Genomic DNA, 57,671 nt, shown 5'->3' on the forward strand with positions numbered 1-57,671 from the left:
CCACTCTTTTTAAGAGTGGTTTTTTATTATACTTGCTATTATATCATCAGAAATCATTCTTGACATTCAAAAATAAAAAGTATGACTGGTAAACCAGCCATACCTATATTAAAAACGGTACGTTTTTCACTCGATCACTTTACTATCTTATGAAAGAGCAATTATAGTAAAAACACGAAAATTACAATCTTGAATTAAATTTGATTTGTCCACTTATATCTCTTGAAAAATGATTCATATCACCAGGTCCATTAAGATAATTATAGATAATTCCTTTATCATAATAATTATCTGCAGAACGATACTGATAATTTCCATTAAACCCATTATTGTTAATAGTCGTTGATTTCACTCCTGTTGGCCATGTATCTTTTTCATAAATAACATAATTCAGTGCATCTCCTTGCCACCCGCCAACATTTCCTGGTCCTGGATCCCAAGATCCTGCATATCCACAAACAACATATAATGCTATATTAGGAATCATATATCTTGTGAACTTCTTTACAAACACCTCACCATTCGGATTATTGGTCCACATAATACGAGATAAAGAAGAGTTACAAGGATTTACACTATTGGGTGTATTCCATCCGGTATAGGTTTTAGTCCAGATATCACTTTTCCCGGCCAGGAATGATTCATTATGTTTTCTTATGGTCATATATTCAAAATAAGGCCAATAATGAATTCCGTTCTGGCAACGATCGTCCGGAGGAGGGGGAGGACCTGCAGGACCGGGTTGCTGAGTACGTTGAACATTTTCCTTAGGCAATATTGATAAATCTATCGTATCAACAAAAGTTTCATTTAAAGAGAAAATCCATACTTCTTCATTATTAACAGTGTCTTCATCAATCATTTTTACAAACTCCCAATCTCCAGCAGCATTTAGCTTATACGCTCTTACCGATGTCTGTGTTTCATCACCTGTGTGAAAAGCTACTAAAATTGGATTTGTTGTTCCTATATTACCCGCAGATTTTAGGCCACTATAGTTATAAATAAAGATTTGCGGAAAATATTTATTTCCTTCCAAATCATTGAAAGCCATAAGACTGTTTTTAAATTCATCACTATTATTTAAAGCTGGAATATTTTTGTAAAAAACATCAACTAATGCATTATCATCACCATCAATGTTTTTCTCTAATTCAGTGTATATGACGTGCCTTGATTCATCATTGTTCTGAGCTTCCAAAACGATGGCTTTAGCTGAATTCATTAAGATAGATTCCAAAAAACTCCTTTTGTCATCTAGAGACATGTTTGGTAAATCAGCTTTCATAGCTGTTGGATTTGCTTTTAGATTTGCTGCGGGAGGATCTGGGTCATTATTACAGGATGAAATAATAAGCCCCACCAATACTAAGGATAAAGTAATTTTTTTCATGGCTTTTGAATTTGGTTTAAAGATTCCTTACTTCTTTTTAAGGTTGTTTTTCAGAATTAGTTCCAACCATTAGAGCTATACAAACACTGCTTTTGTTCTATAAAGCAGATATATTCAGCACTTAATTCAACAAATTTTGAATTAATAAATCATATAACAAACCTGGATTTAGCAAGTGTAGAAGATTATCAATTAAGTGTAGCACTTTAGATTGTTTCTGTAATCTGCCTGATTAAAAACAATAAAAAACCTTGACCAAATTCTGATCAAGGTTATTACTTTTATTTTTGTATTATTATTTGAGAAGACTTCCAGCTGGCTGCTGTTGAGTAACACAATGTACCATTCCTCCATTTTCATATAGATTTCTTACATCAATCCCTATTACTTTTCTACCCGGATATTGCTCCTGAATAATTTTATTAGCAACTGCATCATTCGGATCTCCATAGTTAGGAACAAGAACGACATTATTTGCCACATAATAATTTACATACGAACCTTTCTCTTCCAACTGTTTTCCATAAGCCGTTTTTACTTTATTTTTTGTAGCAGGCACATAGATTTTTTTATATTCTTTTCCATTAATGTTTGCCGCAGTATAAAGTGTATTGATATCTTTATCAGAAAGTCCCATATCTGATAAATCTTCTTCATCCATGGTAATCATGGTATTATGATTGATGAATTTCATAAATCCATCAATATGCATATCAGTAACATCCAAACCTGTAACACCATCCAACCAGATCACTTTTGACACTCCATAATAGGTTTCAAACATCTCCTCAGCTTCTTGCTGGGTGATTCCTTTTGTTCTTGTAGCTCCACTTTTCTGACTGATCACTGAACTTTTACACGCCATCAAAACTCCATTTCCATCAGTTTCTACAGCACCACCTTCATTAACCATTTCTTCATTTAAATCAATAACCTTGATACCAAGATCTTTTCCAATACGCTGTGGAATTTGATCACAGTTTTCGGAGTCAAATTTATCCCCCCAACCGTTAAACCCCCAATCTTCAATCAAAAGACGGCCTTGATCATCTTTTACGAAAATAGGTCCGTTATCTCTTATCCATACATCATCAGTAGGATAAATTTTAAAATCAATATTCTTTAACGAAACCTTATTTTGTTCCAATAGGCTAATGATCCTTTTTTTCTCTTTTTCATCATAAGCAATAATGTGCACTTTCTCATTATTCTGTAGCGCTTTGGTCATATCGATCCAGGTCTGTTCTACTCTTTCCCTGTATGTTTTTCCATGTTGATAATGATGTGGCCACTGAAGCCAGGTTCCTTCGTGAGGTGATGATTCTTCAGGGAAATGATAATTCTGTGACATACAAAATATTGAACCTAATGTTAAAAAAAACGTGAAAAATTTATTATTCATAATATTAAAATTTCTTTCCTATAAAAATTCCAAAATCAGCCTCCGTTTCAAAATTATTCCCAGTCTGAGAAATAGTACTACCTAAACCAAATTGCAGCTTTTTTCTGGTCTCTAGTCCCAGTCTGATTATCTGGCCACTACCCTGATGTTGTTTAAAACTAAAATCAGATTCCATAATCAGCATACTGTACAAATTAAAGTGTTCATTAATTTTAGGAGTGTATTCCATTAATGTGTAAAGTCCAAATCCCATTTCTTCACTATCAAAAGAATAAGTTAAGGCTGGAAATAAATTAATTCCAAAATCACCTTTTTCTTTGATAAATGCAAAGCCTGCAGATGGCATAATATCTTCATTAGAAATATAACCCCCCGCAGAAATTCCCCAGTTTTGACTTATATAATAATTGAGGTTTTGATATACTTCCGCATTCAGTTTTTTAGATTCATATCTATAAGAAATCGTTCCTGAAGCAAAGTAGTTCCACTTTGATTTAAAATCTTTATCATAGATTCCTAAAACTTCCGATTCTTTAGTTCCTGCATATCCCTGTATAGAAATTTGAGCAGTCACTTTATATGAAAATAGCAGTAAAAGAGGAAATAATATTCTTTTCATTAATCTTGTCTTCTAAATTTTTAAAATAAATTTCTGTTGTTATAGATATTTACTTTTGCAAAATTAGATCATCAGAAAAACAAAAATTGTCCTAAAAGGACAATCTTATGAGTATACAGGAAAATAAACGTGAGTAATATTCTCTCCATTTTGAGAATGCATATATTCTTCAATTACCTCCGAATGATCAAGCATTAAAGAAGATTCGCCCAACCAAAATCGATAAAAAAGACGATAGGTTTCCAGGATATTTTCAAAATCTCCGTAATGGGTAAATTTTATATATTTTCCACCAAAAATTTCCTTTTTTTGAAACCCTGAAATACTCGAAGAGATTTCACTTATTGCGACTCCATATCTGCAGTGTGACCCACTTGTGATAAGTGGCTGATCACTAATAATCCCATAGGAAGAAATGGAAATACCATTTTCATTTTCAATTGTTTCCCATAGATCATTAATCTCCCGATTATTATAATCTTTGGCTTTAATAAATTTACAATAAACTAAAATTGAATCTTTGTATTTTATTTCATACTGAAAATCAGCTTTGTCATTCTCTATAAATTTATTAAACATATCCTGTTTATTTTTTCTCGCCAATGCCGGTGAAATATGATACTGTTGTTTAAATGCTTTTGAAAAAGACTGAATGTTAAAATAACCAACCTGCCATGAAATATCAGAGACCTTATCTGTTGTATAGATTAGTTTTTTATAGGCATTCTCCAGACGTAGTCGTTTTTGGAATCCGGAAATAGTTTCATTAAAAATTTTAAAAAATATCCGTTGAAAATTTCGATAAGAATAATGGGACATATTCTCAATTTCATAAGCCGTAATTTCTCTGTCAAAATTTTCTTCGATATGATCAACAATCTTCTGGATTTCACTAAAACTTATAAGCATGATCCTACATTTTACAAATTACCATGACTATACAATTTATTCATAAGTATATTAGACTATTAAAGATACAGCATTTTAGGTTATTTTTACTGAGCACAAAAAAAAGGATAAATCAACATCTATCCTTTGTATTGTTTTCATTAAGCCTATCTCTGCATTTTATAAATTTTCGTTCTTTATAAAACGTTCGGCAATTGTATCATAATTGACAAGATCATTCTTCACTGGAAGCATTTTAGAAAAAGAGTCATCATTGATTCTCCATTTATTCTTTATTCCCAAATAATAGATTGCTCCAGGGTTCTTCTGATCTGCCCAATGTTCTATTTGAGTGAGCTTGGTGTACCCTTTTTTCTTAACCGTAAATCTAAAATCAATCTCGCCTTTTTCAGATTTATTCAGTTTTGAAAAAAAATATCCTTTATCGTCTGTAGAAGCAATAACATTATTATTTTCATCTACAATTGTAGCTCCCATTACCGGTTGCTTTGTTTTAGAATCAATAATAATTCCTGCAATATGAATTTCTCTTGAATTTTCTTGAATTTGGGCATACATAGTAGAAAAAAATGCAGCTACGAAGATCATTAAAAAACCTAGAATTCCTGTCCGTTTTTTCATTTATTAATTATTTAGTTTTAGGTTTATACAATTTATACATTACAAATAAGAAGGCTAACCAAATCGGAATTAAAATTACCTGTATCTCCATTCCTGTGATACACATAAGTACTAAAATTATCAATAAAAAAACAATACAGATATAATTAGAGACAGGATAAAATATAGATGGAAATAGTGTTTTAACTCCATCTTTTATTTTGCTTTTTCTGAATTTTAAATGGGTATAGCATATCATCAACCAGTTGATAATAAGTGTAGATACCACCAAGGCCATTAAATACTCAAAAGCCTTTTCAGGAACTAATTTATTAATGATGATACAGATACCCGCAAAACAAGAGGACACGATAATCGCATTGGTAGGTACGTGATTTTTATTAAGTTTCATTAAGCCTTTGGGAGCGTTTCCTTGCTGAGCCAATCCAAAAAGCATTCGACTATTGCTGTAAACACTACTGTTATAAACTGACAGAGCTGCTGTTAGAACAATTAAATTAAGAATATTTGCAATCAATGAATTGAATTGAATCACTTTCCCAAAAATGGTAAATTCAAGTCCGTTTAGATTTTGAAAAACCATCACGAAAGGGCTTGATCCCTCTGTAATATCTCTCCATGGGCTTAATGCAAATAAAATAACCAAAGCCCCAACATAGAAAATTAAAATCCTATAAATTACCTGATTGGTCGCTTTTGGTATTGTTTTTTCGGGGTTTTTAGCTTCAGCAGCGGTAATCCCAATTAATTCTAATCCGCCAAAAGAAAACATAATCATAGCCATTGCTGCGAAAAGACCTGTATATCCGTTTTCATTTTTATTAAATAATCCTTTTGGGAAAAATCCGCCATCATTCCATAAATTCTGGATGCTCGCTTTCTCACCTCCGCTTCCACTTACCAATAAGTAAATACCAAAAACGATCATAGCAACGATAGCTACTACTTTGATAATTGAAAACCAAAATTCGGTTTCTCCATATACTTTTACAGAAGCGAGATTAAGCGCATTAATCAGCACAAAGAAAACCAAGCTTGAAACCCAGAGTGGAATTTCCGGCCACCAGAAATGAATATAGTGACCAATCGCTGTAAGCTCGGCCATACTCACCAAAATATAAAGAATCCAATAATTCCATCCTGAGGCAAAACCAGGGAAATTCCCCCAATATTTATAGGCAAAATAACTAAAGCTTCCTGATACAGGTTCCTGAACGACCATTTCACCAAGCTGACGCATAATAAAGAAGGCAATAATCCCAGCTAAAGCATATCCTAAAATAACAGATGGACCTGCTAAAACGGCAGCGGGACCGATTCCAAGAAACAGTCCTGTTCCAATAGCGCCACCTAAGGCGATTAATTGAATATGTCGGTTGGTTAGTCCTCTAACCAAAGAGGTATTTTGTTGTGGATTTTGTTCAGTTTTCTCTTCGTGGTTCATAGAATGAATTATTCGCTAAATATATAAAAACTTCACAGAAATTCCCTTCTATAAACAAAGTTCAACGTTCAATTTATTAAACACTCAAGAATTTAGCTAAAATTAGAAAAGTAGAATAATTATAGAAAATTAAATATATTCTTCAGGAATCGGAATATTATTTTGTTTCATATAGTGAATAAGATCATGGTATTTATCTTCATAATCTGTTATTCCACATCGATGAGAAATGCTGCAAATATCTGAGGGCTTAATTTCCAGGATATTTGAAATTTTACTTAAAATATCGAGATTGATCTTTACTTTAGAATTCTCAATATCAGAATAGGCTTTTTGTGAAATCCCCATTTCAAAAGCCATATATTCCTGTGTAAAATCTTTACTTCGTCGAACTTTTCTTATATTTTGACCACATATTTTCATCGTATTTGTTTTAGTAGTTTTTGGTATGGTTTAGAAGGATATCTACTAGCCTCTAACAAAGTTAATAAATACCTTTGGCAAAACATTATACACGTTACATGATATTTATTTCCTAATCAGATTTAGCCTTAAAAACATCAGTATAAAGCTAAATGGTAATAAATATTAATTCTGTACAACAACTATTGGAATTATGGAGACGCAAAAATTTAATTATGACAATAATATTGTCAGAGCATTTCTCTATGCTACTATTGTATTTGGCCTGGTTGGTTTTTTACTTGGTCTTACTGCAGCATTAATGCTCTTCTACCCGGAGTTACCCGAATTTTTATTCGGAACTGATGATACAACGATCCAAAGTTTAAGAAGTGGAAATATCCAGGGATTAATAAACACACAGGGAGCAATGGGATTCGGAAGAATCCGAATGCTTCATACAAGTGCTGTTATTTTTGCTTTTGTCTGTAATTCATTTTTCTGTGGTGCCTATTATAGCATGCAGCGATTATTAAAAACAAGAATGTATAGTGATACCTTGTCATGGATCCACTTCTGGTCATGGCAGATCATGATTATCAGCGTTGTTATAACTTTCTTAATGGGAATTAATACTTCAAAAGAATATGCTGAACACGAATGGCCAATTGATATTTTAATTGCTTTCTCGTGGATCATCTTTGGTATTAATATGTTTGGAACGATTGCCAGAAGAAGGGTCAGACATCTGTATGTTGCCATCTGGTTTTATATTGCAACCTGGATTGCTGTAGCCATGCTTCATATTTTTAATAATCTTGAAGTTCCATTATCATTTACGAGCTGGAAATCCTATTCTGTATATGCGGGAGTAAAAGATGCTCTTGTGCAATGGTGGTATGGTCATAATGCAGTTGCATTTGTACTGACAACTCCGGTATTGGGTTTGATGTATTACTTTATGCCAAAAGCGGCACAGCGTCCTGTATTTTCTTACAAATTATCTATTATCCATTTTTGGTCGCTGATATTCGTATACCTTTGGGCAGGTCCGCATCACCTTCAGTATACAGCGCTTCCGGCATGGGCTCAGGCGGTAGGTACAGGTTTTTCTATTATGCTTATTGCTCCATCTTGGGGAGGCATGCTCAATGGTCTTCTTACTTTAAGAGGAGCTTGGGATAAAGTAAGAGAAAATCCTATCCTTAAATTCTTCGTTGTAGCAGTAACCTGTTATGGAATGGCCACTTTTGAAGGACCACTTTTAGCGACTAAATCTTTAAATAAAATCGGACATTACACCGACTGGGTAATTGGCCACGTTCACCTGGGAGCTCTTGGATGGAATGGTTTTATGGCCTTTGGAGTAATTTATTACCTGATCCCGATCATGTGGAGAACAGAGCTTTGGTCTAAAAAACTGGCCAACTGGCACTTCTGGCTGGGAACTTTAGGAATCATTTTCTACGCTGTTCCGATGTATATTTCAGGATTTACTCAGGGATTGATGTGGAAGCAATTTAACCCGGATGGAACACTATTGTGGAAAAACTGGTTAGATACGGTAACTGCTATTATACCTTACTTCAAAATGAGATTTTTGGGTGGTATCCTTTATCTGTCAGGAGCGATCTTAATGGTTATCAATGTTATTAAAACCATCAAAGCAGGCTCATTCCAGAAAGAAGTTCCGGCAGAAGCACCTGCTTTAGCTAATATTGGAAGCCAAAGAAAAGAGGGTGAAGGTGCTCACCTTTGGCTTGAAAGAACACCAAAACTACTTTCTATATTAGCTTTTATTGTAATCTCAGTTGGTGGATTGGTGGAAATTGTCCCTACCCTGACCATAAAAAGTAATCTCCCTCAAATTACTGCTGTAAAACCATATTCACCACTGGAACTTGAAGGCAGGGATCTGTATATCCGTGAGGGTTGTAATTCCTGTCACTCCCAAATGGTCAGACCATTCAGAGATGAAGTGATGAGATTTGATGGTAAAAATGGACAATACTCTAAAGCGGGAGAGTTCGTATATGATCGTCCATTCCTATGGGGATCTAAAAGAACAGGACCCGACTTACATAGGGAAGGAAGTAGAAATCCAGATTCATGGCATTTTAAACATATGTACAATCCAAGAATTACTTCAGCAGGATCTATCATGCCTCGTTTCCCGTGGTTAATTACCAATAAACTTGACCGTTCTGAAATGGTTAGCAAAATGGAATTAATGAAAAACACTTTTGACATTCCTTACACAAAAGCTCAGATAGACTCGGCCAATCAATGGGCAGACAATCAATCTAAAGCTATTGTAAAAAGAATCTATTCTGAAGCAACTGACGTAAAAGATCAGGTGCAGAAAGACAAGATAACAAAAGGTCCGGCATTCGTTCCTCTTGAACAAAGAGAAATTATTGCCATGATCGCCTATTTGCAAAGATTGGGTACAGATATCAAAACCACCGATATTAAAACTGCAAGTGTTGACTAACTATTAAAATCAATGTAAAATGAAAACGAGAACACCCATTTCAATATATATCATTGTAACCATCGGGCTAACCATTATGGCATTTGAGATGTTCGCACAGGATTCGGGTTATTTCACATCTCCTTTCTTCTGGGCATTATTACTCATTGCAATCATCCTGCTTTTGATTATGAATTCTATAGGAGATCTGGTGGAAAATGAACAGTTCAGCAGATTAACAGAAAATGAAAAGAAAGAATATCTGACAGAAAAGAATATTTCCTATTTTCAAAAGCTTTGGAATTCTGCGTTTAAGAAACAGTCGCAGACTGAAGAAAAAGACATTCTCATCGATCATGGTTTTGATGGAATTACTGAACTTGATAATTCTTTACCAAAATGGTGGATTGGATTATTCTATTTTGGAATTGTCTTCTGCGCCATCTATATGATTGCTTTTGCATTTACAGATTACGCGCATCCTGATGTGGAATATGACAAGGAAACAAAAACGATGCTTGCATCGATTGTAGAATATGAAAAAAATGCACCTACTATTGATTTAGAAACAGCAAAATACAGTGCTGACAATATCGCAGAAGGTGAACAGCTTTTCAAAACCAACTGTGTAACCTGCCATGGAGATGGTGCAAAAGGAGGAATCGGACCAAATCTTACTGATAAGCACTGGATTAATATCAAAGAAAAAAGCCTTTTTAAGAATGTTTTCTGGATGCTTGAAAACGGTTCTCCAAATAATCCTACCATGAGACCTTTCATTAAGGAAGGAACGATCACAGGAAGGGATGCCGAAAAAATTGCAGCTTACATATACCATATCAATCAGGAAACAAGTCCGATTACCCAAGCTCTGGGCGGGGCGGCTCCACAAGGAGAAGAAGTAAAATGGGAAAACAATAATGAATAAATATTTAACTAAAACTATCACTATATCATGCCCCCTTTTATCACTAACTAACATTAAATTTCATTTTTCTAAACCTTTTCATACTTTGAAAAATGTATAAAAAGGGGGCTTTTTAAACTAAAAAATAAATCCAAGCCTTGACTGTTGTCTCAACTAATTCACTTCACTTCGATTCAACTAAAATTCCATAAAAGGCAGTCAAGGCAGGATTTTTGCATTCGCAAAGGGGTACCACATCGGGTAATTTTTTAAATAGTATTATTATCTTTGTTATAAACCCTATCACATTTGAAACTAAAAATTAATAAAAGAAAACTCCTGAGGCGCTTTGCCATTACCATTATATCAATATTGGTACTTCTTGCCCTACTTATACTAAGTTTGCGTCTTCCGGCGGTTCAAAACTTTATTAAAGACAAACTTATTGTCTACCTCGAGAAAAAAATCAAAACAAAAGTCAGCCTTGAAAAGGTTTATATAGGATTCCCTAACAGTCTTGTTATGGAAAATCTTTATTTAAAAGGTCAGGATATTGATACCCTTCTAGCTGTTAAAAAACTGGATGTTGGATTAAATATGCTTAAACTCATCAATTCTACTGCGGATATTACTTCTGTCGATCTTGAAGGTGTGAAGGCTAATGTGGTCAGAAAAAAACATGGGAAATTTAATTTCGATTATATTATTGATGCTTTTGCCACTTCAGATAAGGAAGAAAGCCCTTCAAAACCATTTATTATTTCACTTGATAAAATCAACTTAAAAGATATTGGGGTTACTTTTAATGATCAGCAATCAGGAAATGACATAAAATTATACTTCAAATCTTTCGATACAAGAGTAAAAACTTTTGATTTAAATAAAAATAATTACGCAGTCAATGACATTAATCTGGATGGATTAAAACTAAAATTAAAACAAGATCTTGTAGAAGAGGTTTCGAAGAAAGTTGAGAAAAAAGTTGATTCTTTAAATCAGAAAAAATCAATGAATATTGGTTTGAGAGGAATCAAACTAACCAATTTTGATATTGATTACGGTGATGACAATACAAAAACTTTTGCAAAGGTTTTATTTAAAGAACTAAGTACAAAGGTCAATAAACTGGATCTGGATAATAATTCCTATAATGTGTCAAATATTATTCTTTCCGGAGCAGATATCAATGCCAATCTTTATTTACCTGCCCAAAATGCTAATCCAAAAAAAGAAGAAGCCACCTCACCAGGAAGCTCAGAAAAGGAAAAAGCAATGAAAGTACTTTTGGGTAAACTGGTTCTTAATGATGTAAAAGTAGCTTACCATAATACTGCAATCGCTCCTACCAAACAGGGGATGGACTTCAACCACCTTAATTTTTCAAAAATGAATGTTGAGGTCCGAAGTTTCAAAATGGAAAACAACACCTTTGCAGGAACGGTAAATTCAGCAGAAATCCAGGAAGGACGTGGTCTGGATATTCAAAAATTTAACACAGATTTTGTTTACGGAGAAAAAGAAGCCTATCTTAAAGATCTATACTTACAGACTCCAAAAACAATATTAAGAGATGAGGTTATTTTACAATATAATTCTATTGAACAGCTGACTTCTAATCTTGGGGCCGTAAAAATATCTGCTAATATCCATGATTCTAAAATAGGTTTTTCTGACATTCTAAATTTAGTTCCGACCTTAGGAAACACTGTTCCATTCAATAAATATCCCAATACCATACTTGCTGTAAATGCAAATGTAAAAGGAAGTGTGAATGATTTATTGATTCAGGATTTAAAAGTTGCAGGATTGGATCAGTTAAGGGTTGCAGCATCAGGAAGAATCAGAAATGCCATGAACCCTGATCAATTGTATTATGATTTAAAAATTGAAGAATTTTCTTCATCAGCAAAAACGATCTATAATCTGGTTCCTAAAAATACTATACCATCCAATATTTCATTACCTTCTAATTTCAGTATAAAAGGAACTGCAAAAGGAACTACCAAACTGGTCAATACCAATCTTAATCTTTATTCTACTCTAGGGAATGCAGCTATCATTGCCAATGTAGATATGCGTAGAAAAAATTACGAATTATATGATATAAAAGCCAATCTTCAAGGAATACAGATTGGAAAGATCATTCAGAATAAAGATATTGGATCAGTTACTGCACAGATTTCCGCAAAGGGAGAAAGTTTTGATTTCAAAAAAGCAAAAGCGGATCTTAAGGGTCATGTTGCTTCCGCCACATATAAAGGTTATCAGTACCGCGACATGAATTTGACCGGAAAAATAAATAATGGTGCTTATCATATTCTTTTAGATTCTAATGATCCGAATGCCAATCTGAAATTGACCGCTTCCGGAGTTTATAATGAGAAGAATCCTACAGTAAAGGTTAATGGAGATATTATCAAACTAGATCTTAATAAACTTGGGTTCTATGAAAAACAAATGATCATTGGAGGGAAAATTGATGGTGACTTCACCAATCTGGACCCTGATCATTTGAATGGATATTTAAATCTTCAGAACTTCGCATTTTCAGATACCAAAGAGGTTTATCCTATTCAGGAAGTACATTTGAAAGCAAGTTCAGCAAATGATTCAACGAATATTGTTTTCAATTCTCAAATCGCAGATGTAGAACTGAAAGGAAAATATAAATTGACTCAGATATTTGGATCATTAACCCAAACTATTAATCAATATTATCAATTTCAGAAACCCGATAAAACTCAAAAGATTGATGCTGGTCAGTATTTTACATTTAATGCGAAAGTTAAAAATGACGATCTGATCAGAAAATTTGTTCCTGATCTGAAAAGTTTTGAAACCATCAATTTAGTTGGAAATTACAATGCCGATTCTCAAAAGATTGAAATTGATGGACAGATCCCACAGTTATTATACGGAGAGAATTCAATTGAAAATGCAACTTTAAAAGTAACCAACGAGAATCAGGCATTACAATACAACCTGAATGTTGCTGCCCTAAAAAGTTCGAGTCTTGCTTTAAATAAAATTAATATCGGAGGTGATGTTTCGAACAATATCATTAATTACAATATCACAACCAAAGATCAAAAAGATGTTACTCAATTTCTGATTGCCGGAAATGCAAAATCATTAAATGACATTACAGAAGTTTCTCTGAATCCGGATGGTTTAAAATTAAATTATAATGACTGGACAGTTGCTGAAGGAAATAAAATCCAAATTGGCAGTAAGGGGATTGTAGCTGATAATTTTAAACTTTCAAATACCGGAAGTGAGATTTCTCTGCAGTCAGAAAGTGAATCTGCCAACAGTCCTTTAAATATCTCATTGAAAGATTTCAAAATCGAAACCATCACCGAGATCATTAAGAAAGACTCTCTTTTAGCTAAAGGAACCATTAACGGGACTGCTCAGCTTCGGGATTTAACAAAAGATATGACATTCACTTCTGATCTCAATATTTCAGATTTGTTCGTGTATGGAAATCCAATTGGAAATCTAGCTGTAAAGGTAAACAGCACATCATCTAAACTTTTAAATGCTGATATTGCGCTTTCCGGAAATGACAATGATGTGAAAATTGCTGGAAATTACAACACTTCTTCCAGCACATTTGATCTGAATATGGCCATCAATAAGCTTCAGATGAAAAGTGTTCAAGGATTCTCCATGAATGCCATTACCAATACAGAGGGTTATCTTTCCGGAAATCTGAATATAACCGGGAGTACAGATAAACCTAATATCTTGGGTAAAGTGAAATTTAATAATGTAGGTCTTGAAATCGCTAAAACGGGAAGTGATTTCAGAAAGCTGAATGATGAAATTGATTTTACAAACAGAGGCATTGAGTTTAATAAATTTAAAATCAATGATAAAGATGGAAATGCACTTGTTGTAAACGGTCAGGTGCTTACACAAACATATCGGGATTTCGCATTCAACCTTGATGTTAATGCTAAAGGTTTCAAGGTAGTCAATTCTGAAAAATCTAATGACGCCATGATGTATGGAACACTTGCGATTGATGCGGGGTTACATATTCGAGGAAACTTAGACTTACCAAAAGTGGATGGAAGATTGGCTGTGACTGACAATACAGATTTCACTTTTGTACTCCCTCAATCCAGTCCTTCATTACAGGAAAGAGATGGAATTGTAGAATTTGTAGATCAGGATCAGGTTGTTCTCAATAAGACCATTAAAGCCGATTCCTTAAAAGCGCAAAGCCGTATTAAAGGAATGGATGTAAGTGTAAATATCGAAGTAAGCAAAGAAGCTAAAATGTCGATCATCATCGATAAAGCCAACGGTGATTTTGTACAACTTCAGGGAGAAGCACAACTAACTGGTGGGGTTGATCCATCAGGAAAAACGACTTTGGTTGGAGTATATCAGGTAGAAAAAGGATCTTATGACCTTTCCGTAAGTTTACTTAAAAGAAAATTTGACATTCAGAAAGGAAGCACCATTACCTGGACAGGAGAACCTACTGCAGCGATTATGGATATTACTGCCGTCTATAAAGCTGACGTAGCACCTATCGATCTTGTAGAACAACAGATAAGTGGTGAAAGTTCTTCGACTATCAATCAATTTAAACAAAGAATCCCTTTCAATACTTTATTAAAAATGAGTGGTGAATTGCTGAAACCGCAGATTACATTTGATATTACCACTGATAAAAAAAATAGTTCTGTTTCATCAACAGTAACAGATCTTGTTGATCAAAAACTTACCCAGCTCAGAACTCAGGAATCTGAAATGAATAAACAGGTTTTTGCTCTATTATTATTGAATCGTTTTATAGGTGAAAACCCCTTCCAAAGCGGCGCAGGAATGTCTGCTGAGGCAATGGCAAGACAGAGTGTAAGTAAAATTCTTTCCCAACAGCTAAATAACCTTGCTTCAGGCTTGATTAAAGGGGTAGACTTAAATTTTGGACTGGACTCTTCTGAAGATTATTCTACCGGGCAAAAAAATACGAGAACTGATCTTAATGTAGATATCAGCAAAAAACTATTGAATGATCGTCTTAAAGTGACGGTAGGAAGTAATTTCGGTTTGGAAGGTGATGCCAGACAAAATGAGACTACGAACAATATCGCAGGAAATGTAACGGTAGATTACAGCCTCTCCAAAGACGGCAGGTATATGTTGAGAGCTTATCGTAAAGATGAATATCAGGTGGCTCTGCAAGGACAAATTATTGAAACCGGAGTTGGATTTATCATCACATTGGATTATGATCAATTCCGTGATATTTTCAAAAAATCAAAAAAAGACAGGCCGAAAAAAGAAAATAAGAATAACCAAGTGGTAGAATTTAAATAAATGGGAAATAAACTCAAAAAATACTTTACATATTTTTTCGCTTCAGGACTTACTGCAGTTAGTCTTTCGTGTAGCAATACCAGATTTCTTAAGGAAGGGCAGATGCTTTATACCGGCGCAGAAGTAAAGATTGACAATGATACCATCCCTAAAAAAGATAAAAAAGAACTTCAGGCTGCTCTGGAGGAAAATCTAATTCCTAAACCGAACTCAACCCTACTTGGGCTACGTCCCAGGTTATACTTTTACAATATTGCCAAAGAACCTAAAAAAGATAAGGGTTTCAACTACTGGCTAAAATACAAGATCGGTGAAAAACCGGTTCTATTAGGTGATGTTGATCGTGAATTCAATAAAGATATCATTGTCAACTATTCTGAAAATAAGGGATATTTTAACGCTAAAGCAACGTATGATACAATTTCAAAAAACAAGAAGGCAAGAGTTATTTATACTCTAAAACCTGGTGCTCAGTATTTAATCAGTAGTGTGAAATTTCAGCAGGATTCTTCTGTGGTCAACCATGAGATTCAAAATTTAAAAGAAAAAACCCTGCTTAAAAATGGAAATCCGTTTGATCTGGGCGTTATCAAAACTGAGCGGGATCGAATTGATAATGGTTTGAAGGAAAAGGGTTTTTATTATTTCCATCCCGATAATATTATTGTTCAGGCAGACAGTACAGTGACCAAGAATCATAAAGTAGAGCTTAATGTAAAATTAAAAGAGGACACTCCTGATCTGGCTACCCAACAATTCAGTATCGACAAAGTGATTGTTTTCCCTACTTATAATCTTCAGGATGTAAAAAAGGGTAAATACAGTGTTCCAATGAACAAGGATTCTCTTTCAAAGTATGCTTATAATGACATATATGTGATTGACCCACAACATAAATTTAAACCTAAAATTTTCGATAGGGCATTATACTTTGAGAAAGGAGATTTGTACAACCGTACCGATCACAATCTTTCATTAAACCGTTTAATCAGCTTAGGCGTTTTTAAATTTGTAAAAAATGAATTCATTGTTTCAGATTCTCTACAGCATAAATTTGATGCTTACTATTTATTGACGCCAAGAGAAGTACAATCTCTTCGTCTGGAAGCTTTAGGAAGAACCAATTCTGCCAGCTATGCAGGTAGTGAGTTGAATCTAAACTGGACGCATCGAAATTTTTTCAAAGGTGCTGAACAATTTAAAGCAGCTATTTATGGAGCTTTTGATGTACAGATGGGTGGCCAGTCACAGGCTAAAAACATGTATCGTGCCGGAGCAAATGTACAGTTGTCTATTCCTAGAATAGTTGCCCCATTCAGATTCCACTCTTCCAGCGCTTTTGTCCCAAGGACCAATATAACTCTTGGGTATGAATTCCAAAACCGTACTGAATATTACACACTTAATAATTTTACAGCTTCATTCGGATATGTATGGAAGGAAAATGCAAGAAAAGAACATGACTTAAAAGTTCTAGATATAACTTTAGTTTCACCAGCTAATGTCACTCCATTATATCAATCAATAGCGACTACTCCTGCTATGCAAAGAGTAGTTGAAGAGCAACTTATTTTTGGTCCTACTTATTCATATACCTATACGAATACTATGTTGCCAAAAACAAATACCTTCTATTACAAGGGCACACTTGATTTGGCGGGAAATATTACAGGCTTAGTAACAGGAGCCAGCGCAAAAAAAGGGAAACAAAAAGAAATCTTTGGAGTTCCGTTCAGTCAGTATGCAAAAATGGAAAACGATTTCAGATTCTATCACAAGTTTTCAGAAAAAACTAACTTCGCTTCACGAATTATAGCCGGTATTGCTTACCCTTATGGGAATTCAGAATACATCCCTTTTTCCAAACAATTTTTTGTAGGCGGAAGTAACAGTATTCGAGCGTTTCGAGCAAGAACCTTAGGACCTGGAAGCTATGATCCAAGAGGCTTAAATGAGAAGCTTTCGTTTGATCAATCGGGGGATATCAAATTAGAGATGAATGCAGAATATCGTGCTAATCTTTATAAATTTTTAAATGTAGCCGCGTTTATAGACGCTGGAAATGTTTGGTTAATTAAGGATAAGAACAATGACCGCCCAGGTGGAACATTTTCAAAAGATTTTTTGAGTGAAATTGCTGTAGGTGCCGGAGTTGGTCTAAGACTTGATTTCTCAATATTAATTTTAAGATTAGACTTAGCAATGCCCCTTCGTGTTCCTTACTATGAAAAAGGAGACAGATGGACTTTTAACAGGATCAATTTTGGAGATGGCAGCTGGAGAAAAGATAATCTTGTTTTAAATATAGCAATCGGATATCCATTTTAATATGATCAACAATATAAAATTTTTCTGGGAGGTTTTAAAAGACACATTTGCAGAATGGAACAGTTCTACCGCATCAAGAGATTCGGCGAGTTTAGCATATTATGCGATCTTTTCTATTCCGGGATTATTAATTATTATCATATGGATTGCCGGAAACTTTTTCGGGGAAGAAGCCATCCGTGGGCAGATCAGTACTCAGATCAGTGGATTGATGGGAAATGATGTTGCCAAAAGTGTAGAAAATATGATTGCCGGCGCATTGATCGACAAACAGAACATTTTCATGAAGGCAGTAGGAATAGGCTCTTTGGTCTTTGGTTCCACCACATTATTTTTTCAATTGCAACATTCTTTAAATACCCTTTGGGATGTACAATCAGCACCAAAAAAAGCATTAATTAAATTTCTTCTTGACAGAGCCAATTCCTTGGGAATGATCCTCATCCTTGGATTTTTATTAATGATCACCATGATCCTTTCTTCAGCAATAAGCCTTTTTAATACCTGGATCACAAATTATTTTGGTTTTGAAACTTATATGTTGGTGGAATTGGTGAATTTTGCTGTTGGCTTTGCTCTTGTGATGCTGTTATTCGCCCTAATGTTTAAATTTCTACCTGATGTACAAATCAACTGGAGACCGGTCTGGAAAGGTGCTATATTGACGACCCTTTTGTTTACATTAGGTAAGTTTTTATTGAGTCTTTACTTTAGTAATTTCAAACCAACCTCAACTTTTGGAACCGCAGGAACTGTTATTCTTATTATGATGTGGATCAATTATTCCTGTATGCTGATATTTTTCGGAGCAGAATTTACAAAAGTATACTCTTACAAAAGAGGATATAAAATTGTTCCTTCCAAACATGCCAAGTGGAGTGACGCCAAATTATATGAAGACAGTCACAAAAATCAACCTAAACAAAACGAATCTGCTTCATAAAAAAGCCTCTTGAATTCAAGAGGCTGATATTTTACATTCTGTTTACGGTTCCTATTCCCAGTAATCCTAAAGATTTCTTTATTGTCTGAGCCGTTAGATCTGATAGATTTAATCGGGTCTGCTTTACATTCTCATCTTCCTGAATCATAATAGGATTATTCTGATAGAAAGAATTGTAAGATTTTACAAGATCGTAAAGGTAATTAGCAACTAAGGCTGGGCTTAATGTTTCTGCTGCTCTAGCAACTACTGTTTTATAATTGGCTAATTGCATGATCAGTTCCTTTTCAGATTGATTTAATTCAACATTAGCTACTTCTTTTTGAGCGTACATTGCTTTTGTTAATAAAGATTGAATACGAGCATAGGTATATTGAATAAAAGGACCTGTATTTCCGTTAAAATCAATACTGTCTGCCGGGTTAAACAGCATTTTTTTCTTAGGATCTACTTTTAGCATAAAATACTTTAATGCTCCCAATCCAACAGTCTCGTAGGATGTTTCTTTATCTTCATCATACAGGTGTTCAAGTTTTCCTAATTCCTGCGCCTTAGATTTCGCTGTTGCATACATTTCCTGCATCAAATCATCAGCATCTACAACAGTTCCTTCACGGGATTTCATTTTTCCTTCAGGAAGTTCTACCATTCCATAAGATAAGTGGAATAATTGATCAGCCCAGGCATAGCCTAATTTTTTCAGGATTTTAAATAAAACCTGGAAATGATAATCCTGTTCATTCCCTACCGTATAAATTAGCTTTTGAATATCATTTTGCTTAAATCTTTCAACTGCAGTTCCCAAGTCCTGAGTCATATAAACAGAAGTCCCATCAGAGCGTAATAAAAGCTTTTGATCCAATCCTTCATCTGTAAGATCACACCAAACCGATCCGTCTTCTTTTTGATATAGAATCCCTTTCTCCAAGCCTTCCTGGATAAGATCCTTTCCTAAAATATAGGTATTGCTTTCGTATTGAACCTGGTCAAAATCAACGCCTAGTCTCTTATAAGTTTCATTAAACCCTTTATAGACCCAAGAGTTCATTTCATTCCACAGGCTTCTTACTTTTTCATCACCATTTTCCCAGTCCAGCAACATCTTTTGAGCTTCCTTCATTAAAGGAGCCTCTTTCTTCGCCTCATCCTCTCCTATTCCCTTCTCAACAAGCTCGGCTATTTCTTTTTTGTAATTTTTATCAAATTCTACATAATAATTTCCAACAAACTTATCTCCTTTGGTATGGGTTGTCTCAGGTGTTTCCCCATTTCCAAACTTTTCCCAAGCCAACATCGATTTACAAATATGAATCCCTCTATCATTAATGATCTGTGACTTGATCACATCATATCCTGCCTCTTTTAGAATTTGAGCAACAGAGAAACCTAATAAATTATTTCTAATATGTCCTAAATGCAGTGGTTTATTAGTATTTGGAGAAGAATATTCTACCATCACTGTTGCATCTTTCTTTTCAATTTTTGAGAAACCATCAGTTACAGATCTCAATTGATCTACAAAGAATTGGTTTTTAACTTTAACATTCAGAAATCCTTTAACCACATTAAAGCTTTCAAACACATCTGTTTGTGCTGTTAAAGATTCTCCTAATTCTATTCCTATACTTTCGGGATTTTTCTTTAATTGTTTAACTAGTGGAAAGGTAACAATCGTAAAATCTCCTTCATACTCAGTTTTATTTTCCTGAACCTCCAGATTAATTTCTTTTAACTGATATACATTTAAAATGACTTCCGAAAGTTTTTCCTCTATTATATCTTTAATATTCATGTTCTAATTTTGAAATACAAATATACGGAAATAAAAAAACCGCCCGAAGGCGGTTTATTATAGAAATACTATTGTTTTATAAAAATTAAAACGGCTTCATCATTTCCAGGCACATTATCTAAATTTTTAGAATTATCATATACCCTAAGCTCAGTAGTGGAAAATGACTCTACCTCCTTTTTAAGAGTTTTAACTGCTCCACCTTCATTATATGTAAGTGTAAGAGTACTATATAGATTGTCATAGCCCCATTTACCAGCAAAGGAATCAAATTTAGTACAGTTACCTGAAGTAGAAAGATCATATCTTTCATAAACTCCAGTAAAATCTGCATTGATCAATAGCTGACCTTTGAGACCACAATCATTTACCATATAAGTTTTACCCCTGAATTCATATTTATAGGGTTTCCAATTTCCATTGATGCTTACATTGTCTACAATATTGTTATTATCGTCATCATTGGAGCATGAAATAATGCACATTAAAAAAAAGAATCCTATTAAAAATTTCATATAAAAACATTTACTTTATCTAAACAGAAATACTTGTTTAGATTATTAATTAATTTAAAATTTGTCCCAAAAGATTTTTGTTGACACTTTATCGCCTCCAATTTTTGCAGCTGCAGCTTTTACATTAGTAGCATTTAAAAGATATTCCTGGTCAGAATAAGGCATTCTTACTGGCACTGCTTCTACTAATGATCCTGATGGATTTGCAAATACAGGAAAATCCAGTCTTCTTGTAAAATTCCATGCTTGGAAGCCCTTATTAAACATCGCTATCCACGCCTGCTCACCAATTGACTTTTTCCAATTAATTGGATCAAATGGATGTGCAGCTATAAATGCACTAGCCTGAGTTGGGTCAACATTATATTCCGTCATGGAAGCTTGAATTGCCTGCGAATATAAGGTAGTAGCAGTTCCACCCACAGCAAAACCTCGAGCAGCAGCCTCAGTTCTCAAAAACATAATTTCAGCATAATCTAATAAAAATCCTTGTGCATTCTCTCCTGAAATAACATTTGTAAAGTGAGAATATTGGTTAAATACATTTTGGCTACCGTACACTCCACCAATATAAGCATTAGCAACAGTAGTAAACCAAACCGCTCTTCTTGGATCATTATTAGTATTCATGAAATTTACCAGAATATTTGAAGGTAAGAAATCATTTCTACCAGATTGTATTACGTCTTGATAAACCGGATTGGATAATAATCCTGAAGGAAATGTCTGTAGTCCAAAATTATCAGCCTTCTCTGTAAATAACCCTCCTGTATATGCCGCTTCAGCATAGGTTTTGGCAAGTACGGGTTCTACATCTGCTAAAGCAATAGCGAGTCTAAACTTCAAAGAATTTCCCATCTTTTTCCATTTAAACATATCTCCTTTGTAAATTAAATCTTTATCATATCCTATTTCAGAAGTATTAATCAATGCCAAAGCAGCATCAATCCTTTTAACAAGATCAAGGTAAATGACCTTTGCATCATCATAAGGAATTTCAGCATTTCCAGGATTTTCCGCTGTAGCTTTCAATGCTCCAAAATATGGTATATCTCCATAAGTATCTACTAAATTAGCCCATGCGTAAGCATTCACTAATTCTATCATAGCGATGCTATTATTTCTTTGAACCGGAGTTACACTTTCTCCATCAAGAAACCTTCTTGCATCTCTTAATGCTGACAGAACCCCCGGAGAGTTTATTGTAGCAGAAGCAGACGACATCATACGGTTGTAATGATTTCTAGGTATCGGACGAGCAGTCATATTATAATTTGTCTCATCCGGATATGTTGTTTCCGACCATTGCTGGGTGAAAAATCGACTTATGTTTCTGTTAACATTAACGTTCAATACCTGATCAAGCAATGCGTGTTCCGCACTTGCAAAAAGTACTCCTGATGGAACTTCTGTTGGATGTTTTGGATCTTCGTTCAATGAAGTAATATCCCTCTCACATGAATTCAAAGTTAATGCGAGTGAAGCAACACCTATAATTAAAAATATTTTTTTCATTTTTTAGAATTTTAAAGTTATGTCTATCCCAATGTCACGAGTTGTAGGCAACGATCCTATGGATTGTCCTTTAGCAGCTAGCCCATTCCCTGTTCCTGTTTCAGGATCGGCATAAGGTAAATTTTTATGGATGATCCAAAGGTTTCTTCCAACAATTGAAATTTTTGCATCCTGGATACCTGTATTCGCTAAGTATGATTTTGGTAAATTATACCCTATACTGGCTTCTCTTAATTTTACATAAGATGCGTCATAAACAAATCGTTTGTTTGGCATAGCATTATATCCATCTACACGACCACTAATTCCAGGAGTACTTGTAGGTGTTGTATTGACTTGTCCATTTGGATTCACTCCTGGATAGACTACCCCACTTTCTCTATAATACGCTGTTTCTTCATATAACCCGGTAGAGATACCATATCCCATATCTGGAGAAAATACATCCCCTCCTTGTTTCACATCAATCAGGAAGCTGAATGAAAAATCTTTGTAGCGAAGACTATTTCTTACACCACCTACCCAATCAGGTGTAACATTTCCTATAATCTGATTATTGTTTCTTAAATACCTTCCTGTAGTCGCATTAACTACTTTTTGTCCATTAGCATCATATACATAATCCGATCCCACCAAAGCTCCAAATGCTTCGCCAACACGAGCATTAAGAGATACATTGTTCTGATAACTTGCTAAAAGATAATTTTGAGAATTTCCATTTAAAGAAACTACTTCATTTTCATTTTTAGACCAGTTTACATCAATATCCCATCTAAAGTCATCGGTTTTAAATGGCGTACCATTTAACTGCACTTCTATACCTTTGTTATTGACCTGCCCGGCATTTACTAAAAACGTTCTATATCCTGTAGCTGAAGATACTGGCAAATTAATGATTTGATCAATTGTTCTTGTTTTATAGATAGCTACATCAAATCCTAATCTGTTTTTAAAGAATTGTGCTTCCATACCAAATTCTGTTTCCTTAGATCTCTGCGGCTTTAAATTTGGATTAGCAAGGAAAAAAGGCTGATCAAACAATCCTTCTCCTCTGGCTTTAAATGTATTTACTAATCTGTAATTCGTTGTTGAGGAACCTACCTCTGCATAATTTCCTCTTATTTTCCAGAAGCTAAGCCAATCCTGCTTTACAAATTCTGAAAGAATTAAAGATCCTGTAACTGAATAATAATCGTAGTTATTATTCTTTTTTGGAAGGTTAGAACTTTGATCCATTCTATACGTTCCATCAACGTATAAGAAATTTTTATACCCAAAAGATGCTGTTGCATAAATACTCGAAGTAACAAACTTTTGGTAGGTCTCATCAGGAGGAAGTATTGTTCTTACTGAGTTTGAAATCGCAAATAATCCCGGCTTCGAAAGTCCTCCTTCCGTAGTTGCAAATACATTATCTACTAAATTTCTTCTGACGTTTCCTCCGACAATACCACTCACATTCAAATCAGAGGTAATATCAAATTTATAGTTAGCAAATAAATCAAAATTGATTTCTGTATTTTTCACATTTGTTCTCGAATATCCTGAACCTACATTAAGGCCTGACGCTCCAAATACCTGAGGTATTGATCCGTTCATTAACCTTTCTTCTATAACCATCTGTAGATCATCATACGATAACTTTCCTGTAATTCCGAAATTTTTGGAAACATCGTATTTTAACTGTGCATAACTGAATATTCTGGTTCTATCATCTGACTGATAACTCTGATATCTTTGAAAGTAAGGGTTGTTCCAATATTGAGGTGTTGCATCATCAGAAGCAGTTCTGTTCCAGGAAAAATTAGAGTTTCCATTATTTTGATATGCCTGTCTCAATGCTTCAACATCTACGTTAGTCTGCCACCATTGTCGGAAACCAGTAATAATATTGTCAGAATAACCTGTTTCGTTTCTACCTCTTGTACCCTGCAAAGTTAAAGTGGTGAAAACTGATGCATGTAATTTCTCTGTAAAATCATGATTAAATTTTGCTGATATGGTATTCTTCCTTAATTCAGAGTTTGGCATAAGACCATTAGAAAGCATATTAGAATAAGATAGTGAGAGATTCGATGTTTTATTTCCTTTCTCAAGCGTAAGCGTATTCACATAGGTAATCGGAGTTTCAAAAAATTTAATCGGTCCGTTTTTAGCTGCAACCCATGGTGTTGCTTTTTTATAATTTGGAGACGATGGATCGTAAGAATCCCATTGGTATACCAAAAGATTGGGATCGAATGCAGGTCCATAAGATGCATCATCTACGAAGTTAGCATAATTGTGTCCGTCTGGGTTTGGATCTTCATTCCAAGAATTCCCTCCGTAACCGGCGCCGTATTTTGTTTGGTATTTAGGAAAGGTAGACTTGTCAATAAATCCCGCAGTTATTCCAGAATTTATTGTTACTCCCCAAGTACCGTCATCTTTACCTTTACCACTTTTTGTAACGATCAAGATAACACCATCACTACCTCTTTCTCCATATAATGCAGATGCGGCGGCTCCTTTCAGAACGTTTACAGACTCAATATCTTCCTGATTAATATCGGAGAGAAAGTTTCCGTAATCGAATATTGATCCTGCAACCGTGTTATTGTTCACTGGAGAACCATCTATTACGATAAGTGGAGAACCTCCGGATAGAGATTTGTAACCTCTAATTAAAAGGTTAGCTGATCCGCCAAAGTTATTGTTTGTATTAACCTGTAACCCGGCTACCTTACCTGAAAGAAGTGATGCTACGTTTCCGGTGTTTGTCGTTCCACCAGTTAACGCCTCGGCCTTTATTTCTTCAGAGGCATAACCAAGAGATTTCTTATCTCTTTTAATTCCAAGGGCAGTCACTACGACTCCTTCGATGTCTTGTGTTCTTACTGTATCTGTCTTCTTTTGTTGTGCATTGGTGAGTGCAAACGATGAGGACAACACAAGTATAAGTACACTTGCTGTTATTTTCTTCATATCAAATTATTTAAGCTTTACAAATTTGTAAAACTTTCTTAAGAACACAAAAGAAAATTATAAAAAATTAACAATTGTTCAAAAATCATCAACATAATCATCAATTAAGTTAATAATTTCTGTTAAACATTGAAGATTTAACAAAAACTAAAACTCTAATAAGTGATTTAATTGTAAAAAATAGACCAGTCTATAAAAACGACATACTATATCATACAGTAGTGATATTTAATTATAAAAAGGAGCCTAATAATAGAATTAACAGCTGATTAACAGAATATTAAAAGCAATCCCTTCATTAGATATTACATTCAATTACTATATTTTCAATCCATTCGTGATCAAATTTACGACCATATACAATGCTATGCATATAATATTTTTATCCTTATTTCTTCTTATTAGTATAAATTATCAAAAATTAAATATTACTTAAAACAAAAAAAACCGCTCTAAAGAGCGGTTTTAAATATATTAAAATGAATGATCAAATTAATTTCTTGCCCAGAATGGCGTGTACTGATTTTTGCTAAATACATCAGAATTACTTATTCCTGGAACATTGCTAGCATTACCAATATATTCTGAAAGAGGATAAATCAGTCTGTTAGGTTTTGGATTTGAAGAAACAGTTGCTAGAGGAGTTACAGGGAAACCTGTTCTAGTATAATCAAAGAAAGATTGCTCAGGATTAACACCTGTTAAAGCGATCCACTTCTGTGTCATAATAGCATCTAATTTATTCGCATCAGTTCCAGTCCAACCCAACCCCGGTCTTGCTGCTATTGCTGTTAAATAGAGTCCAGGTATGTCAATAGGTGTAGCTGGAGGAACGGGAACAGTATGATCAATCGCATCAAAGAATTCAAAAGAAGCTCTTATTCCTGCTTTAAAATTTCCTTCAGCATCTCCTCCAAAGATTCCAGGATATCTTAAAGCAGCTTCCGCTTGTAAAAATTTCGACTCTGCTCTGGTCATGATACAACCAGACTTAGCAGAAGCTTTAGCTGTATAATCAGCACCAGTATTCTCAGGTGTCCCTTTTCCTATAGTGATTCCATAAGTAAATCTCGAAACAGCAGTTGGAACACCCGGCTGACCTGGTAAATTCCCCTGTCTAATACCTTGAACTTTTCCACCTGGAAGAGTAAACATTCTTCCTCTTCTACCATCAACTATACCGTTAAATTTCTGATAAACTGGACGGGTATCTCCCTCCATATTTCCATTTAATACAAGTGCTTCATGCTCAGAAGCAACATTAATGGAGAAATTTGCAGCATTATTACCTGAACTAGTTCTTACATAGAAATTAGTGAACGGATTTTGTTGCGCATCATTTGCTGCTGAATATCCTGGGTTCTCCAATACATCTTGATCAATAAACTGCGCACCACTTAATGATGCTAATTTTTGATCTCTGTAAGTCGCCATAGCACCTGTTACATTCGACATTCTTAACAAATATCTTAGCTTTAATGTATTAGCAAAAGCTTTCCACTTAGTTTTATCTCCTTTAAAAACGATATCAGCCGTTGGAGTATCTCCTGTATTAGAATTTAATAGAGCAATTGCACTTTCTAAATCAGCAATAGAAGCTTTATAGATATCTTCACCTTTATCATATTTAGGTGTTAAATTATCCTGTCCTTTCCAAGCTTCAGAATATGGCATATCACCATACAAATCTGTTAATATCTGTACATAATTCGCCTTCATAATCATTGCCATCGCCTTATGCTGGGTATATTTCTTAGTAGGATCATTAAATACGATTATCTGTTGAAAATTGGCAATCCCTCTGAAAATACTATCCCAAACATCATTGTAAAATGTATTGGAAACGTTAGGCTTATAATCATCAATAAATGGAGCACCGTATACCAATGAGTTTCCTGCAGTTGAATTCATTGCAACGCTGGCAAATCTGTTTAATGTCTGAGACTGCTTTGCATATGTTAATGTAATACCAACAGGCAATAATTCATTTGGAGTAACTTTATCAATCCCAATGTTATTTGGATCTTCATTTACATCAAGATATCGATTACAAGATACCGAAGCAAACAACATTGATAAAGATAAAACCGCTGTTGTTAATTTTATATTTTTCATAATTTTATTAAAGTTTAGAATGTAGCTTTTAAGTTAATACCAAAAGATCTTTGAGAAGGATATTGGCCTGCGATCGCAATACCAGCACCATTACCATTAGTGTAAGAGGTTTCAGGATCAGCATAGTTTCTGTTTTCTTTTGAATAGACAAAGAATGGATTTCTCGCAAACAATCCTACTGTAAAACCAGTAACAAAGGTTGACGATAAAACAGATTTTGGAATATCATAAGATAATGCAATTTCTCTTACCTTAAAGGCTGTAGCATCTAATACCATTGGTTCTCCTAATCTTTGTAGAGATTGAGAACTGAAATATCCTGCAACACCATCATAATCTGCAGTTCCTCCTACTGGAGTAACGTTGGCAACAGATTGACCATTCACTATTTGAACTGAATTAGGAATCACATACCCTTGGCTTCTGTCAAAACCAGCAGTATCTTCTGTCATCCCGGCAAATGTAAGAATACTCTTACCTAATGATGCAAATTTACCTCCTTTACGGTAATCCATAGTACCGGAAAGTGTAAAGCTCTTATATCTGATAGAAGTATTCAAACCAAGTGTATAATCTGGAGTCACTCTACCCATACTAGTTAAAGTAGTACTTTGCAATGGAACACCATCTGCGCCTACAATAATTCTTCCCTGATCATCTCTTTGGAATGTTGTGGCTTTAATAACCTGTGCATCAGATCCCTTTATTGCAAAAACACCAAGTCCAACCGTTTGATAAGGAACAGCAAGTGCTACTTCATCAAGTCCATTTGGTAAATCTATTACAGTAGTTCTGGATTTCGCGAAAGAAGCTCTTAAATTCCAAGTGAAGTCTTGAGTTTTGAATGGTGTAATACCCAAATCTATCTCCAAACCTTTCATTCTGGTTTTCCCAAAATTATCCTTCAAGGTATTAAGTCCTGAAGTATTTGAAACATTCGCATTCGTAATCAAATCTTTTGTATCAGACTGATAAATTGATCCTTCTAAAGTAATACGATCATTGAAGAAACCCAACTGAACGTTTAAGTCAACAGTAGATATAAATTCTGGTTTAATAGCTCTGTTTGTTTGTGCAGCATTTACCGCATAACCTGGTAATCCTGAAAAAGGATAGCCAGGAGGAATAATACCAACATTTGTAGTATTATAAGGCAATACCGCTGATGTATTACCAACTCTTGTGAAACTTGGTGCAATCTTGATATAACTAATCACATCGTTTTTCAATCCTTCAAATGCTTTTGTAGGAACAAATGAAAGACCTACAGAGTAATAAGGGTATGTTTTATTATGAAGCTCTCCATTATAGAATGTAGATAAAACAGAACTTTGTTCAATTCTAAACGTAGAGTTTAAGAATAAATAGTCTTTGTATGATAAATCTAAATTGGCAAAACCAGCAACAACTCTTTGTCTTGTTGTACTATTATCAAAAGCGATATTATCTAATGCAGCTGCTCCATTTAAATTTCCAGGCTGAATAGGACTGTTAACATTACGAATATCATACCATCCCGGAACAATTAAATTGGTTCCTCCCATTGCTCTTGAAGTTCTGTAGCTATCCTGGATGTTATTACCAATGTTTAATTTCAAATTAATGTCATTGGTTAGATCATAGTTAAAATTCAACATGATATCTCCGTAATAGCTTCTAGTGCTTACTGTACGACTGATATAATAGGAATCATAATTAGCATTTTGCGTATAATCCTGTAAATTCCCTCCGTCAAATGCTAGCCCGGCATTATATATCTGAGTTGCTTTAAAACCATCATCATGGTTGTCTGATCTCGAATTATTTAAATATACGTTACCTGTATATGTTAAATTGATATTCTTGTTAAAATCATATTGTAATGACAAGATTCCAGACAAATAATCATTAATAGTATTCTGTCTGGTATGCTCAATCTGATAATAAGGGTTTTTAGTAAATGCAGATAAACCACCTTCGATACCAGAGTTTCTATACTTTCTGATATCGTTCATTGTAGGCATTTGCAGGATATCGTTGTATAGCTCAGAATCAGATTGGTTTGTTATTTTGCTAATGTAATTAACAGTTCCGTCAATTCTTAATTTATCTAATTTTTTACCAGCCTTCAATAAAAAGCTATTTTGTCTTAATTTATCACCTTCAACAACGAAATCATTCTCTAATCTATTGATTGATAGCATGGCATAAGAATCGGCCCCACCAGAATTAATAGTAATACCGTTCTGTAAGATTACTCCATTTTTGAAAAATTTAGAAAAATGATCTTTTACAGGAGCAAATTTTTCATAGATAAATTGATTGTTTGCCTGTGGAAGTCCTGAAGGAACCATTTGTCCTCCAATATCTGGATTGTTATAAGCTGGACCCCAAGACATATTTTCGAAAGGTACATAAGTTGCTCCATTATAATCTGGATCACCAGCACTAAAAGCTGGCTCATGAGGATAACCTTTCCCATATTGCTGTTGTACTATTGGGAACTTGAAAGCTTGATTCATTTGTATTGAAGAGGTAAGAGTAAATGACATTTTCTCTCCTTTAGATCCTCTTTTAGTGGTTACAATAATAACCCCGTTTACCCCTTGTTGTCCATAAAGTGCTGCTCCTTGTAAACCTTTAATAACGTTTACATTTTCAATCACTTCAGGAGGTAGTTGAGCTAAAACAGTAGCACTAGAAATTACATTATCAATAACAACTAAAGCCTGGTTATCACCAGAAATTGATTTATTCCCTCTAATTACAATTCTACTTGTAGCTCCTACACTATTGTCAGTCTGAGTAATCTGTAAACCAGATACCTTTCCTGTTAAAGCTTGTACAGCATTTGGAGCTGAAGCCTGGTTTAATTCTTTTGTGCCAACTACTTGTTGTGCATTTGTTACTGCATCAGCTTTTTTCTTAATACCAAGAGCCCCTGTAACAACGACTTCTTCGATATTCTGTGTTCTTACTGTATCACTCTTTCTTTGCTGTGCATTTGCAACAAAAAAAGACGAAGACAAAACTACAATTAGAACACTAGTTGTTAATTTCTTCATATTTAAATTGATTATTTTTTTTATTATTGCAAATTTGTAAAACTTTCTTAACAATACAAAAGAAAATCGTAAAAAATTAACAACTTTTTAATAATCGATAAAATTAAATATTAAAATTTAACACAATTAGTTAAATATAAGGATTTTAACAAAAATTCATAAAAAAAAAGAAGGTTTAATTAAATTAAAAATACATTTGAAAAAAATCACAAAGCCGTTATATTAATAGAAGTAATTTGATTAAAAAAAAGCAAATTAAACACTGATTAACAGCAGATTACGATTAAAAGCCATATCACATTAAATTATTCACCACTGGTTGTATTAAATTGTTTTTAAATTTAACAAATAAAAACAACCATCAATTAAGCACTTTTCATCGAAAATTTTTCTTAAAATAAGCACAAATTGTAAAAAAAATGCCAAAATTTAAAATATATGATTCAGATTTGAATTACAAAATCATCATAAAAAAAATCACCACATTTCGAGTGATATGAAATAAGATGTGACCAGAATTTCTTCCGGTCACATCTGCTATATATAGCATTTGTTAATTGAATGTAATTTTTAAATTATTTCATCCAGAATGGTGAATACTGATTAACCGTATACATTTCATCAATTCCCGGATTTGGAACATTTGCCGTATTTGAAATATATTCAGATTGAGCATACATTAATCTTTTTGGCCTTGACGGATAATAAGATCCTAAAGGCATTGGTAAAACTGGAAATCCTGTTTTATTATAGCTAATAAATGTTTCAGTAGGATTAATATTCGTCAGAGCAACCCATTTTTGATATTGAATAGCCTGAATTTTATTAGGAGAAGCTGCCCATCCCATTCCTGGCTTAGTAGAAATAGCTGCCAAATAATTATTAGTAGCTGTTGGACTAGCACCAAAAGTAAGAAAAGATTGAGTAACACCATCATTAAATGAAGTCTGAGCATTAAATGCCATTGTCGTAGGATAAACAGTCGCTGCTTCAGCCTGTAAAAACCTAACTTCAGCAAGAGTTAAAACCAAACCTGGCAATGCTGAACCTCCAGATGGAGATGCAAAAGCAGAGAATAAGCCCAAAGTCGCAAAATCGGTTTCAACCTTGGAAGCATCTTTACCCCCACCCTGAGGCTGTCCAACCATTAAATTTGCATTAGCAGAAGGCCCAGACACTCCCCCAATATAATTAGATGCCTGTCCAACTCCATTATTTAAGAACAATCTTGTAATCCTACCATCAGCAACGCCAGAAGTCTCGGGTATTTGTCCTTTTAATGCTTTGATAATATGATCAGAAGCAAATGTCAATCTATAATCCGCACTCATATCATTTGAGGCTATATTAATCACACCATAAGTTGTATAAAATGGGTTCTGCTGCCCTGTACTAGCACTACTATACCCTGGATTTATCTTAACATCGGCGCTTACAAATTTTGTTACATCTGACGTTAAAGGTGCTAATGCTTGCAACTCTGTATTTCTCCAGGCGATTACTTCGGGATCTGTACAATTTGAAAGCCTCACCAACATTTTCAACTTCACCGTGTTTGCCATCTGAGCCCACTTACTCATATCAGCAGATGCAGCCGCAAATATAGGATCCTCAACAGGCAACAAAGCATAAGTTGCATTTTCAGGTGTTTGCCCCAATAAAACTAAAGCTTGATTAAGCTCAGCTAACAATCCTTTGTAAACATCTTTACCCTTATCATATTTCGGATGCTTATTAGCTTGACCTTTAAAAGCCTCAGTATAAGGCACATCATTATACAAATCCACAATCATTTGCATATAGTAAGCCTTCATAATCTTAGCAATCGCTACATGATGTGGATATTTAGCTGCATTAGGACTTTCAATTATCGCCTGATAATTTGAGATTCCTAAATATAAATTATCCCAAATCGTATCGTAAAATTGAGAATCAGCTCTCATTCTAAATTCATCTCCATAAGGTGAAGCATAGAAATAAATATTTCCAGCCCATGCATTCATTATTAAATTCCCAAACCTATTCATAGTTCCTGCTTGGGTTCTAAAAACTACAGTTTCTGCAGCAGACAATCTATCTTTTGGGGTAAGCTGATTACTGTAAGCATCATTAACATTCTTATTCACATCTAAGAACTCCTCACTACACGAGTTAAAAAATAACAATGCTGTTATTCCTAAAATTGGTATTAATATCTTTTTCATTGTTTTTATTTAAAAATTAATTGTAGTAGTAAACCCGACAGTTCTTGTCGACGGATACTGGTTAGAATTTGATATACCTGAAATATTTCCTGTTGTAAATGATGCCTCAGGATCTGCATACCCTCTATTCTCCTTAGCAAACTTATAGAATGGATTCCTTGCATAAACACTAAAACTAAGTCCGGTTAGACCAATAGATCGCGCTGCATCCCCTCCAAGAGCATAAGATATCCCAAGTTCTCTTACTCTAAATGCCGTACCACTCATGATAAAATTCTCAGCAACTCTACTGTAAACACTTCCATAATAATCCGGCAGTCCTGCATAAGAATCTCCACCCGATTTAATAGAGGTATTTTCAACATATTGACCGGCATTATTCATATACACTGAATTTGGAATAATATACCCTCCTTGAGTTCTATCAAAAGATGCAGACTGCTCTAGACCTCCACTAAACGCAAGGTTTTGCATTGCTCCAGAGTACAAAACCCCGCCATTTCTATAGTCAAGCACCGCATAAACTCCAAAATTCTTGTATTTAAAATTAGTATTAAGTGCTAATGTATAATTTGGAGTTACCCGACCAAAGTTTACATAATTATTTGAGATGTATGGATTACCGTTATCTGGGTTAATAATAATTCTTCCCTGATCGTCTCTTAAATAAGCAGTTCCTTTTAACATTGGAAACTCTTCACCTTTAATTGCATAAATACCAGCATTTCCACCCACAGAAAGATTCACCTCATCCTGTCCGTTAGCAAGCTCAATAACTTTAGTTCTATTGATACTCCATCCAAAATTCAGATCCCACGAGAAGTCCGACGTCTTAATTGGAGTGGCACCTAAGTTAACCTCAAACCCCTTATTTCTAATATCACCAACGTTAATAGGTGTAAATCTTATACCAGTCGTATTAGATGTAGTTTGGTTTGTTATCAGATCTTTTGTGGTCTGAATATACCCACTAACATCTAATGTAATTCTATTTTTCAAAAAGCCCAAACCTATACTGATTTCATTACTGGTAACAATTTCAGGTCTGATATTAGTATCTGTTGGCGTCTGATTATTAACAAAACTTAATGGACCAGTTCCAAATGGATAACCAGGCGCAAGTGTAGCAGTATCCTCAATTCCAAAAACATTTACATTGTCATTACCAACACGTGTATAAGAACCTTTAACAACCAATCGGCTTAAGATATCGCTTTCAACCTCAAAAGCCTTTAAAGGCATGAACGACACCCCAGCAGAATTATAAAAATAATGTGCTGTACTCTCAATACTTGAGTCAGAATGCAATAGTTTAGAAGAATTCTCCAATCTACCTGTTACATTTAAGTATAAATAATCTTTATAGGACAAATCAAGATTTGCAAAAAAAGCGAATTTATTGTCTGTAAATCTCCTATTATTTAAGTTATAAGGAATCGTTAATGTAGTCAAATTCCAATATTGATAGATTCCAGGAATTTTCAAACCAGTACCACTTACTGAAGTAGTTTTAGATTCATTCTGTTGAACATTATAACCAACTAATAATTTAAAATTAATATCCTTAGTAAAGTCATAATTAAAATTAGCCATTAAGTCATTATAAAAATATCTGCTAATAGCATTAGACTGAGATAATGATGAAGTAACTGAACTAACAGCAGTAATCCCATCTACATCAGTGATCCTTGGGCTGGCAGTTGAAGCAACATATCCATTATTATAATTTAAAATATCAGTTGAGGTAATTTGAGCCGTTCCATTATTATTAATCGAAATATGATCATTAATTTTATAACCTAATGAAATGGTTCCATTGAAGATATCCTGTTTTGAAGTATTCCTTACATTCTGAATAGTCCAGTATGGATTCTGATAATACATTGTCCATGCATAAGGCAAAGAACTATCCCGGAAAGCAGTGATAGGAATCTCTGAAGAAGATTGAAGAAGATTGGTGTACAAATCTGGAGTGGTTGTAGAAGCAGACCTATTAATGTACGTAACGCTTCCATCCAAAGAAAGCTTACCTAACTTAAAGCCTCCATTAAACATTACTGAAGTTTTCTTTAATTTATCTTCCGCTACAATAAACTCTCTATCCTGACGGTTGATTGACAAACCACCATATGCACCCTCACTTCCACCTGTAACAGTTAAAGTATTATTAAAACTCGGCCCTGTCTGAAAAAATTCTTTAGCATTATCCTTTTTTCTTGGCGAATAAATCCCACGTACTGAAGCCGCAGCATCTTCACTAGGAACATCCCCGTTAGGATCCACAAATATCATTCCGTCACCATTTACATCATAGAACGGAACACCCATTGCAAGGTTTTGTCCCGCATATGCCGGATCAGAATAAGACGGACCCCACGATCCATTCTCAGCATGAATTCGATCACCAAACCAACCTTGACCATAAGCCTTTTGTCTGCTTGGTGTAAATAATACATTCTCAAATTCAACGTTACTATTAAAACTAATTCTAGGCTTTCTTGACCCACTTCCTTTTTTTGTAGTTATAACAATTGCTCCATTTACACCTTGTGAACCATATAGTGCGGCACCTTGTAAACCTAACAATGTAGTAACAGATTCAAGCATATCAGATGGGAGAGCCTGAAATATTTGAATTGATGATATCACCCCGTCAATTACGATTAAGGGAGATGTACTACCAGTCAGTGTTCTCGAACCTCTAATTTTAATATCATAAGTCCCATCAACACCACTGCTGGTTTTATTAATGGTAAGCCCAGGCACCTTACTGGTTAAACCCGCGATAGCATTTGGAGCACCTGCCTGAGTAAGCTTCTCCTTACCAATAACAGCTGCCGTTGAAGTTTGGGCATCTAATTTCATTTTACGCCCCATAGCTCCAGTCATAATAACTTCGGCAATGTCTGTGGTTTTGAGAGTATCCCTTCTTTTCTTTTCCTGTCCACTTGCTAACGCAAATGTCGAAGAAAGCACTACCATCAAAACACTTGTTGTAAATTTCTTCATATTCAAATTGATTATTATTTTATCAATTACAAATATGTAAAACTTTCTTAAAAAAACCAAATAAATTGTTAAAAAGATTTAATTTAATATTTTTTCCATCATAAATAACACTCAAGAATAACAATAAAACAATAAAAAACATTTATTATTAAATCTTGAAAAAAGCTTTATTTTAACGACTTCCCAATAATTATAAATTATAAATAATATATTTTCACTATTTAATGAAATAAATAACTAAATACTTATTTTATTAAAAATATATTTTTATTTATTTTTACACCTATTTACAAGATTATATACAATTTCATGGATTTATTAAAAAGCTGGTCTGAATCTTATATTGAAGCAGGATGCGATGAAGTTGGCAGAGGATGCCTAAGTGGTCCTGTTGTAGCCGCAGCTGTTATCCTTGATCACAGCTTCAGCCAAAGCCTAGTAAACGACTCTAAAAAGCTTAATTTTAAAACACGAATGGATCTTGATAATTATATCAAAGACAATGTTCAGGATTATGCGATTGCAGAACTACCCCCGGATTTTATTGATTTACACAACATTCTTAACGCCAGTATCCATGCCATGCATAAGGCGTTAGATAAATTAACAATAAGGCCCGAGCTCATATTAGTAGATGGAAACAAATTTCATCCTTACAATTATATACCTCATCAATGCATTATAAAAGGGGATTCAAAAATGCTTTCGATAGCAGCGGCTTCTATATTAGCTAAAAACTACAGAGACCGTTTAATGATCAACCTTCATGATGAGTTTCCGGAATACGGCTGGGATACAAATTTCGGCTATGCAACCAAGAAACACCAGAATGCACTTATAAAATTTGGACCAACCCGACATCATAGACAATCTTTCAGGCTTAAATACGATTAACAAAAAATATAAACAAAAAAAAGAGGAGCAAATTTATTTGCTCCTCTTTTTTATAATCTATTAACAAGATTATTTTTTCTTCTTTTGTTGCTCTGTAACTTTTTGTTGTTCCTGAGCCTTCTCCATCATTTCTCTCATTCTCTTCTGGAATTTGCCCTCAGTTTTAGGCTTCTCTTTATTAGCCTGAATCTGAGCATGAATCTTCTTCTCATCCAAAATTACATATTTGATAACAAGGATAATTAAGATGTTGATCGCATTTGATACAAAGTAATACCAAGAAAGACCTGATGCTGAAGTATTCAGGAAGAATAAGAAAGTAATCGGGAAGATATACATCAATACCTTCATATTCGGCATACCTTCCTGCTGTGGCTGCTGGATATTCCCTGATGTCATAATCGTATAGATTAAGATTACTACTGTACACGCCAATGCAAAAACACTTAGATGATCTCCTAAGAAAGGAATCTTAAATGGTAATTTAATTAAATCATCATATGCCGTTAAATCTTTTGCGAACCAGAATCCTTTTCCTCTTAAGTCAATAAAGTTTGGGAAGAAACGGAATAATGCATAGAAAATAGGAATCTGAACCAACGCCGGTAAACAACCCGCCATTTGATTAACTCCTGCCTTTCGATAAATCTCCATGGTCGCCTGCTGCTTTTTCATAGGATCTGCATCCTTCAACTTAGCTGTAGCTTCATCAATCTCCGGACGAATCACTCTCATCATCGCACTCAGCTTATGCTGCTTGTACATAATCGGAGACAGGATCAATTTCACGATAATCGTCATGATGAAAATTACCCATCCTGCAGTTAATCCCCATGATGCAATAATATTATACATCGGCATGAAGAAATAACGGTTCATTCCTCCGATCAACGACCAACCTAATGGCAATATTTCATCAAAGTTTTTATCATAAGATTTCAACAACGGCAGATCCAATGGCATAAAGTACCAGGTAAAATCCTGATTTAATTCGCTTCCTGTCATCTGAACAAACCCTTCATAGTTGAATTTCTTCAAATACTCCCCTTCTTCTATAGATTCCTGATTTCCTTTACTTTGTGTAAATCCATTCTTAGCTTCGATTACTGAAGAGAAAAACTGCTGTTTTACACCAATCCAATTAAGGGTTTCTTTTTCCTCCTCCATTGTAGTTCTTCCATCATAATCATAACTCTTATAGTTATTAAATGCATATGAGAATTCTGAATGAGACTGCTCTTGAGCTCTACCTTTTTCAAAATTCCTTACATTATAATTCCATAAGAAATCAGCTTTTGTATCTGAAGTTATTCTAGCTAACCCTTGAGTTCTTACTTTAAAATCTAAAGTATACTTTGGAAGTAGTGTATAAATAAACTGAATAACAGCTCCGTTATAATTAGCTGACAACGTTACTGCGTTTCCATTCACTGTTGGAGAGAAAACTAGGTCTTTAGTATTAATAACTTTTCCAGTCTTATCTTTAAACTGAAAACCGTAGTTTGAGTTGTTTTTATTGATTAGATAAAGAGGCAGATCAGCTTTATCACTCTTATGATCATAAGCCTTATATTTTAAAAGTTCTACTTTAGAAACCTGTCCTCCCAAGCTGGAAAATTCCAATTTCAATTCATTATTTCCTAGGGTAGAAACCTGAATAGCATTAGGAGTTACATTTGGATTGATATTACTTGCCTGAGTTTGTTTTACGGCAGTTTTTACTTGTTCAGTTTTTTGTTGTTGAGCTTTCAACTGTTCCTCTTTCTGCTGTTTATTTTGGAAATAAAACATGAATCCGAAGAGAACCAAACATAAAACCGCAAAACTAATCATTTGACTTTTATCGAGTCCGTTGTTCTGTTGCATTTTGATTTTATTAAAATTATTTTTTCATAACCCACCGCAAAACTCAATATTAAATTTCACCCTGGATTTCGAGCTGACAAAAATACTGATTTTTTATCAAAACTCTATCTTTTACTCTATTACAATATAATAAACTCAGACTGATAATAATCAACCTGAGTTTACACATGACGTTTATACGATATAAATCCCTTTATTTCTTTTCACAAGCTTTAATAAAAGCTCTGAATAAAGGATGCGGTGTTGCTACCGTACTCTTATATTCAGGATGATACTGTACTCCTACATAGAAAGGATGATCTGTAAGCTCAAGAGCTTCAACCAATCCTGTTTCAGGATTTGTTCCTGTTGCCAAGAAACCATTTTTCTCAAATTCCTGTAAATAATCACTGTTAAACTCATAACGGTGACGGTGTCTTTCGGAAATATTCTTACTTCCGTAGATCTCCGATAATTTAGAATGGTTTTTTATAGAACACTTCCAAGAACCAAGACGCATCGTGCCGCCTTTATCTACTACATTTTTTTGCTCTTCCATTAATGAAATTACAGGATGCTCCGTAGCAGTATCAAACTCCATAGAGTTTGCTTTTGAATATCCAAGAATATTTCTTGCAAATTCAACAGTCATAATCTGCATTCCCAAACAAATTCCTAACATTGGAATTTTATTTTCTCTTGCGTACTGTGCTGTAAGAACCTTTCCTTCAATACCTCTGTCTCCAAAACCAGGAGCAACAAGGATTCCGTTAACTCCTTTTAATGTTTCTTTAATATTCTCTGGAGTAATATCTCCACTGTAAACCCATCTTACTTTAACTTCAGTTTCCTGATCTGCTCCAGCGTGTTTGAAAGCTTCAGCAATAGAGATATAAGAATCCTGTAGAGAAATATATTTTCCAACTAAAGCAATCTCAACTGTTCTTTTCGGATTCTGGAATTTCTTAAGGAAGTTCTTCCAGTCTTTAAGATCAGCTTCTTTATCACTCTTAAGATCCAGTCCTTTTAAAACTACATCATCAAAATTTTGTTTCTGAAGGTACATTGGAACCTCATAGATCGTTTCCAGATCCTTACATTCAATAACGTTGTCTAATGGAACGTTACAGAACTGAGCTAATTTGGCCCTCTGATCTTTTGGAATTTTATGTTCTGTTCTACAAACCAAAACATCAGCCATAATTCCACTTTCCATCAATTGACGAACGGAATGCTGAGAAGGCTTCGTTTTTAATTCTCCACTTGAAGCCAGATATGGCAACAAAGTAAGGTGAATCACCATAGAGTTTTTCTCACCTAACTCCCATTTTAACTGACGTACAGTTTCAATGTAAGGCAAAGATTCAATATCTCCGACAGTACCTCCGATTTCAGTAATAATGATATCATAGTTCTGCTTGGAAAGCATTTTAATTCTACGTTTAATTTCGTTTGTAATATGAGGTATTACCTGAACTGTTTTCCCAAGGAAATCTCCTTTTCTTTCTTTTTCAATTACAGTTTGGTAAATTTTCCCTGTCGTAACATTGTTGTTTTGGGAAGTGGGAGCATCCAAGTATCGCTCGTAGTGACCTAAATCCAGATCCGTCTCCGCACCATCTTCGGTTACATAGCATTCTCCGTGTTCATAAGGATTCAAAGTTCCTGGGTCAATATTAATATAAGGATCTAGTTTTTGGATCGTTACATTAAAACCGCGAGATTTCAGCAATAGTCCCAGAGAAGCAGAAACGATTCCTTTTCCCAAAGATGAAGTTACACCTCCTGTCACAAAGATGTATTTAGTATTCTTTTTACTCATTAGATTAGGTTTGTGCAAAGTTATGGGAAAAAGAAATACGAGGCAATTTATTTACCAACAAATAAAAAAAAGGTTCCTCAAAATTACTTGAGAAACCTTTCACCAAACCAAATTATATTTAAAAAAATTATTCTTTAATTAATTCGAAATATAAGTTAACATCAACATCTTTAGCAACTCCGGCACCCGTTGGATCGTATTTAATATTATAATCTAAACGGTTAACTGTAAATTTCGTTTGAAAACCTAAAATTTCTTTTCCCTGTTGGTTTTTTGTTATTCCACCATAGGTTACCGGAACAGAGATCTCTTTAGTTACATCTTTGATTGTCAATTTTCCTTTAAGTGTATAGGTGTTATTTTTACCCTTCGTAATAGAACCGCTTTCAAATTTCATTGCCTGAAATTTTTCAGCATCAAAGAAATCGGCACTTTTTAAGTGCTTATCCCTCATCTCAACGCTCGTATTCACAGAGCCAGTGATAACACTAAACTTGAACGTTGCATTATCCAAATCTTTTCCGGGAGCAGCTATTACCCCCTCGAACTTATCAAATCTTCCCTGTACAAAGCTAATACCCATATGCTTGATATTGAAGTTAACTGAAGAATGCATAGGATCTACGTTCCACGTAGACTGAGCAAAACCGGTGATGCTTAAAAAAGCAAAAATAAAAGCTAATAATATCTTTTTCATAATAATATATTTTATATTTATTTATAATCCAAAGGTAACGTGATAAACTCAATTGTGTCTTGATCTATGATAGTTTTTTATTTTTTGAAGAAGAAATTTTTGAATCAATTAGATACAAAAGGTAAATAATAAGTAAAACAATACCTGAATTCGCATAAATTAGTAAACTAAAAAAGTTATCATCCTTACTGCCAAAAGGATTAAAGCCCGACATAATAAGCCCAATCAAATAAATAATTTCAAACAAAACAGCAATTCTCATCATTGAATGATAGCTTTTTTTAAAAATTAATACTGTAATAAAACCAATAATTGACACCAATATATTTTCTATTAAAATAAAAAAGGGAGTCATTCCAAAACTACCACCAGGCAAATTCATAATATACAGAACCACCACGCTCAATATAAAATTCAGAAATGCCATTACTCCAAAAATTTGGACACTATTTAGAAAAATATTTTTCATGATTGAAAATTAACCAAAATTTCAGGAGCAAAATTGAAAAAAAATTTTGAACTTCGCAGTATGGCAAAACTTAGAACAGCATATTTCTGTCAGAACTGTGGAACACAGTATTCACAATGGATGGGACAATGTAAAAACTGTGGAGAATGGAATACTTTAGTGGAAGAGGTCGTAGAAAAAACGGCTAGTAAAAGCCTTCCTTCTTCCCGAACAAAACAGCATGTCATTAATATCATTGAAGTTGAGGCTATTGAAGAACCACGAATTAAAACGCCTTCCGAAGAACTCAACCGAGTGATGGGTGGTGGAATTGTTTTAGGTTCTGTTACGTTGATTGGTGGCGAACCTGGAATTGGAAAATCTACCTTACTGCTACAGTTAGCCTTAAAAATGAAAAAGAAGGTATTCTACGTTTCTGGAGAAGAAAGTGCCTCACAAATTAAGATGAGAGCAGATAGGTTATCCGAAGTTCAGAATCCTAACTGTTTTTTGTATACAGAAACTTCATTAGAAAAAATTCTTCATGAAGCTAAAAAACTGGAACCGGATTTTGTAATCATTGATTCTATTCAAACTCTGCAATCTCAACTGATTGAAAGCTCACCGGGAACAGTTTCTCAAATCAGAGAGTGTTCTAACGAAATTATTAAGTACGCCAAGGAAAACAATACACCCGTCTTCTTAGTCGGTCACATTACAAAAGACGGACAAATTGCTGGTCCAAAAGTTCTGGAGCATATGGTGGATGTGGTTTTAAATTTTGATGGTGACAGAAACCATCTTTTCAGATTATTGAGGGCAAATAAAAACCGTTTTGGTTCTACGTCAGAAATCGGAATTTATGAAATGATCTCCCAAGGTTTAAAGGAAATCAAAAACCCCTCTGAAATTTTAATCACTAAAAAATTCGAGGAACTTTCCGGAAACTCTATCGCGGTAACCTTAGAAGGAAACCGACCTATGCTCTTGGAGATCCAGGCACTAGTAAGTACAGCAGTTTATGGAACACCACAAAGAAGCTCTACCGGTTTTGATGCAAAAAGATTAAACATGCTTCTTGCTGTATTAGAAAAACGGGCTGGTTTTCAGCTGGGTGCCAAAGACGTTTTCCTTAATATTACAGGTGGAATAAAAACCGATGATCCGGCTCTCGATCTGGCTGTTGTCGCTTCTATTCTTTCTTCCAATGAAGATATTGCGATCTCTGAACATTTCTGTTTTGCAGGAGAGATTGGCCTTAGTGGTGAAATCAGACCTGTAGCTCAAGTTGAGCAACGAATCTCAGAAGCTGAGAAGCTAGGATATGAAAAAATATTTGTTTCAAATCTTAACAAAATTCCGAAAAGAAAATTTGGGATTAAAATTGAAGAGGTAAGCAAAATCGAAGATTTCCATGAGCGAATCTTCTAATAAAAAATAATATAATGTCACTAGAAAACATCCAGAGATTCGTTCTTGTATTGCTTTATGGCGGCTTAATTTTGTTTTCATTCACCGTATTGATCAATCCAATGCGGGTCAACAAAAAAGCAAACTTATTTTTTGGATTATTTCTCTTTTTATGGTCAAGCTACTGGATCCTGAATGTATTGCAATTTTGCGACATTCCCTCGGATCCTTTATTTGAACTTGGAGTATATGCTATACAAATATTCACGCCCATCTTTTTGTTTTTCAGTGTTATATTTTTCATTAATCCGAATTACAGGTTTCAAAAAAAAGATGCTGTCTGTATCATTATCCCTTTTATTTATTGGATATTGCTCGTAAACTCTGGGGATAATAAAACGATTCATGCTATTGTAATGCTCATAGCCGTCTCCCACAATCTTCCTTATATCGCTCTTATTTATTTTAAAATAAGAAAACATCAAAAACGAATAGAAACCATCTCTTCCAATACCGAAAATATCGATCTCCAATGGCTCATTAAACTCAGCTTCCTTCTTTTCATAATAATAATTATAACTGTCGGTTATGAGCTATTCAATACTTTTATTTATAAGATGCACCAACATCTGGTAATGGATCTTTTATTTTTGTTTATTGTATACAGCACCTTATATTATGTACTCCGTCAAAAGGAAATCTACCCGGTAGATAAAAAGCAACGGGAAGAACTTTTATCCATCGAACTGGAAAGTGATGCGGAGCAAATTGAAAAGAAAAAATTAATTTCTGATCAGGAGTTTGAGATTTTAAAGCAAAAACTGATCTCTTTAATGGAAGCTGAAAAACCTTATCTGGATGGTGATCTTAATTTATTGAAACTCTCTGATTTAATTCAAATCAATGCACATCAGCTATCTTATCTTCTGAATACGGGTTTTAATGAAAATTTCTTTCATTTTGTAAATAAGTACCGTGTACAATATGCTAAGGAACTTCTTTTAGACGATTCTCAAAAAAAACTTTCTATGGTAGGAATCGCTTTTGAATCCGGTTTCAATTCTAAAACAGCTTTTAATACCATTTTCAAAAAAATGACGGAAATGACTCCTTCTGAATTCAAAAAAAATCATTCTGATCTATAAAAATACTCCCTTTAATTCCGAGACCAAAGAACTTACGACTTTACACAACAACCAGCAAACAAGCTTAAAAATCCACATAAAAACAGAGGATTCATTGTGAAAACTTTCATTAAAATATAAAATTCACCAAGTATTGATATTTTGTATATATTTGTATTACACCACTTAAACAAATTAAAATGAAAACAAAATTCACTATTCTAGTCATGTTTTGTGCTGCCTTATTGTTTGCACAAAACAAGGTTTTCCAAAATCCCATTAACGAAAGTACCTTAAAAAACAATCAGAAAGTAAGCAGGGAATTATCATCCACTTATTTACTGACGAAGTACTATTCGCAATCTCCTTTCAATTTAAAATCTGATCTCCAGATCACTCTTCCTACCGGTAACGAAATTACTGCAAAATTTAGCCGTACCTTCAACTACAGTAACAAGAGTGAATCTTATGTTTATGTTATTGAAAACGATCCTAAGGCAGAGCTTGTTCTTTCAAAGTATGATAACATTGTAACAGGAATGTATGCTTCCGGCACCGGTGAAAAAATTATGTTCCATCAGACGGATGCATCTATTTTTGCACTCTCTTTAGTAAGTGATTCTAAAATCATCAATCAGGATACTATAGATGATTATATTTTAGACAAAACAGAAAACTTTAACAAAGCCAATTCCAATGTCTGTTCATCTTCAACACCGGTTTGCCCGGCAACAAGAATAGATGTCATGATCGTTTTTACAACAGCAGCAAAAAATGCATGGGGAGGACTTTCCCAAAGTAATTCTTTTGTTGCAACAGCAATTACGAATTTCAATACAGCATTAACAAATTCAGGAGTTTCCAATGTAACAATCAATCTTGTTTACTCAGGGGAAATTGCCTATACCGAATCCGGAAGTCTAAGTACCGACCTACCTCGACTTAGAAACAACAATGATGGTTTCATGGATAATGTACACACCCTAAGAACAACATATGGAGCCGACTTATGTGCATTAGTCACTTCTACACCAACCAATACCTGTGGTTTAGGATACGTAAATACCAGCTCAACCAACTATTCCAGTTCTTCAGGATTCTGTGTAAGCCTATATAATTGTGCTGTTTCCAATTATTCCCTTGCTCATGAACTTGGCCACAATATGGGTCTGAGACATGACTGGTATGTAGATACCAGCACCACCCCATGTGATCATCATCATGGCTATACCAATAAAAAAGCTATTGATCTGGGAACCTCCAGTACTTCTTCCCAGAGATGGAGAACAATTATGGCTTACAATGATGAATGTTCATCAAAAGGATTTAACTGTACCAGAATCAACCGTTGGGCTAATCCAAGTGTAAATTACAATAGTGATCCTACCGGAGTGGCTATAGGAAGTACTAAACCAGCTAATGAAGCCTATGGATTTACAAGATTTGCTTGTGTTGTTTCCAACTTCATGCCTGAAACTCAATCTTTCTTAGCCATAAAAGAAGAAACTAAGGAGAAACAGAATTTTTCATTATACCCGAATCCAGCTAAAGATGTCATTACTATTTCTGGAGAAGATAAAGGTAAATATTCATTCAGAATATACAATTCTTCCGGGCAGCATATCACAACTACGAATGAAAAAACAATCCATTTGAAAGGACTGACATCGGGAGAATATTTTTTAAATATCTATAATGATAAAAACGTCATGATAGAAAGTAAAAAGTTTATTGTTAGATAATTTCTCTGAAGAAATAACAAATAAGACCTTCAAATATCTTACATTTATTTGAGGGTTTTATTTTTTGGCCTTAATACGATATGAATTATTTAGCTCATTCCTTTCTTTCTTTTACAGATCAACAAATTGTAGGACAGTTTCTGGAAGACTTTATCCGAAATAAGGATAGATATTCTTTTCCAAAAGACATCCAGGATGGTATCACCCTTCACCGGGCAATTGATACTTTTACAGATTCACACCCTGCTATTCATGAAGCGAAAAAAGTATTCAGTCCATTGGTGAGATTATATGCTGGAGCATTTGTGGATGTCTCAATGGATTATTTTCTGGCAAATGACCTTACACAACATTCATTACAAGAGTGGAAAGAACATTCTTCAAGAGTCTATCGGGTTTTAAATGAAAATCAAAAGTGGCTTCCCGAGAATTTCAAAAGGATGCTGGTAAAAATGGAAGCCGATGACTGGCTGTATAACTACCGTGAAGATTGGGGAATAAAATTCAGTATACAAAATGTTTTAAACAAAGCGAAATACCTGGATAAAGACATCCCGGTTTTCAAAGCTTTTCTGGAGAATAAAAGCATACTACAGAATTGTTATGATCACTTTTTCCCAGACCTACTTGCCCATACCAAAGGCATTAATACAGTCTTACAATTAGAAAATTAAATAAAAAAGTACCTACAGGTGTAAGTACTTTTTTTCATTTGTGTTTTTAGAATATCCGTCTTATTTTTTGGGATGAAATAAAACCTTCATCTTAAGGATTAATTACCAAGTAATTTCTCATCATTTGTGTTTGTTAATTTACAAATCACTTTAGTAAAAATTTAACATCATATCATTTTCAAAAAATAAGCCATAAAGTATATTTATAAATATTCTAATGAAATTCTAATTTTTTTTAACGTGTTATCCTATAATTGAATAACATAAAAATACGTAAGATTTGTAATAACAAAAGCACCTACCGAAGTAAGCGCTCCATATATTGAATTTGTGTTATTAGAATTTGTGCCTGTTTGGTAAATGGGAACTTTTACCGTAAATTTTATATAATATAGTTTTCATGGTTATTTTAAACTATTTATCAGAAAGTCATTCACTTCTGTAACGATCAAATCAGCATCTGCTACTCTAGTATTAATCCTTGCAAGCGCAATAGGTTGGTACTGCTAATAAGCATCTCAGCACCATCAATATTAAAAATACACCTTGTAGGGGCTTCTCCTATTGATCCTAACTTACGCTTGCATCTTGGGGGCTAAAGCTAAAAACAGAAAAAAAAGATCGATTTTTTTACTTTTCATAACAAACTTATTTATTTTAAATATTCTCCTTTTTAGTATTAAAAGTAATCTTACTTTTTACTAATATACCAGCCATTATAAATATTGATAATTTTACATAAAAAATAACATTTTAATTAAAATTAACATAAATATGTTAAATCAAATGTAATACTATTTATTTAAATATCAAAATAATAATATAAATATTAATAATTGTTAATAGTTAACATAGTCACCAATACGTGAATTTTAAATATTTACAAACACCTGTATTATAAACAAATAAATTCACAATAAAATGTTAACGTATAATATTAATTAATAATTATAAAACTAATGAAATATTTTTTATCACACAATAGTGTATTAATGTTTCGTTTTAAATTCTCTTAAAATTTGTGGAAAAAATGCATAAAAAAGACACTTATCTATAAAATAAGTGTCTTTAAAGGATTCTTAAATGATGTAGCTTTTATCCTGAATTTCTAAAATTGCTGATATACATACCTATTTGGATAGCTTAATTTTTCACTTTTGCGCTGACCATTAATGATCATATGGACGATATTGATTTGATCATCAAACAAATTATAAAGAAAACTAACTGCAGATTCTAATTTTTTAGGAGCATTTACAGATTCAGATTCCAGAAAAACATTTACAGATTCACTGTCTTCTTCATATCCAATATAATTGACCTTTAAAAAACGACTGTCAGCTTTTAATTTAAAGTATTCAGCGCTATAATTCTTAAGAGCCTCATTAAGCTGAGCTTTGTATTTTTCATCGTTAAAATGGAAAGGTTTTCCATACTTTTTTGTCAACCCATTTTCCAGATCATCAAGAAAAAAGCGTCCGGTAATTTCAAAAGTCTTTGACTTTGAATTATAATTAATTTCTACCGAACCCACATGATAAGGGTGCTTAATCCTGGCAAAAGAAAACAAAAAAATAACAGGAAGTAAAAACAGCCACAAACTCTTCATAAAGTACAAGATTAAATTTGTTCCGAAATTAATCATTATTTTCGTAAGCTTTATATCATCACAATATCATGCAAGACTTTTTATTCTATTTAAAGCTGGGTTGGGAACATATTATTTCTCTGGATGCACTGGATCATCAACTTTTCGTTTTGGCCTTAATTGCCGTCTATTCGTACAAAGATTTGAAAAAAATTCTGATTCTTGTCACTGCTTTTACGGTTGGACATTCTATAACTTTGGCGTTAAGTATTTTAGACATTGTGAGAGTTCCGTCAAATTGGGTTGAATTTTTAATCCCTTTAACGATCGTACTTACTGCATTGGGGAATATTCTAATGAAAAACAAAAAGCAGACCCTGGACAGAACCAATTACTATATGGCCTCAATTTTTGGATTGATTCATGGAATGGGATTTGCCAATACAGCAAGGGTAATGATTGCAAAAAGTCAAAGTATAGCAGTCCCGCTTTTGGGTTTTAACATTGGGCTGGAAGTTGGCCAGATCGTTATTGTTCTTGCCATATTGATCCTGCTTTTTATAGCATTAAATATCTTCAAGGTCAACAAGAAAGACTGGATACTATTTGTGTCTTCCGGCGTTTTTGCTTTGGCACTGAAAATGACTTTAGAAAGAATTCCATTTTAAGGAGTAACGATTGATATTTTTTCAACGACTTATTGTTATATTTGAAAATTATTAAATCATTTCGCTTATGAAACTAAAAGTAACTGTACTTTCTGTATTCACATTTGTAGGCTTAACCGCTCAAAACATTCAAAATAATCCAGGGAGCAATCACGGAAATAAATTTGAACAATTGGGAACTATTTTACCTACTCCCAATATATATAGAACAGCATCGGGATCACCAGGAAACGGTTACTGGCAGAACAGAGCAGATTATAATATTTCAGCATACCTTGATGAAGATAAAAGGAATCTAAAAGGATCTGAGACCATTACCTATTACAATAACTCTCCGGATGATCTGGATTACATCTGGCTGCAACTGGATGAGAATGAAGCTTCATCTATAAATAAAGCAAATTATCCTACTTCAACCACACTTCCAAAAATATCAAATGATCAACAGCTGAAAGCTTCCGTTTTACCGGAAAAAGACAATGGATACGGAGTGCATCTTGAAAAAGTAACCGATGAATCAGGAACTCCTTTACGCTACACGGTCAATAAAACAATGATGCGTATTGATCTACCTAAGGTTCTAAAAAAAGGTGAGAAATTAGTTTTTAAAGTAGACTGGAATTATAACATTACCAACAGAATTAAAATGGGTGGCCGTGGTGGTTATGAAAATTTTCCTGAAGATGGGAATGACCTTTATACAATCACGCAATGGTATCCGAGAATGTGCGTTTACAGCGATTTCCACGGATGGCAAAATCATCAGTTTACAGGAAGAGGAGAATTCGCTTTAGCTTTTGGAAATTTTAAAGTTTCAATGAATGTTCCTTCTGACCATGTTGTAGGTGGAACAGGAGAATGTAAAAACTATGAACAGGTTTTATCTTCTGATCAGCTTTCAAGATATAAAAAAGCTCAGAGTTCTGCAGAACCTGTAGAAATCGTAACTCTTGAGGAAGCTAAAAAAGCCGAAAAAAATAAATCAAAACAAAGAAAAACCTGGGTATTCGAAGCTAATAATGTCAGAGATTTCGCCTGGACCTCATCCAGAAAATTCATCTGGGACGGAATGGGTGTTACCATCCCGGAAAATAATAACAAAGTAATGGCTATGAGCTTCTATGGAAAAGAAGCTTATGGATTGTATAGAAAATTCTCTACTAGGGCTGTTGCTCACACCATTAAAACCTATTCAGAATTCACTATCCCATACCCTTACCCGGTTGCTCAATCTGTAGAAGCTGCCAACGGAATGGAATACCCTATGATCTGTTTCAACTTTGGAAGAACTGAAAAAGATGGAACTTATTCTGAGGGAACAAAAAACGGAATGATCGGAGTAGTCATTCATGAGGTCGGACACAACTTCTTTCCGATGATCATCAACTCGGATGAAAGACAATGGACCTGGATGGACGAAGGATTGAATACATTTACAGAATACCTTACAGAAGAAAAATGGGATAATAAATTCCCTTCAAAACGCGGACCGGCATGGACGATCGTAGATTATATGAAACTTCCAAAAGATCAATTGGAACCGATCATGAGTAATTCTGAAAACATTGTTCAATTCGGACCCAATGCCTATTCAAAACCTGCAACCGGGTTGAATATCCTTCGTGAAACGATCATGGGCAGAGAACTTTTTGATAAAGCTTATAAAACATATGCTAAAAGATGGGCTTTCAAACACCCTGAACCTGCTGACTTTTTCAGAACTATGGAAGATGCAAGTGGTGAAGATTTAGACTGGTTCTGGAGAGGGTGGTTCTATGGAATTGATCCTGTAGATATTGCTATTGATAAAGTTACCATTGCTACCCCTGACCTGGATGCTGTCCCAACAGGTAAAGAAATAAAGTATAAGGTCGACAAAGCGCTGGTGAATGATTTTGAAGACCTTTCAAAAATCAGAAACAAAGAGGATAAGAATATTACATTTTATGTAGATAAAGATAAAGAAGCTCAGGATTTCTATTATCGTTATGACAGAGGTCAGGAAAAAGTAGACAATGATAAAGAACATTCTCTTACTCAGGATAATACCACCACTCTAGATAACAAAGACAAAGAAAAGTTCAAAAACATTCAGGCTTATCAAATTGACTTTGTAAATAAAGGTGGATTGGTAATGCCTATAATTCTTGAGTTTACTTTTGAAGATGGTACGAAACTTTACGATAAATCTTCTGCACAGATCTGGAGGCTGAATGAACAAAAAGCTTCCAAAACCTACTACTTTGAAAAGAAATTAAAATCTATCCAACTGGATCCAATGAGAGAAACAGCTGATATTGATACTTCAAATAATTTCTGGAGCAACGATGGAACCAATTCACAGACTTCAAAATTCCAGGTGTTTAAACAGAAACATGAAGGCGGAGTAAGAGGTGGAGCCAGCGGAAAAGTAAATCCAATGCAGGCCGCAGGAAAAAAATAAATCAACAATTAAAAACCGTCCATAAGGCGGTTTTTTTATTTACCTAAATGATCTTTTAATATGGCTTTGTATGTTCTCCCTAAAGGAACTTTATCTCCATCTTTCAAGTAAACATTTTTCACATCATAAGAATCGATATGAGAAGATAAAACAATGTAAGATTTGTGCACACGGATAAATCCAAAAGCCTGAAACTTCTCTTCAAAATTTGACATCCTGTCCAGGATCATGTACTTTTTTAAAGGGGTTACCAAAACAATATATTCTCCAAAACCTTCTACCCACAGAATATCCTTAAGAAAAACTTTATTCATGATATAATTGGATTTAAACATAATAAAATCTTCTTTTTCTGCTTGTTCAGAAGAGTTTTTAAACTTCATGAAATCCTTAGCTTTGTGTATCGCTTTTCTGAAAGTCTCAAAATCTACCGGCTTCACCAGGTAATGCACAACATCCAGTTCAAAAGCTTTTACAGCATGCTGAGTTTCTAATGTCATAAAAATACACAGGGGCTTATAAGGAAGTTGCTGTAACAATTCTACTCCATTTATTCCAGGCATATTGATATCCAGGATCACAAGGTCTACTCTATTTTTTATTAAATATTCCAATGCCATCTCAGGGTTCTGAAATGAACTTTGCAACTCTATCCCTTCTATCTGCGCACAGTATTGTTTGACAAGCTGCAACGCAGGATATTCGTCGTCTACATTTACTACAGATAGATTAGTCATTCAGATTAATTTTTAAAGTTGTCTTATAGGTATTATCTTCAAGTACTTCAGAGAAAAGGTTAAAATTTCCTGAGTAATGCTTTTCTAATATTTGTATAATCGCTTCATTTCCCAACCCATTATATCCTGTATCTTCAGAAGGCCTTTTAGTAGTAATAGAATTTATAATTTCAAAGAATATATCCCGCCCTTCAATAGCATACGAAACTTTTATAAAACGATCAGATTCCAAACCAATTCCTGAATGTTTCAACGCATTTTCAAAAAGTGTCAGAAATACAGATGGCGGAACTTCGATTACATCCAAAGTCTCTTCATTTTGAATATTAAAATCAATATTAAGTTGATTATCATACTTCAACTGATACAGCGTAGCCAAAGAATGTATCGAAGAAAACTCCTGAGCCAGGCTTATCTTTTCTTTTCCACTGTCATAAATGATATACTGTAAAAGCTTACTGAGCTGCAAAATAGAATCTGAAGTTTTTCCAGAAGAAACAAAACTGTTTGCATAAATATTATTCAGCGTGTTCAATAAAAAATGTGGATTCATCTTCGATTTTAAAAGATCCAGATAAAGCTGCTCCTTTTGTTCTCCCAGATCAACAACATCCTGCTCAATGATAAATTTATCTTTTGTAATCCCCAGAAAGGAAGCAACAACAATAATGATTCCCTGAGCCGTATACACATTATATAAAAATTTTGTATTGGAAAGAGTTTCATTAAAATTCATATTAAAAATCTCAGGTTCGAGCAAGATTCTGAAAAGACTCGACACCAAAAAGAGGATCAAAGCATACAGGATAAATTCCGGATACTTATTGGACAGATAAAAATAAGGAACTAAATAATAATACACCAGATAATAAATTCCAATATTGAAAATAGTTACAGAAAGTATACTCCAAATCAAATCAGGAGCATCGAGGAAGTAGTTTTCGGTAAAATAAGTAATCAAAATGAAGAGGCAAAAGAAGAAAACATGCTGTAACCTCAACAAAAACTTCCAACGGGAATCCATAAGGACCTTCAGAATTTTAGAACTGAATAAAATCCTGAAAACCAGCAGTATAATAACAATATTTATAATTAAAAACATTTCAAAAAACCTATTTCAAAAGTTTTCAAATATAGGATGTTTTTGATGGAAAATGCAGTTCGCTGATAAAATAGGTCATTGATTGAAAAATTGACAGCCCGGTACTTCTAATAAATATATTTGAGAAACAACAACATTAACCAAATATTATATGAAAATTAAGAGAAAATTAATTTTTATTTTTTTAATACTGCTCAACCATTTTTATGAGGCTCAAAGTAATGACACTTATAATATGTGGTTCCAATATATAATGACCGCAAAGGTATCGGACAAGAGTACATTAACCGCTTTAACGCAGTATCGATCTTTTGACCTTGCCTATGACACTAGACTTTTCCTTGTTAATGCTTACCTGGATTATGAAGTGACAAAAGGAGTAAGGCCTGCTGCAGGAGGGATGTTTCTTATTTTAGATTCCTATCAGTCCAATGATCAGAAAAAAACGCGGTATGAAAAAAGAGCATTCCAACAGGTAACCCTGGATCACGATATTGGCAGAACATCCGTCTCCAGTAGATTTCGTGTAGAAGAAAGATTTATCAATAATCCTGATGAATTTGTACTTAGAGTACGTTATCTGATCTCTATGAGAATTCCTTTCAATAAAAAAGGTGAAAAAGAGAAATTATATGGCATCCTGAAGAATGAAATAAGGATGAATATTAAGAAAGAAGACCCCTTCGACAGCAACCGTATTACTGCCGGACTCGGAATAAAAGCTGGAAGAAATTCAGCCATCGAATTGGCTTTTATCAATCAATTGTCACCAGGAAAAACAAGCAATTATGGATACATAGGTTTCAGAAACACTTTTGACTGGAGAAAGAAACAAAAATAACCGATACATTACTTATAAAATTTAATATACTGCTATGCTAACATTTCTTGGGTTTTTGATGATCCTCATTTTCATGGTACTCATCATGAATAAAAAAATGACACCTCTTACTGCTTTGGTGATCGTGCCGGTAGTAGTTGCTCTCATTGCAGGATTCGGTCCTCAGCTTGGGGACATGATGAAAAATGGAGTCAAAGAAATAGCGCTTACCGGCGTCATGCTGATTTTTGCTATTCTCTATTTTAGCTTAATGATCGACACCGGACTATTTGAACCATTGGTTAATGTAATATTAAAAGCCGTTGGAGATAATCCTATTAAAACAACCATAGGAACAGCTATCCTCACCACATTGGTTTCGCTGGACGGAGATGGCTCTTCTACCTATATTATCGTAGTCGCTGCCATGCTTCCCCTTTACAAAAAACAGGGACTGAATCCACTTATTCTTACCTGTATCATTATGCTTGCTGGTGGTATTATGAATATTCTTCCCTGGGGTGGGCCCACTGCCAGAGTTATGAGCTCCCTGAAACTTGGACATACAGAAATTTTTGTCCCTATGATTCCCATTATGATTTTAGGAATCTGCTGGGTGCTATTTGTCGCTTACATTCTAGGTTTAAAGGAAAAAAAACGAATTGCAAAACATGGAAAATACACCAATTACAGTGGCAGTGATATTGTTGGGGAGGTAGACCCCAAACTTCTCCGTCCAAAGCTTATCTGGATCAACCTTGGACTTACGGTCGTTCTTTTAACGGTTATGATTTTAGATCTCATTCCCCTTGGGATTGCATTTATGATTGCATTTTGTATCGCTTCTGTTATCAATTATCCAAAATTAAAGGACCAGCAGAAAATAATGTCCAAACATGCAGGAAATGCATTATCCGTGGCGGGGATGATCTTCGGAGCAGGAATTTTCACAGGAATTCTAAATGGTTCCGGTATTATGCAAGCTATGGGAAACAGTATGATAGAGATCGTTCCGAAAAGCTGGGGTGGTTCTTTAAATATTATTACAGCCGTATTCAGTGTTCCGTTAACCTTCTTTCTTACCAATGATGCTTATTATTTTGGAATACTGCCTATCATTGCAGCTACAGGTCATCAGCTTGGTATTCCACCGGATATATTAGGAAGAGCAAGCCTTGTAGGACAGGCTTCTCACCTTTTGAGTCCGCTGGTTCCTTCAACTTATTTACTGGTTTCACTTGCGGGTGTAGAATTTTCTGATCATTTAAAATACACACTCAAATGGGCTATCGGATCATCTATTGTTATGTTATTGGGAGCACTGCTTCTTGGAATTATATAGCTGAAATTAGTTTATAATTATTATATTTCAAACTTATAATTATAATCAGCCATCCTTTTACGCAGAGAATAATAATTTTGAAATGAACCTTTTCCATACAAAAAAAACATTCACCAGCAGATATTTAAAAAATCTTACGCTGTATGTCTTCGTAGCCATCATTGGTGGTGTACTTGCCGGACATTACATTCCAGAGATAAGTATTAAGCTTGGTGTTATCAGCAGATATTTTTTTATGGTTTTGGAAATGATCATACTGCCCATTATTTTTATGGCGATTATTTACGGGATCTGTCATTTATCAGATATCAAAAATGCAGGAAGTGTGGTCTGGCATACCGCTCTTTATTTTTTAATTATAAGTTCCATAGCCATTTTACTGGGATTTATTTTTGGTATTGCTGTGCAACCCGGTGCCAATACAGGAATTGAGCTAACTAAAATAAATACAACCCTCCCAAAGAATTTTGAAATCAATGACAGCTCTATAACGTCTGTTATCTATCTTAACAGACATGGTATCTTTCTTATTACCTCCATTATTATCGGAATCTATATGAATCTGTCGAAAGGAAGGGAAAAGTTTATAAAAATATTAGATCGGGGTCTAGATATTTTTTATAACATCATTAAATATTTATATTTCACGCTCCCTTTTATTATTTTCTGCAACATCGCTTATGGCATCGCTGTATATGGTATCAATACCCTTCTGCCACTTAGCAAAGTTGTGGCTACCGTATACCTTACAGATATTGTTTTTATTTTTGGGATTTTAGGACTTGTTTCCTATGTATTCAAATTTAATCTGTGGAAATTTCTTGTCAGTATCAAAGAGGAAATCATTCTTGTGGTTACTACATCTTCTTCGAAAACCGCATTCCCCATTATTTTTGAAAAAATGGAATCCCAGGGGTACAGCAGAAAAATTTTAAGATTTATTATTCCACTTGGGTATAATTTCAATCTTGCCGGAGCCTGTATCTATATTTCTGTAGCCTGTTGTTTTCTGATCCAGTTTTATCATATTTCTTTAAGCCTTAATGATTATTTATGGCTTTTTGTCATTATTTCCATTACCTCAAAAACAGCTTCGGGAGTTCCTGGATCTGGCTTTTTGGCCCTTATATTTACTTTGAATAGATTTGGAAAAATTCCGGTGACTGATTTAGCATTACTTTACAGTGTAGACCGTTTTATGAATGAAGCAAGATCGGTAACCAATTTCATTGGCATTGCTGTTTCAGGTGCTGTAATTTCAAAAATCAATCAGCCTTTGGAGAAAAATGAAGTGACAGAATTCAATAATAATTAATGCTCCTGAGAGGTTCATTTCTTTTTAGAGGTGCTAAAATAGTCCAAACTGAAAAGAAGAAATGCATACAGATATTTTCTTATGCTGGCTTTTTTTAAAACCTGTTTCTTTTTTTCATTCATTTAGAAATAATTTTCAACAGAAAAGTACAAAAAACGCCTTACAAAAAGTAAAGCGTTCTTTATATAGATCATTTATTGTTTTTTAAGGCCGCCTGTTACTAATTTCCCCAGTTATTTCTGGCCCAGACAACCAGAGCCGGTAACATATCTCCTCCTGAAGCTACAGAATGAAGATTTGAACCGAAAAGTTCCCAATCTGTTTCATTACCATGATGAACTCCTATAGCATACATCTGTCCGTTAGAGAACCAACTGTACAATGGTGAACCCGATGCTCCACTTGCCTCATCAGCATAAGATTCTATCTGGGTGCTGTCTACTGTTCTTCCATCCGGTAATCTAACATCATCACCGTCGTCGTCATCCACAACACTGATACTGCTTTGGTAGGTTGGTCTATTTTCACCTTTATCATACGGATAACCTGTCATCGTCCATACATTCATGTCTTCCCAATCGCTATTATAGCTTTTGGCTCCGAAGTACCCTGTAGTATCACCTATATTATCGTATAATTTTACGACCATCATGTCATTACCCACATCACTTTGATAGGCTATATAGCTTTCTCCGTAGGTGTAGAATGAGTTTCCATAAATTGATCTTCCATCGTAATAAGCAGGTATTACTTTTATCATCCATGATTTGTATGGCTGTTGCGGTCTCATATGTCCTGAAGTCATCAGAATTTTTCTACCGACCATAAATCCGGTTCCGCGCCCTTGATAGGACCACGGTGATGCGTCAGTTAGCTTAGTATAAACCTCTACTCTACAGACACAACATTCAGGATAGGTATTAGGATAAATATTCACTCTGTTATCGCTGCCAAAAATCGTGGTGTGGTTGGCACTTTTCGTAACGATTCTGTTTAGTCGGTTTCTCTTTGCAGATTTGGTATTTGCAAAAACTACTTTAGGGTGCAGTCCAAGGATATGCGTT

The 57,671-nt window shown here is 34.3% G+C and carries 38 protein-coding genes (1 of these 38 only partly in view); 15 read left to right on the forward strand and 23 right to left on the reverse strand.

Annotated features, from left to right (window positions below; all coding sequences use genetic code 11):
• Positions 1 to 181 precede the first annotated feature (181 nt).
• From AC3WRL_RS20790 to AC3WRL_RS20820, 7 genes are all read right to left on the reverse strand, one after another.
• The gene (locus AC3WRL_RS20790; RefSeq protein ID WP_214828172.1) at positions 182 to 1,393 is read right to left on the reverse strand and encodes a hypothetical protein; all 1,212 of its coding nucleotides are present in this window, start codon (positions 1,391 to 1,393) and stop codon (positions 182 to 184) included.
• 295 nt (positions 1,394 to 1,688) lie between these two features.
• Complete coding sequence (locus tag AC3WRL_RS20795; RefSeq protein ID WP_251040530.1) at positions 1,689 to 2,744, reverse strand: agmatine deiminase family protein; 1,056 nt, start codon at positions 2,742 to 2,744, stop codon at positions 1,689 to 1,691.
• Between the two features lie 55 nt (positions 2,745 to 2,799).
• The gene (locus tag AC3WRL_RS20800) at positions 2,800 to 3,414 is read right to left on the reverse strand and encodes a hypothetical protein (RefSeq protein ID WP_492331153.1); all 615 of its coding nucleotides are present in this window, start codon (positions 3,412 to 3,414) and stop codon (positions 2,800 to 2,802) included.
• Positions 3,415 to 3,519: 105 nt separating this feature from the next.
• Complete coding sequence (locus tag AC3WRL_RS20805; RefSeq protein ID WP_214828163.1) at positions 3,520 to 4,323, reverse strand: AraC family transcriptional regulator; 804 nt, start codon at positions 4,321 to 4,323, stop codon at positions 3,520 to 3,522.
• Positions 4,324 to 4,482: 159 nt separating this feature from the next.
• Positions 4,483 to 4,944 (reverse strand): carboxypeptidase-like regulatory domain-containing protein, encoded by a 462-nt coding sequence (locus tag AC3WRL_RS20810; RefSeq protein ID WP_214828160.1) that lies wholly within the window; start codon positions 4,942 to 4,944, stop codon positions 4,483 to 4,485.
• A gap of 7 nt (positions 4,945 to 4,951) precedes the next feature.
• Positions 4,952 to 6,388, reverse strand: coding sequence for an amino acid permease (locus AC3WRL_RS20815; protein WP_492331154.1), 1,437 nt, complete (start codon positions 6,386 to 6,388; stop codon positions 4,952 to 4,954).
• Positions 6,389 to 6,517: 129 nt separating this feature from the next.
• Positions 6,518 to 6,811 carry a helix-turn-helix domain-containing protein gene (locus tag AC3WRL_RS20820; RefSeq protein ID WP_214828156.1) on the reverse strand — a complete coding sequence of 98 codons (294 nt, stop codon included), beginning with the start codon at positions 6,809 to 6,811 and terminating at the stop codon, positions 6,518 to 6,520.
• A 193-nt stretch (positions 6,812 to 7,004) separates the two neighbouring features.
• Here AC3WRL_RS20820 and ccoN point away from each other — a divergent pair, with 193 nt between their 5' ends.
• From ccoN to AC3WRL_RS20845, 5 genes are all read left to right on the forward strand, one after another.
• A complete protein-coding gene (ccoN, locus tag AC3WRL_RS20825; RefSeq protein WP_261509857.1) occupies positions 7,005 to 9,284 on the forward strand; it encodes a cytochrome-c oxidase, cbb3-type subunit I in 2,280 nt (759 codons plus the stop codon).
• A 19-nt stretch (positions 9,285 to 9,303) separates the two neighbouring features.
• Positions 9,304 to 10,191, forward strand: a complete 888-nt coding sequence (locus AC3WRL_RS20830) for a cbb3-type cytochrome c oxidase N-terminal domain-containing protein (RefSeq protein WP_261509858.1) — start codon at positions 9,304 to 9,306, stop codon at positions 10,189 to 10,191.
• A gap of 288 nt (positions 10,192 to 10,479) precedes the next feature.
• Positions 10,480 to 15,507: a translocation/assembly module TamB domain-containing protein gene (locus tag AC3WRL_RS20835; protein WP_492331155.1), complete on the forward strand. Its 5,028-nt coding sequence runs from the start codon at positions 10,480 to 10,482 to the stop codon at positions 15,505 to 15,507.
• Positions 15,508 to 17,835 (forward strand): translocation and assembly module lipoprotein TamL, encoded by a 2,328-nt coding sequence (gene tamL / locus AC3WRL_RS20840; protein WP_492331156.1) that lies wholly within the window; start codon positions 15,508 to 15,510, stop codon positions 17,833 to 17,835.
• A 1-nt stretch (position 17,836) separates the two neighbouring features.
• The gene (locus AC3WRL_RS20845; protein ID WP_214828141.1) at positions 17,837 to 18,778 is read left to right on the forward strand and encodes a YihY/virulence factor BrkB family protein; all 942 of its coding nucleotides are present in this window, start codon (positions 17,837 to 17,839) and stop codon (positions 18,776 to 18,778) included.
• Positions 18,779 to 18,809: 31 nt separating this feature from the next.
• Here the strand turns inward: AC3WRL_RS20845 and argS are convergent, their stop codons facing one another.
• The 8 genes from argS to AC3WRL_RS20885 all read right to left on the reverse strand — a co-directional run bounded on the left by argS (position 18,810) and on the right by AC3WRL_RS20885 (position 35,936).
• Positions 18,810 to 20,570 carry an arginine--tRNA ligase gene (argS, locus tag AC3WRL_RS20850; protein ID WP_492331157.1) on the reverse strand — a complete coding sequence of 587 codons (1,761 nt, stop codon included), beginning with the start codon at positions 20,568 to 20,570 and terminating at the stop codon, positions 18,810 to 18,812.
• Positions 20,571 to 20,638: 68 nt separating this feature from the next.
• Complete coding sequence (locus AC3WRL_RS20855; RefSeq protein ID WP_214828136.1) at positions 20,639 to 21,085, reverse strand: lipocalin-like domain-containing protein; 447 nt, start codon at positions 21,083 to 21,085, stop codon at positions 20,639 to 20,641.
• Positions 21,086 to 21,139: 54 nt separating this feature from the next.
• Positions 21,140 to 22,600: a SusD/RagB family nutrient-binding outer membrane lipoprotein gene (locus AC3WRL_RS20860; RefSeq protein ID WP_261509862.1), complete on the reverse strand. Its 1,461-nt coding sequence runs from the start codon at positions 22,598 to 22,600 to the stop codon at positions 21,140 to 21,142.
• Between the two features lie 3 nt (positions 22,601 to 22,603).
• A complete protein-coding gene (locus AC3WRL_RS20865) occupies positions 22,604 to 25,564 on the reverse strand; it encodes a SusC/RagA family TonB-linked outer membrane protein (RefSeq protein ID WP_214828130.1) in 2,961 nt (986 codons plus the stop codon).
• Between the two features lie 492 nt (positions 25,565 to 26,056).
• A complete protein-coding gene (locus AC3WRL_RS20870) occupies positions 26,057 to 27,679 on the reverse strand; it encodes a SusD/RagB family nutrient-binding outer membrane lipoprotein (RefSeq protein WP_261509864.1) in 1,623 nt (540 codons plus the stop codon).
• 14 nt (positions 27,680 to 27,693) lie between these two features.
• On the reverse strand, positions 27,694 to 30,723 hold the full coding sequence (locus AC3WRL_RS20875; RefSeq protein ID WP_261509865.1) for a SusC/RagA family TonB-linked outer membrane protein: 3,030 nt from the start codon (positions 30,721 to 30,723) through the stop codon (positions 27,694 to 27,696).
• 575 nt (positions 30,724 to 31,298) lie between these two features.
• On the reverse strand, positions 31,299 to 32,927 hold the full coding sequence (locus AC3WRL_RS20880) for a SusD/RagB family nutrient-binding outer membrane lipoprotein (RefSeq protein ID WP_214828122.1): 1,629 nt from the start codon (positions 32,925 to 32,927) through the stop codon (positions 31,299 to 31,301).
• A 9-nt stretch (positions 32,928 to 32,936) separates the two neighbouring features.
• The gene (locus AC3WRL_RS20885) at positions 32,937 to 35,936 is read right to left on the reverse strand and encodes a SusC/RagA family TonB-linked outer membrane protein (protein ID WP_214828119.1); all 3,000 of its coding nucleotides are present in this window, start codon (positions 35,934 to 35,936) and stop codon (positions 32,937 to 32,939) included.
• 309 nt (positions 35,937 to 36,245) lie between these two features.
• Here AC3WRL_RS20885 and rnhB point away from each other — a divergent pair, with 309 nt between their 5' ends.
• On the forward strand, positions 36,246 to 36,830 hold the full coding sequence (gene rnhB / locus AC3WRL_RS20890; RefSeq protein ID WP_214828116.1) for a ribonuclease HII: 585 nt from the start codon (positions 36,246 to 36,248) through the stop codon (positions 36,828 to 36,830).
• A 69-nt stretch (positions 36,831 to 36,899) separates the two neighbouring features.
• On the opposite strand, the gene yidC is transcribed toward rnhB, so the two are convergent.
• The 4 genes from yidC to AC3WRL_RS20910 form a co-directional block, all read right to left on the reverse strand.
• Positions 36,900 to 38,696, reverse strand: coding sequence for a membrane protein insertase YidC (gene yidC, locus AC3WRL_RS20895; RefSeq protein ID WP_492331158.1), 1,797 nt, complete (start codon positions 38,694 to 38,696; stop codon positions 36,900 to 36,902).
• A gap of 193 nt (positions 38,697 to 38,889) precedes the next feature.
• Positions 38,890 to 40,497: a CTP synthase gene (gene pyrG / locus AC3WRL_RS20900; protein WP_214828111.1), complete on the reverse strand. Its 1,608-nt coding sequence runs from the start codon at positions 40,495 to 40,497 to the stop codon at positions 38,890 to 38,892.
• Between the two features lie 127 nt (positions 40,498 to 40,624).
• On the reverse strand, positions 40,625 to 41,194 hold the full coding sequence (locus AC3WRL_RS20905; RefSeq protein WP_492331159.1) for a YceI family protein: 570 nt from the start codon (positions 41,192 to 41,194) through the stop codon (positions 40,625 to 40,627).
• A 64-nt stretch (positions 41,195 to 41,258) separates the two neighbouring features.
• Positions 41,259 to 41,663, reverse strand: a complete 405-nt coding sequence (locus tag AC3WRL_RS20910) for a hypothetical protein (protein ID WP_492331160.1) — start codon at positions 41,661 to 41,663, stop codon at positions 41,259 to 41,261.
• Positions 41,664 to 41,723: 60 nt separating this feature from the next.
• On the opposite strand from AC3WRL_RS20910, the gene radA reads away from it, so the two are divergent.
• The 4 genes from radA (at position 41,724) to AC3WRL_RS20930 (ending at position 46,592) form a co-directional block, all read left to right on the forward strand.
• Positions 41,724 to 43,073 (forward strand): DNA repair protein RadA, encoded by a 1,350-nt coding sequence (radA, locus tag AC3WRL_RS20915; protein ID WP_214828104.1) that lies wholly within the window; start codon positions 41,724 to 41,726, stop codon positions 43,071 to 43,073.
• A 14-nt stretch (positions 43,074 to 43,087) separates the two neighbouring features.
• Entirely contained in the window at positions 43,088 to 44,197 is a 1,110-nt protein-coding gene (locus tag AC3WRL_RS20920; protein WP_492331161.1) for an AraC family transcriptional regulator, read from the forward strand.
• Positions 44,198 to 44,376: 179 nt separating this feature from the next.
• Positions 44,377 to 45,918 (forward strand): zinc-dependent metalloprotease, encoded by a 1,542-nt coding sequence (locus AC3WRL_RS20925; RefSeq protein ID WP_492331162.1) that lies wholly within the window; start codon positions 44,377 to 44,379, stop codon positions 45,916 to 45,918.
• 80 nt (positions 45,919 to 45,998) lie between these two features.
• Entirely contained in the window at positions 45,999 to 46,592 is a 594-nt protein-coding gene (locus tag AC3WRL_RS20930; RefSeq protein ID WP_261509873.1) for an acyl carrier protein phosphodiesterase, read from the forward strand.
• 1,108 nt (positions 46,593 to 47,700) lie between these two features.
• Here the strand turns inward: AC3WRL_RS20930 and AC3WRL_RS20935 are convergent.
• On the reverse strand, positions 47,701 to 48,201 hold the full coding sequence (locus AC3WRL_RS20935) for a DUF6702 family protein (RefSeq protein WP_214828077.1): 501 nt from the start codon (positions 48,199 to 48,201) through the stop codon (positions 47,701 to 47,703).
• Between the two features lie 68 nt (positions 48,202 to 48,269).
• On the opposite strand from AC3WRL_RS20935, the gene AC3WRL_RS20940 reads away from it, so the two are divergent.
• Both AC3WRL_RS20940 and AC3WRL_RS20945 read left to right on the forward strand, forming a co-directional pair.
• The gene (locus tag AC3WRL_RS20940) at positions 48,270 to 48,848 is read left to right on the forward strand and encodes a HupE/UreJ family protein (protein WP_261509875.1); all 579 of its coding nucleotides are present in this window, start codon (positions 48,270 to 48,272) and stop codon (positions 48,846 to 48,848) included.
• A gap of 67 nt (positions 48,849 to 48,915) precedes the next feature.
• On the forward strand, positions 48,916 to 51,291 hold the full coding sequence (locus AC3WRL_RS20945; protein ID WP_261509876.1) for a M1 family metallopeptidase: 2,376 nt from the start codon (positions 48,916 to 48,918) through the stop codon (positions 51,289 to 51,291).
• Positions 51,292 to 51,326: 35 nt separating this feature from the next.
• On the opposite strand, the gene AC3WRL_RS20950 is transcribed toward AC3WRL_RS20945, so the two are convergent.
• Both AC3WRL_RS20950 and AC3WRL_RS20955 read right to left on the reverse strand, forming a co-directional pair.
• Entirely contained in the window at positions 51,327 to 52,028 is a 702-nt protein-coding gene (locus tag AC3WRL_RS20950) for a LytR/AlgR family response regulator transcription factor (RefSeq protein ID WP_214828067.1), read from the reverse strand.
• On the reverse strand, positions 52,021 to 53,052 hold the full coding sequence (locus AC3WRL_RS20955; protein WP_492331163.1) for a sensor histidine kinase: 1,032 nt from the start codon (positions 53,050 to 53,052) through the stop codon (positions 52,021 to 52,023). Before AC3WRL_RS20955 ends, AC3WRL_RS20950 begins: the two co-directional genes overlap by 8 nt.
• Positions 53,053 to 53,281: 229 nt before the next feature.
• Here AC3WRL_RS20955 and AC3WRL_RS20960 point away from each other — a divergent pair, with 229 nt between their 5' ends.
• The 3 genes from AC3WRL_RS20960 (at position 53,282) to AC3WRL_RS20970 (ending at position 56,607) form a co-directional block, all read left to right on the forward strand.
• Complete coding sequence (locus AC3WRL_RS20960) at positions 53,282 to 53,971, forward strand: DUF2490 domain-containing protein (RefSeq protein ID WP_214828061.1); 690 nt, start codon at positions 53,282 to 53,284, stop codon at positions 53,969 to 53,971.
• A gap of 34 nt (positions 53,972 to 54,005) precedes the next feature.
• Positions 54,006 to 55,292 (forward strand): CitMHS family transporter, encoded by a 1,287-nt coding sequence (locus tag AC3WRL_RS20965; RefSeq protein ID WP_492331164.1) that lies wholly within the window; start codon positions 54,006 to 54,008, stop codon positions 55,290 to 55,292.
• Positions 55,293 to 55,374: 82 nt separating this feature from the next.
• The gene (locus tag AC3WRL_RS20970) at positions 55,375 to 56,607 is read left to right on the forward strand and encodes a cation:dicarboxylate symporter family transporter (RefSeq protein ID WP_492331165.1); all 1,233 of its coding nucleotides are present in this window, start codon (positions 55,375 to 55,377) and stop codon (positions 56,605 to 56,607) included.
• 220 nt (positions 56,608 to 56,827) lie between these two features.
• Here the strand turns inward: AC3WRL_RS20970 and AC3WRL_RS20975 are convergent, their stop codons facing one another.
• On the reverse strand, positions 56,828 to 57,671 hold the 3' portion of the coding sequence (locus tag AC3WRL_RS20975; RefSeq protein WP_492331166.1) for a trypsin-like serine peptidase. It continues 341 nt past the right edge of the window; 844 of the gene's 1,185 nt are visible here — the last part of the coding sequence; its start codon lies off the right edge, out of view — the gene reads right to left on this strand; it ends in the stop codon at positions 56,828 to 56,830.

This window comes from Chryseobacterium sp. FW101-FHT12H09 (genome assembly GCF_058790395.1).

Excerpts from the sequence above, each read along its gene's own strand:
- AC3WRL_RS20795 (WP_251040530.1), bottom strand. The coding sequence starts at position 2,744 with ATGTCACAGAATTATCATTTCCCTGAAGAATCATCACCTCACGAAGGA.
- AC3WRL_RS20805 (WP_214828163.1), bottom strand. The coding sequence starts at position 4,323 with ATGCTTATAAGTTTTAGTGAAATCCAGAAGATTGTTGATCATATCGAA.
- AC3WRL_RS20810 (WP_214828160.1), bottom strand. The coding sequence starts at position 4,944 with ATGAAAAAACGGACAGGAATTCTAGGTTTTTTAATGATCTTCGTAGCT.
- AC3WRL_RS20950 (WP_214828067.1), bottom strand. The coding sequence starts at position 52,028 with ATGACTAATCTATCTGTAGTAAATGTAGACGACGAATATCCTGCGTTG.
- AC3WRL_RS20965 (WP_492331164.1), top strand. The coding sequence starts at position 54,006 with ATGCTAACATTTCTTGGGTTTTTGATGATCCTCATTTTCATGGTACTC.
- AC3WRL_RS20920 (WP_492331161.1), top strand. The coding sequence starts at position 43,088 with ATGTCACTAGAAAACATCCAGAGATTCGTTCTTGTATTGCTTTATGGC.
- AC3WRL_RS20925 (WP_492331162.1), top strand. The coding sequence starts at position 44,377 with ATGAAAACAAAATTCACTATTCTAGTCATGTTTTGTGCTGCCTTATTG.
- AC3WRL_RS20930 (WP_261509873.1), top strand. The coding sequence starts at position 45,999 with ATGAATTATTTAGCTCATTCCTTTCTTTCTTTTACAGATCAACAAATT.
- tamL (WP_492331156.1), top strand. The coding sequence starts at position 15,508 with ATGGGAAATAAACTCAAAAAATACTTTACATATTTTTTCGCTTCAGGA.
- AC3WRL_RS20790 (WP_214828172.1), bottom strand. The coding sequence starts at position 1,393 with ATGAAAAAAATTACTTTATCCTTAGTATTGGTGGGGCTTATTATTTCA.
- AC3WRL_RS20940 (WP_261509875.1), top strand. The coding sequence starts at position 48,270 with ATGCAAGACTTTTTATTCTATTTAAAGCTGGGTTGGGAACATATTATT.
- AC3WRL_RS20885 (WP_214828119.1), bottom strand. The coding sequence starts at position 35,936 with ATGAAGAAATTTACAACAAGTGTTTTGATGGTAGTGCTTTCTTCGACA.
- AC3WRL_RS20860 (WP_261509862.1), bottom strand. The coding sequence starts at position 22,600 with ATGAAAAAAATATTTTTAATTATAGGTGTTGCTTCACTCGCATTAACT.
- AC3WRL_RS20935 (WP_214828077.1), bottom strand. The coding sequence starts at position 48,201 with ATGAAGAGTTTGTGGCTGTTTTTACTTCCTGTTATTTTTTTGTTTTCT.
- AC3WRL_RS20970 (WP_492331165.1), top strand. The coding sequence starts at position 55,375 with ATGAACCTTTTCCATACAAAAAAAACATTCACCAGCAGATATTTAAAA.
- AC3WRL_RS20875 (WP_261509865.1), bottom strand. The coding sequence starts at position 30,723 with ATGAAGAAATTAACAACTAGTGTTCTAATTGTAGTTTTGTCTTCGTCT.
- AC3WRL_RS20955 (WP_492331163.1), bottom strand. The coding sequence starts at position 53,052 with ATGGATTCCCGTTGGAAGTTTTTGTTGAGGTTACAGCATGTTTTCTTC.
- AC3WRL_RS20910 (WP_492331160.1), bottom strand. The coding sequence starts at position 41,663 with ATGAAAAATATTTTTCTAAATAGTGTCCAAATTTTTGGAGTAATGGCA.
- AC3WRL_RS20880 (WP_214828122.1), bottom strand. The coding sequence starts at position 32,927 with ATGAAAAAGATATTAATACCAATTTTAGGAATAACAGCATTGTTATTT.
- AC3WRL_RS20960 (WP_214828061.1), top strand. The coding sequence starts at position 53,282 with ATGAAAATTAAGAGAAAATTAATTTTTATTTTTTTAATACTGCTCAAC.
- argS (WP_492331157.1), bottom strand. The coding sequence starts at position 20,570 with ATGAATATTAAAGATATAATAGAGGAAAAACTTTCGGAAGTCATTTTA.
- AC3WRL_RS20845 (WP_214828141.1), top strand. The coding sequence starts at position 17,837 with ATGATCAACAATATAAAATTTTTCTGGGAGGTTTTAAAAGACACATTT.
- radA (WP_214828104.1), top strand. The coding sequence starts at position 41,724 with ATGGCAAAACTTAGAACAGCATATTTCTGTCAGAACTGTGGAACACAG.
- AC3WRL_RS20855 (WP_214828136.1), bottom strand. The coding sequence starts at position 21,085 with ATGAAATTTTTAATAGGATTCTTTTTTTTAATGTGCATTATTTCATGC.
- yidC (WP_492331158.1), bottom strand. The coding sequence starts at position 38,696 with ATGCAACAGAACAACGGACTCGATAAAAGTCAAATGATTAGTTTTGCG.
- AC3WRL_RS20815 (WP_492331154.1), bottom strand. The coding sequence starts at position 6,388 with ATGAACCACGAAGAGAAAACTGAACAAAATCCACAACAAAATACCTCT.
- AC3WRL_RS20865 (WP_214828130.1), bottom strand. The coding sequence starts at position 25,564 with ATGAAGAAAATAACAGCAAGTGTACTTATACTTGTGTTGTCCTCATCG.
- rnhB (WP_214828116.1), top strand. The coding sequence starts at position 36,246 with ATGGATTTATTAAAAAGCTGGTCTGAATCTTATATTGAAGCAGGATGC.
- ccoN (WP_261509857.1), top strand. The coding sequence starts at position 7,005 with ATGGAGACGCAAAAATTTAATTATGACAATAATATTGTCAGAGCATTT.
- AC3WRL_RS20830 (WP_261509858.1), top strand. The coding sequence starts at position 9,304 with ATGAAAACGAGAACACCCATTTCAATATATATCATTGTAACCATCGGG.
- pyrG (WP_214828111.1), bottom strand. The coding sequence starts at position 40,497 with ATGAGTAAAAAGAATACTAAATACATCTTTGTGACAGGAGGTGTAACT.
- AC3WRL_RS20870 (WP_261509864.1), bottom strand. The coding sequence starts at position 27,679 with ATGAAAAATATAAAATTAACAACAGCGGTTTTATCTTTATCAATGTTG.
- AC3WRL_RS20945 (WP_261509876.1), top strand. The coding sequence starts at position 48,916 with ATGAAACTAAAAGTAACTGTACTTTCTGTATTCACATTTGTAGGCTTA.
- AC3WRL_RS20905 (WP_492331159.1), bottom strand. The coding sequence starts at position 41,194 with ATGAAAAAGATATTATTAGCTTTTATTTTTGCTTTTTTAAGCATCACC.
- AC3WRL_RS20820 (WP_214828156.1), bottom strand. The coding sequence starts at position 6,811 with ATGAAAATATGTGGTCAAAATATAAGAAAAGTTCGACGAAGTAAAGAT.
- AC3WRL_RS20800 (WP_492331153.1), bottom strand. The coding sequence starts at position 3,414 with ATGAAAAGAATATTATTTCCTCTTTTACTGCTATTTTCATATAAAGTG.